Annotated in this window: 55 protein-coding genes; 26 read left to right on the forward strand and 29 right to left on the reverse strand. The window is 64.8% G+C overall.

What is annotated here, in order from left to right:
* The coding region (locus ACXJMY_RS29250; RefSeq protein WP_456622882.1) for a transposase at nucleotides 1–167 on the reverse strand (167 nt) is incomplete at its 3' end.
* A gap of 77 nt (nucleotides 168–244) precedes the next feature.
* Nucleotides 245–1017 (reverse strand): IS5 family transposase gene (locus ACXJMY_RS29255; protein WP_456622817.1). Its coding sequence is split into 2 segments (ribosomal slippage): nucleotides 245–684 and nucleotides 684–1017, totalling 774 coding nucleotides; the frame shifts between segments, so codons are not numbered across the junction.
* Nucleotides 1018–1317: 300 nt separating this feature from the next.
* Here ACXJMY_RS29255 and ACXJMY_RS29260 point away from each other — a divergent pair.
* From ACXJMY_RS29260 to ACXJMY_RS29270, 3 genes are all read left to right on the forward strand, one after another.
* Complete coding sequence (locus ACXJMY_RS29260) at nucleotides 1318–3177, forward strand: caspase family protein (RefSeq protein ID WP_456622818.1); 1860 nt, start codon at nucleotides 1318–1320, stop codon at nucleotides 3175–3177.
* Nucleotides 3178–3836: 659 nt separating this feature from the next.
* Nucleotides 3837–5159, forward strand: a complete 1323-nt coding sequence (locus ACXJMY_RS29265) for a TAXI family TRAP transporter solute-binding subunit (protein WP_456622819.1) — start codon at nucleotides 3837–3839, stop codon at nucleotides 5157–5159.
* Nucleotides 5160–5195: 36 nt separating this feature from the next.
* Nucleotides 5196–5945 (forward strand): bestrophin-like domain, encoded by a 750-nt coding sequence (locus ACXJMY_RS29270; RefSeq protein ID WP_456622820.1) that lies wholly within the window; start codon nucleotides 5196–5198, stop codon nucleotides 5943–5945.
* A gap of 42 nt (nucleotides 5946–5987) precedes the next feature.
* Here ACXJMY_RS29270 and ACXJMY_RS29275 read toward each other — a convergent pair whose 3' ends face one another.
* Genes ACXJMY_RS29275 through ACXJMY_RS29285 form a run of 3 tightly spaced genes read right to left on the reverse strand, consistent with a single transcriptional unit; the run spans nucleotide 5988 to nucleotide 9921 of the window.
* On the reverse strand, nucleotides 5988–6605 hold the full coding sequence (locus ACXJMY_RS29275; RefSeq protein WP_456622821.1) for an Isoquinoline 1-oxidoreductase subunit: 618 nt from the start codon (nucleotides 6603–6605) through the stop codon (nucleotides 5988–5990).
* 23 nt (nucleotides 6606–6628) lie between these two features.
* Nucleotides 6629–7153 carry a (2Fe-2S)-binding protein gene (locus ACXJMY_RS29280; protein WP_456622822.1) on the reverse strand — a complete coding sequence of 175 codons (525 nt, stop codon included), beginning with the start codon at nucleotides 7151–7153 and terminating at the stop codon, nucleotides 6629–6631.
* Nucleotides 7150–9921 carry a xanthine dehydrogenase family protein molybdopterin-binding subunit gene (locus ACXJMY_RS29285; RefSeq protein ID WP_456622823.1) on the reverse strand — a complete coding sequence of 924 codons (2772 nt, stop codon included), beginning with the start codon at nucleotides 9919–9921 and terminating at the stop codon, nucleotides 7150–7152. The genes ACXJMY_RS29280 and ACXJMY_RS29285 overlap by 4 nt, the downstream gene beginning before the upstream one ends.
* A 276-nt stretch (nucleotides 9922–10197) precedes the next feature.
* On the opposite strand from ACXJMY_RS29285, the gene ACXJMY_RS29290 reads away from it, so the two are divergent.
* Both ACXJMY_RS29290 and ACXJMY_RS29295 read left to right on the forward strand, forming a co-directional pair.
* Nucleotides 10198–11757, forward strand: a complete 1560-nt coding sequence (locus ACXJMY_RS29290; RefSeq protein WP_456622824.1) for a multicopper oxidase family protein — start codon at nucleotides 10198–10200, stop codon at nucleotides 11755–11757.
* Nucleotides 11758–11879: 122 nt separating this feature from the next.
* Nucleotides 11880–13502, forward strand: coding sequence for an ABC-F family ATP-binding cassette domain-containing protein (locus tag ACXJMY_RS29295; protein ID WP_456622825.1), 1623 nt, complete (start codon nucleotides 11880–11882; stop codon nucleotides 13500–13502).
* On the opposite strand, the gene ACXJMY_RS29300 is transcribed toward ACXJMY_RS29295, so the two are convergent.
* Together ACXJMY_RS29300 and ACXJMY_RS29305 are read right to left on the reverse strand one after the other, a co-directional pair.
* Nucleotides 13499–14473, reverse strand: a complete 975-nt coding sequence (locus ACXJMY_RS29300) for a glycerophosphodiester phosphodiesterase family protein (RefSeq protein WP_456622826.1) — start codon at nucleotides 14471–14473, stop codon at nucleotides 13499–13501. The genes ACXJMY_RS29295 and ACXJMY_RS29300 overlap by 4 nt on opposite strands.
* Nucleotides 14474–14590: 117 nt before the next feature.
* Nucleotides 14591–16804, reverse strand: a complete 2214-nt coding sequence (locus tag ACXJMY_RS29305; RefSeq protein WP_456622827.1) for an alkaline phosphatase family protein — start codon at nucleotides 16802–16804, stop codon at nucleotides 14591–14593.
* 257 nt (nucleotides 16805–17061) lie between these two features.
* On the opposite strand from ACXJMY_RS29305, the gene ACXJMY_RS29310 reads away from it, so the two are divergent.
* Nucleotides 17062–17937, forward strand: a complete 876-nt coding sequence (locus ACXJMY_RS29310; RefSeq protein ID WP_456622828.1) for an MBL fold metallo-hydrolase — start codon at nucleotides 17062–17064, stop codon at nucleotides 17935–17937.
* 158 nt (nucleotides 17938–18095) lie between these two features.
* Here ACXJMY_RS29310 and ACXJMY_RS29315 read toward each other — a convergent pair whose 3' ends face one another.
* Both ACXJMY_RS29315 and ACXJMY_RS29320 read right to left on the reverse strand, forming a co-directional pair.
* On the reverse strand, nucleotides 18096–19241 hold the full coding sequence (locus ACXJMY_RS29315; RefSeq protein ID WP_456622829.1) for a type II asparaginase: 1146 nt from the start codon (nucleotides 19239–19241) through the stop codon (nucleotides 18096–18098).
* Between the two features lie 249 nt (nucleotides 19242–19490).
* Nucleotides 19491–19736 (reverse strand): hypothetical protein, encoded by a 246-nt coding sequence (locus ACXJMY_RS29320; protein WP_456622830.1) that lies wholly within the window; start codon nucleotides 19734–19736, stop codon nucleotides 19491–19493.
* 211 nt (nucleotides 19737–19947) lie between these two features.
* Between ACXJMY_RS29320 and ACXJMY_RS29325 the strand changes: the two genes are divergently transcribed.
* Nucleotides 19948–20409: a cupin domain-containing protein gene (locus tag ACXJMY_RS29325; RefSeq protein WP_456622831.1), complete on the forward strand. Its 462-nt coding sequence runs from the start codon at nucleotides 19948–19950 to the stop codon at nucleotides 20407–20409.
* Between the two features lie 161 nt (nucleotides 20410–20570).
* Here ACXJMY_RS29325 and ACXJMY_RS29330 read toward each other — a convergent pair whose 3' ends face one another.
* Complete coding sequence (locus tag ACXJMY_RS29330) at nucleotides 20571–21533, reverse strand: alpha/beta hydrolase (protein ID WP_456622832.1); 963 nt, start codon at nucleotides 21531–21533, stop codon at nucleotides 20571–20573.
* A gap of 139 nt (nucleotides 21534–21672) precedes the next feature.
* Here ACXJMY_RS29330 and ACXJMY_RS29335 point away from each other — a divergent pair, with 139 nt between their 5' ends.
* Nucleotides 21673–22350, forward strand: a complete 678-nt coding sequence (locus ACXJMY_RS29335) for a nitroreductase (protein WP_456622833.1) — start codon at nucleotides 21673–21675, stop codon at nucleotides 22348–22350.
* A gap of 391 nt (nucleotides 22351–22741) precedes the next feature.
* On the opposite strand, the gene ACXJMY_RS29340 is transcribed toward ACXJMY_RS29335, so the two are convergent.
* From ACXJMY_RS29340 to ACXJMY_RS29350, 3 genes are read right to left on the reverse strand one after another with little or no spacing between them, the layout of a single operon-like run.
* Complete coding sequence (locus ACXJMY_RS29340) at nucleotides 22742–23863, reverse strand: HD-GYP domain-containing protein (RefSeq protein WP_456622834.1); 1122 nt, start codon at nucleotides 23861–23863, stop codon at nucleotides 22742–22744.
* 50 nt (nucleotides 23864–23913) lie between these two features.
* On the reverse strand, nucleotides 23914–24246 hold the full coding sequence (locus ACXJMY_RS29345; RefSeq protein WP_456622835.1) for a PilZ domain-containing protein: 333 nt from the start codon (nucleotides 24244–24246) through the stop codon (nucleotides 23914–23916).
* Nucleotides 24243–25385: a DUF2336 domain-containing protein gene (locus tag ACXJMY_RS29350; protein WP_456622836.1), complete on the reverse strand. Its 1143-nt coding sequence runs from the start codon at nucleotides 25383–25385 to the stop codon at nucleotides 24243–24245. The genes ACXJMY_RS29345 and ACXJMY_RS29350 overlap by 4 nt, the downstream gene beginning before the upstream one ends.
* 304 nt (nucleotides 25386–25689) lie before the next feature.
* Here ACXJMY_RS29350 and ACXJMY_RS29355 point away from each other — a divergent pair, with 304 nt between their 5' ends.
* Nucleotides 25690–26619 carry a helix-turn-helix domain-containing protein gene (locus tag ACXJMY_RS29355; RefSeq protein ID WP_456622883.1) on the forward strand — a complete coding sequence of 310 codons (930 nt, stop codon included), beginning with the start codon at nucleotides 25690–25692 and terminating at the stop codon, nucleotides 26617–26619.
* Nucleotides 26620–26670: 51 nt separating this feature from the next.
* Nucleotides 26671–27261 carry an NADPH-dependent FMN reductase gene (locus ACXJMY_RS29360; protein ID WP_456622837.1) on the forward strand — a complete coding sequence of 197 codons (591 nt, stop codon included), beginning with the start codon at nucleotides 26671–26673 and terminating at the stop codon, nucleotides 27259–27261.
* A gap of 153 nt (nucleotides 27262–27414) precedes the next feature.
* Here the strand turns inward: ACXJMY_RS29360 and ACXJMY_RS29365 are convergent, their stop codons facing one another.
* On the reverse strand, nucleotides 27415–29496 hold the full coding sequence (locus ACXJMY_RS29365; RefSeq protein WP_456622838.1) for a methyl-accepting chemotaxis protein: 2082 nt from the start codon (nucleotides 29494–29496) through the stop codon (nucleotides 27415–27417).
* A 133-nt stretch (nucleotides 29497–29629) separates the two neighbouring features.
* Nucleotides 29630–30070, reverse strand: coding sequence for a DUF1810 domain-containing protein (locus ACXJMY_RS29370; RefSeq protein WP_456622839.1), 441 nt, complete (start codon nucleotides 30068–30070; stop codon nucleotides 29630–29632).
* Between the two features lie 189 nt (nucleotides 30071–30259).
* Between ACXJMY_RS29370 and ACXJMY_RS29375 the strand changes: the two genes are divergently transcribed.
* The 4 genes from ACXJMY_RS29375 (at nucleotide 30260) to ACXJMY_RS29390 (ending at nucleotide 33605) form a co-directional block, all read left to right on the forward strand.
* Complete coding sequence (locus ACXJMY_RS29375; RefSeq protein WP_456622884.1) at nucleotides 30260–31207, forward strand: DUF2778 domain-containing protein; 948 nt, start codon at nucleotides 30260–30262, stop codon at nucleotides 31205–31207.
* A 66-nt stretch (nucleotides 31208–31273) separates the two neighbouring features.
* Nucleotides 31274–31531, forward strand: a complete 258-nt coding sequence (locus ACXJMY_RS29380; RefSeq protein WP_456622840.1) for a hypothetical protein — start codon at nucleotides 31274–31276, stop codon at nucleotides 31529–31531.
* A 257-nt stretch (nucleotides 31532–31788) separates the two neighbouring features.
* Nucleotides 31789–32292: an SMI1/KNR4 family protein gene (locus tag ACXJMY_RS29385; RefSeq protein WP_456622841.1), complete on the forward strand. Its 504-nt coding sequence runs from the start codon at nucleotides 31789–31791 to the stop codon at nucleotides 32290–32292.
* 221 nt (nucleotides 32293–32513) lie between these two features.
* A complete protein-coding gene (locus ACXJMY_RS29390; protein WP_456622842.1) occupies nucleotides 32514–33605 on the forward strand; it encodes a TRAP transporter substrate-binding protein in 1092 nt (363 codons plus the stop codon).
* 159 nt (nucleotides 33606–33764) lie between these two features.
* On the opposite strand, the gene ACXJMY_RS29395 is transcribed toward ACXJMY_RS29390, so the two are convergent.
* The 6 genes from ACXJMY_RS29395 to ACXJMY_RS29420 all read right to left on the reverse strand — a co-directional run bounded on the left by ACXJMY_RS29395 (nucleotide 33765) and on the right by ACXJMY_RS29420 (nucleotide 38990).
* Nucleotides 33765–34547: an ABC transporter ATP-binding protein gene (locus ACXJMY_RS29395; protein ID WP_456622843.1), complete on the reverse strand. Its 783-nt coding sequence runs from the start codon at nucleotides 34545–34547 to the stop codon at nucleotides 33765–33767.
* Nucleotides 34535–35590, reverse strand: a complete 1056-nt coding sequence (locus ACXJMY_RS29400) for a dihydrodipicolinate synthase family protein (RefSeq protein ID WP_456622844.1) — start codon at nucleotides 35588–35590, stop codon at nucleotides 34535–34537. The genes ACXJMY_RS29395 and ACXJMY_RS29400 overlap by 13 nt, the downstream gene beginning before the upstream one ends.
* 6 nt (nucleotides 35591–35596) lie before the next feature.
* Nucleotides 35597–36418, reverse strand: a complete 822-nt coding sequence (locus ACXJMY_RS29405; protein ID WP_456622845.1) for a GNAT family N-acetyltransferase — start codon at nucleotides 36416–36418, stop codon at nucleotides 35597–35599.
* Nucleotides 36405–37442, reverse strand: a complete 1038-nt coding sequence (locus ACXJMY_RS29410; RefSeq protein ID WP_456622846.1) for an NAD-dependent epimerase/dehydratase family protein — start codon at nucleotides 37440–37442, stop codon at nucleotides 36405–36407. The genes ACXJMY_RS29405 and ACXJMY_RS29410 overlap by 14 nt, the downstream gene beginning before the upstream one ends.
* Before the next feature lie 47 nt (nucleotides 37443–37489).
* Complete coding sequence (locus ACXJMY_RS29415; RefSeq protein WP_456622847.1) at nucleotides 37490–38260, reverse strand: ABC transporter permease; 771 nt, start codon at nucleotides 38258–38260, stop codon at nucleotides 37490–37492.
* Nucleotides 38261–38342: 82 nt separating this feature from the next.
* Complete coding sequence (locus ACXJMY_RS29420; protein ID WP_456622848.1) at nucleotides 38343–38990, reverse strand: TetR family transcriptional regulator; 648 nt, start codon at nucleotides 38988–38990, stop codon at nucleotides 38343–38345.
* 100 nt (nucleotides 38991–39090) lie between these two features.
* Here ACXJMY_RS29420 and ACXJMY_RS29425 point away from each other — a divergent pair, with 100 nt between their 5' ends.
* Entirely contained in the window at nucleotides 39091–40119 is a 1029-nt protein-coding gene (locus tag ACXJMY_RS29425) for an ABC transporter substrate-binding protein (RefSeq protein ID WP_456622849.1), read from the forward strand.
* A 108-nt stretch (nucleotides 40120–40227) separates the two neighbouring features.
* Here the strand turns inward: ACXJMY_RS29425 and ACXJMY_RS29430 are convergent, their stop codons facing one another.
* Both ACXJMY_RS29430 and ACXJMY_RS29435 read right to left on the reverse strand, forming a co-directional pair.
* Nucleotides 40228–42084: a tannase/feruloyl esterase family alpha/beta hydrolase gene (locus tag ACXJMY_RS29430; RefSeq protein WP_456622850.1), complete on the reverse strand. Its 1857-nt coding sequence runs from the start codon at nucleotides 42082–42084 to the stop codon at nucleotides 40228–40230.
* A 26-nt stretch (nucleotides 42085–42110) separates the two neighbouring features.
* Nucleotides 42111–42620 carry a hypothetical protein gene (locus ACXJMY_RS29435; RefSeq protein ID WP_456622851.1) on the reverse strand — a complete coding sequence of 170 codons (510 nt, stop codon included), beginning with the start codon at nucleotides 42618–42620 and terminating at the stop codon, nucleotides 42111–42113.
* 85 nt (nucleotides 42621–42705) lie between these two features.
* On the opposite strand from ACXJMY_RS29435, the gene ACXJMY_RS29440 reads away from it, so the two are divergent.
* From ACXJMY_RS29440 to ACXJMY_RS29460, 5 genes are all read left to right on the forward strand, one after another.
* Nucleotides 42706–43134 carry a MarR family winged helix-turn-helix transcriptional regulator gene (locus ACXJMY_RS29440; RefSeq protein WP_456622852.1) on the forward strand — a complete coding sequence of 143 codons (429 nt, stop codon included), beginning with the start codon at nucleotides 42706–42708 and terminating at the stop codon, nucleotides 43132–43134.
* Nucleotides 43135–43403: 269 nt separating this feature from the next.
* On the forward strand, nucleotides 43404–44102 hold the full coding sequence (minC, locus tag ACXJMY_RS29445) for a septum site-determining protein MinC (RefSeq protein ID WP_456622853.1): 699 nt from the start codon (nucleotides 43404–43406) through the stop codon (nucleotides 44100–44102).
* Nucleotides 44103–44123: 21 nt separating this feature from the next.
* A complete protein-coding gene (minD, locus tag ACXJMY_RS29450; RefSeq protein WP_158671528.1) occupies nucleotides 44124–44939 on the forward strand; it encodes a septum site-determining protein MinD in 816 nt (271 codons plus the stop codon).
* On the forward strand, nucleotides 44936–45217 hold the full coding sequence (minE, locus tag ACXJMY_RS29455; RefSeq protein ID WP_456622854.1) for a cell division topological specificity factor MinE: 282 nt from the start codon (nucleotides 44936–44938) through the stop codon (nucleotides 45215–45217). Before minD ends, minE begins: the two co-directional genes overlap by 4 nt.
* A 175-nt stretch (nucleotides 45218–45392) precedes the next feature.
* The gene (locus tag ACXJMY_RS29460) at nucleotides 45393–45578 is read left to right on the forward strand and encodes a hypothetical protein (protein WP_456622855.1); all 186 of its coding nucleotides are present in this window, start codon (nucleotides 45393–45395) and stop codon (nucleotides 45576–45578) included.
* 19 nt (nucleotides 45579–45597) lie between these two features.
* Here ACXJMY_RS29460 and ACXJMY_RS29465 read toward each other — a convergent pair whose 3' ends face one another.
* Complete coding sequence (locus ACXJMY_RS29465) at nucleotides 45598–45843, reverse strand: hypothetical protein (RefSeq protein WP_456622856.1); 246 nt, start codon at nucleotides 45841–45843, stop codon at nucleotides 45598–45600.
* A 110-nt stretch (nucleotides 45844–45953) separates the two neighbouring features.
* Nucleotides 45954–46340 (reverse strand): hypothetical protein, encoded by a 387-nt coding sequence (locus ACXJMY_RS29470; protein WP_456622857.1) that lies wholly within the window; start codon nucleotides 46338–46340, stop codon nucleotides 45954–45956.
* 128 nt (nucleotides 46341–46468) lie between these two features.
* On the opposite strand from ACXJMY_RS29470, the gene ACXJMY_RS29475 reads away from it, so the two are divergent.
* Entirely contained in the window at nucleotides 46469–47254 is a 786-nt protein-coding gene (locus tag ACXJMY_RS29475) for an SDR family NAD(P)-dependent oxidoreductase (RefSeq protein ID WP_456622858.1), read from the forward strand.
* A gap of 27 nt (nucleotides 47255–47281) precedes the next feature.
* Here ACXJMY_RS29475 and ACXJMY_RS29480 read toward each other — a convergent pair whose 3' ends face one another.
* On the reverse strand, nucleotides 47282–47512 hold the full coding sequence (locus ACXJMY_RS29480) for a DUF6894 family protein (RefSeq protein WP_456622859.1): 231 nt from the start codon (nucleotides 47510–47512) through the stop codon (nucleotides 47282–47284).
* A gap of 372 nt (nucleotides 47513–47884) precedes the next feature.
* Nucleotides 47885–48862 carry a hypothetical protein gene (locus ACXJMY_RS29485; protein WP_456622885.1) on the reverse strand — a complete coding sequence of 326 codons (978 nt, stop codon included), beginning with the start codon at nucleotides 48860–48862 and terminating at the stop codon, nucleotides 47885–47887.
* Between the two features lie 364 nt (nucleotides 48863–49226).
* Between ACXJMY_RS29485 and ACXJMY_RS29490 the strand changes: the two genes are divergently transcribed.
* Together ACXJMY_RS29490 and ACXJMY_RS29495 are read left to right on the forward strand one after the other, a co-directional pair.
* Complete coding sequence (locus tag ACXJMY_RS29490) at nucleotides 49227–49787, forward strand: L,D-transpeptidase (protein WP_456622860.1); 561 nt, start codon at nucleotides 49227–49229, stop codon at nucleotides 49785–49787.
* A gap of 140 nt (nucleotides 49788–49927) precedes the next feature.
* Nucleotides 49928–50149: a hypothetical protein gene (locus ACXJMY_RS29495; RefSeq protein WP_456622861.1), complete on the forward strand. Its 222-nt coding sequence runs from the start codon at nucleotides 49928–49930 to the stop codon at nucleotides 50147–50149.
* Here ACXJMY_RS29495 and ACXJMY_RS29500 read toward each other — a convergent pair.
* Nucleotides 50146–50580, reverse strand: a complete 435-nt coding sequence (locus tag ACXJMY_RS29500; protein ID WP_456622862.1) for a COG4315 family predicted lipoprotein — start codon at nucleotides 50578–50580, stop codon at nucleotides 50146–50148. The two genes, ACXJMY_RS29495 and ACXJMY_RS29500, sit on opposite strands and share 4 nt — an antisense overlap.
* A 122-nt stretch (nucleotides 50581–50702) precedes the next feature.
* A complete protein-coding gene (locus ACXJMY_RS29505) occupies nucleotides 50703–51167 on the reverse strand; it encodes a MarR family winged helix-turn-helix transcriptional regulator (protein WP_456622863.1) in 465 nt (154 codons plus the stop codon).
* A gap of 99 nt (nucleotides 51168–51266) precedes the next feature.
* On the opposite strand from ACXJMY_RS29505, the gene ACXJMY_RS29510 reads away from it, so the two are divergent.
* From ACXJMY_RS29510 to ACXJMY_RS29520, 3 genes are all read left to right on the forward strand, one after another.
* A complete protein-coding gene (locus ACXJMY_RS29510; protein ID WP_456622864.1) occupies nucleotides 51267–53189 on the forward strand; it encodes an FAD-binding monooxygenase in 1923 nt (640 codons plus the stop codon).
* 145 nt (nucleotides 53190–53334) lie between these two features.
* Complete coding sequence (locus ACXJMY_RS29515; RefSeq protein WP_456622865.1) at nucleotides 53335–54357, forward strand: SH3 domain-containing protein; 1023 nt, start codon at nucleotides 53335–53337, stop codon at nucleotides 54355–54357.
* A 160-nt stretch (nucleotides 54358–54517) separates the two neighbouring features.
* Nucleotides 54518–54796, forward strand: coding sequence for a hypothetical protein (locus tag ACXJMY_RS29520; protein WP_456622866.1), 279 nt, complete (start codon nucleotides 54518–54520; stop codon nucleotides 54794–54796).
* Nucleotides 54797–54865: the final 69 nt, after the last annotated feature.

The raw sequence follows: 54865 nt of genomic DNA on the forward strand, positions 1-54865 counted from the left end.
TCCGGCAGGTCGCACCAGTGTGCACCCGACCGCAAAACCCACAGACATCCGTTGACGAACAGACGATTATCCGCAGCCGTACGTCCCGGGTCGCCAGCTTTCCCCGGCAGCAGTGGTGAGATCCTCGCCCATTGCGCCTCGGTCAGCTCATATCGCTTCGCCGCCATCATCCGCTCCGTGTCGAATCACGGAACTCTATGAATCAGCGATCAAACCACTTGGGAATCCCGAATGTCGATCGGGCCTAGGTTGTGGACTCAAACCTAGCCCATAGCCGGGTGGCAACAAGCAGAATAGCGGCAAGGAAGTTTCGGGCGGTTTTGTCGTAGCGGGTTGCGACGCGGCGAAAATGCTTGAGCTTGTTAAAGAAGCGCTCAATCAGGTTGCGTTGCCGACAAATGAGATGGTCAACCGAGCGTTGGACCTTGCGGTCGCGGGAGGTCGGGATGTGCGCCCGCCCGCCACGAGCTTCGACAAGATCGATGATAGCTCGGGCGTCATAGCCACGATCCGCGACGAGGTCGCGATCCGGCTTGAGCCCTTCGATCAAGGTCGGCGCAATGGTCTTGTCGGACGACTGACCCTGCGAAAGCACAATCCGTACAGGCATTCCCTGCTGATCGACGACCGCGTTGATCTTGGTGCTCAATCCTCCGCGAGAACGGCCAATGGCGTTATCCGGGCCCCCTTTTTACCGCCCGCCGCATGCTGGTGAGCGCGGATAATCGATGAGTCGATCAGTTGCAGAGACTGCGGCGATCTCGCCGCCAGGGCCTCGAATACTCCAAGCCAGATGCCCGCCTTCGCCCAGCGATTGAAACGGTTGTACACGGTCGTGTAAGGCCCGTAGCGCTCCGGCAGATCCCGCCAGGGAGTGCCGGTGCGCAACACGAAGAAGATGCCATTGAGAACCTTGCGATCGTCCGGCCGGGGCCGGCCATTCTTCCTCCCCTCGGCTCCCGGCAATAACGGCGCGATGATCGTCCATTCGGCGTCCGTCAAATCGAAGCGTGCCATCAAAGCCTCCATTTGGAAGCCTTGAATCACCACGTCTCATCGACCACAAGGGGTTTGAGTACGGAACCTAGCGCCTCGTCAGCGCGGGGCAGGCCGCTCCCGTCCTCAGCCAGGCGATTGCGGCGATTACGGTGACAGTGCACCCAGTGGCTCCGGCCGCTTTCGCGGGTTCGAAGGATCGTGAATCAAAGTGTACTGCGCAGGCGACATGGCGAAGCCCTGAGTGATCAGCCTCACAGATCCAAGACTTGCCTTTTGACAGGCTCTGCATACGCTGCGCACGTGATGTTCGGGGCTGTGATGGGCGCATTCCGCTGGTTTTCATTGCTATTTGTGGTCTGGCTAACCTGCGGTTCGGCGCACGCCGAGCGTCGCGTCGCGCTCGTCATTGGCAATTCGGCCTACAAGAGCGTGCCGAGGCTTACGAACCCGGTGAATGATGCCACGCTGATCGGTGGCATGTTCAAGAAGGCCGGATTCGACAGCGTCGACATCAAGCTCGACCTCAGCGTGGTCGATATGCGCAAGGCGCTTCGCGAGTTCGCAGGCAAGGCTCGCGAGGCCGAAGTCGCCGTCATCTACTACGCCGGCCACGGCATCGAGCTGGACGGCAACAACTACCTGATCCCGACCGATGCTGCCCTGGAGACGGACAACGACGTGTTCGACGAGGCGTTTCCGCTCGACCGGGTGTTGTTTGCCATCGAACCGGCCAAACAGCTCCGCCTCGTCATTCTCGACGCCTGCCGCGACAATCCCTTTGCCAAGACAATGAAGCGCACGGTCGCCGCGCGCGCCATCGGACGTGGTCTTGGCAAGGTCGAGCCGACCAGTCCGAACACCATGGTCGCCTACGCCGCGAAGGCGGGCTCGACCGCCTCCGATGGCGACTCGAAGAACAGCCCGTTCGCGGCCGCGCTGGTCGAGCGTCTGCCCACACCGGGACTCGACCTGCGCAAGGCCTTCGGCTTCGTGCGCGACGATGTCCTCAAGACCACCGGCTACAAGCAGGAGCCGTATGTCTATGGCTCGCTGGGCGGTGACGACGTGTCCCTGGTTCCGGCCAAGCCGGTCGCTGCGGGACCGCAAGCCAACCCTCAGGACGCGATCCGCCGGGATTATGAGCTGGCGCTGCAGATCGGCACCAGAGAGGTTTGGACGGCTTTCCTCGCCACGTATGCCGACGGGTTCTACGCCAGCCTGGCCAAGGGGCAATTGAACCGGATCGCAGCAGAAGAGTCGCGCGCCGCCGCCGCCGATAAGGCGCGGCAGGCCGAAGACGAGAAAGAGCGGCTTGCGGCGGAGCGGGCCAGGAAGGCGGAGCAAGACAAGGCGGCGGCAGCCGCCAAGGCCGCTGAAGATGCGCGGATTGCGGCTGAGAAGGCCAAGCAGGTCGAAGAGGCAAGGGCCGCCGCAGCCGAGCAGCGCAGGAAAGAGGCCGAGGCCGCAGCAGCCAAGGCGCTCGCCGACAAGCAGGCAGCCGAGAAGGCGCTTGCGGACAAACAGGCCACCGACAAAGCCGCTGCCGAGAAAGCCGCCGCAGAACTGGCGGCGAAAAAGGCTGCCGAGAAGCCGGCCGGTGCGGATGGCGAACAGAAGGTCGCGGCGCTCGCGCCGCCGTCGGCGCAGCCTGTCATGTCACCCCAGGAGGTCGCGAAATCGGTGCAGTCGGAATTGCGCCGGGTCGGGTGCCTGACTGCGTTGGCTGACGGTGACTGGAATGCGACGTCACAGCGCTCGCTGACGCTGTTCAACAAGTATGCCGGAACGAAACTCGACGCCAAGCTCGCCAGCTTCGATGCGCTGGATGCGATCAAGGCCAAGCCGGGTCGCGTCTGCCCGCTGGTTTGCGATCATGGCTTCAAGGCCGATGGCGATGCGTGCGTGAAGATCACCTGCCGCGCGGGCTATCGCGTCAATGACGACAACGAATGCGAGAAGGCGCAGGAGAAGAAGCCGGTCGCGACGCGGGAGGACGCCCAGAAGCGCGATAACCAACGTAAGGAGGTCGACGCTGCACCGGCGAAGCCGCAAGCGAGCGGGCAGCTCATCTGCAATAATGCTGGGTGTCGACCGGTACGGCCCGGCTGCCGGATTGAGCGCGCGAAAATTGGTGGCTCGTACGGCATTACAGGAACCCAGGCCGAAGTGTGCAACTGAAGCGGCAGGATAGATTGCGGCGATGAAAGAGATCTCGCTCCAGGATAGCGAGCGCTTCGTTCCAACTCTCGATGATCCGTTGTACGGGAAACCAGTGTCTCTCCAAAAGCGGTGACACGCCGCTTAGTCGGCTCCTGGTCAGCTCCTGGCCCTTCGGGGATATGAGGTTGCGCAGCGCCGATCTCCACTTTTGTGGCGGCGCGGTCCTCGCCATGCTGCACGCGCGTACCGGATTTATGGGGACGGACCCTGGTTCGCCATCAAGGCGCGGGGCAGGCGGCCCCGGTCTTCACCCAGGCCTCGACCAGCGCGCCGGCCTGCTCTTGCGCGCCCGGGAATGTCGCTTGCTGGGCCCGTTTCGGACTTGGGCATAGCCGGACATCGGCCCACAATTCTGATATATACCACTCAATTTCCCCGAGCTTGGGGGGCGTCTTGAGCAGCGAGCACGTAGAGCGGCCGCTGGCAGCTACTCTGGCCGCGGACATTCGCGGGCATCGCAGGTCCGCAGAATACAGCGGCAAGGACGTGGCGAACTCACACAGGAGCCCGCCGGCTTTCGCATAGTTGGAACTACGAGGCTTTAGTATTGCGGTTATACGCGCTGCAATTAAGCCATGCAGCGATGTCCATCGGCCGACGCGTCTGGAGTGGCGAGCATGATGTCGATAAAATTTCCGCTGTGGCTTCGCTTTTTCCTGCTTGTCGGCGTCGTCGCCTTTGCGGGAGGCGCAAGTCTCCTTGCCTATCGGTACTACAGCCGCCCGGTAACGCTGACCGTGGCGGTCGGCTCGGTCGACGGCGAGGCGGCCAAGGCAATGTCAGCGATAGCAGGCGAGCTCGTTTCAACGAACGCGCCGGTCCGGCTCAAGGTCATCGACAGCGGCACCGCGCTTGAGGCCGCTGCCGCTTTCTCCGCGGGCAAGGTCGATCTCGCTGTGGTTCGCGGCGATGTCGGCGACTTGTCGCAGGCGCAAGCCGTCGTCGTCGTCAGCCATATGGTCGTGCTGATCATCGCGCCGCCGGGATCGTCCATCGACGGCATTGGCAACCTGAAGGGACGCACGGTCGGCGTGGTCGGCGGCGTTGTGAACGCCAAAATTGTCGATGTGTTGACCAAGGAATACGATCTGGCGGCCGCAAAAGTTGTATTCAAGAACCTTGCTTTGACGGATGTCCGGCAAGCCATTCAGTCAAAACAAGTCGGTGCCCTGCTTGTCGTGATCCCGCTCGCCGAAAAATACCTCTCGCTCGTCCGCGGATTTTTTCAGCTCGACCATAAAAAGGTCCCGGTACTGATCCCAATCGAGTCCGCCGGGGCAATTGCCGAGAATGAACGCGCTTTTGAAAGCTTCGACGTCCCGAAGGGCACGCTGCGGGGATCGCCGCCGGTCCCGGAAGATGACCTGACGACCCTGAGGACCTCGCTATACCTGGTTGCGCAAAAGAAGCTCGGCACTGATCTGGTAACCAGCCTCACGGAGGCGATCATGCGCGCGCGCAGAAATCTTCTGCGCGAGCAGCCGATTTTCGCGCAGATCACCGCGCCCAGCACCGACCAGGATGCCTACCTTCCGCTGCACCCTGGCGCGGCAGCCGTCTACAACAGCACCACGCAGAGCTTCATGGATGAATACGGCAACTGGATCTATTTGACGCCGATGGTACTGGGTGGCGCTGCCACCATGCTTGCGGCGGCGTGGAAATTCCTGGGCGTCGGCAACCGCGCAGCCGAAGGCCCGCTCGATTCCCTCTATGCCCTGGCGCGCCGGATTCGGAAGGTCGATTCAGAGGCTGAACTTTCGGATATCGAAGACGAAATCGACAGCATTCTAAAGGCGGAGCGCGCCAAATCCGCTGCTGGAGACGAGAGCGCGGTGGATGATGCCACATTGAACGTGGCAGCCCACCGGCTGGAGAGCTTGATTCACGACCGACGCACATTGATCGCCAGGGGACCCGCAGTTGCCTCCGCGGCGTAGGCGGCACACCGCTAAATCGCGACACACCGGTGAATCATGAATGCAATCGCGCTATCGTGCATCACGTTTCTATGCATCTCAGGCGGTGCCCTGCTGGGTATGTTCCTTCCCGGGCATCACCTGAGCACAGATGACAAGGATGTGGTCAGGCTGGGCACGGGCCTCATCGGGACGATAGCCGCGCTTGTCCTCGGCCTGCTGATCGCCTCGGCGAAGGGCTCCTACGACACGCAGAGCACTCAAGTCACGCAGATGACGAGCAATGTCGTCCTGCTCGACAATCTGCTGGCGCAGTACGGACCGGAGGCGAATGACGAACGCAATCTGTTGCGTCGCGCCGTCGTTGCTTTAGCCGATCGAATGTGGCGCGAGAAAAGTTCCGAGGTTGCCAAGGCGAACCCCTTCGAGGCGAGCGCCGTAAGCGAAGCATTCTTTGCGAAGCTTCAGCAGCTTTCGCCGCAGGACGATTCCCAGCGCTCCCTGCAAGCCAGGGCCATACAGATCGCCACCGACATTGCGCAAACCCGCCTGCTGCTGTTCGCACAGACGAACAACTCGATCCCTATGCCGTTCCTGGTGGTGCTGATTTTCTGGCTCACCATCATCTTTGGAAGCTTCGGCCTGTTTGCCAAACCCAGCGCAACCGTTTTCGGCGCGCTGTTCGTTTTTGCACTGTCGGCCGCCGGGGCGATCTACCTGGTCCTGGAGCTGGGCCAGCCATTTTCGGGTTTGATGCAAATTTCCAGCGCGCCACTGCGCAGCGCCCTCACGCCGCTCGGTCCCTGAGCCATTCGCATGATCGGGGTTGCCGGCCAGAGAGCGCCCGCCCTAAGGGACGGGGCAGGCCGCCCCGGTCTTCACCCAGGCCTCGACCAGCGCGCCGGCCTGCGCCTGCGTGCCCGGCGCGGGCGAGCGGCCGAAGCCGGGCTTCCAGGCCCAGCCGACCAGGGTGTCCTTGCCGATGTGGTCGATCAGGTCTTCCACCTTGCGCCCGCCATTGCGCGCGGGATCCCGGATCTGCTCGCAGATCTCGCCGACGGTCTTGCCTTCCCATGCCATCTCGCGCGGGGCGAGATGCCACTCGGGATGGCCGGGCATGCGGCCGGGCTCGAAATTGGCCTTCTGGTGGCAGGTGTTGCAACGCATGGACTCGAGCCCATGGCCGTCGGCGCCGCGCGTGACCGGCGGCTGATGCAGGCGGGCATTGTCGCCCTGGTGCGGCCTGTCGCCGGCCGGATGGCAATTGGTGCAGCGCGGATGCGTCAGCACCTTGCCGAGCTCGGTGAAGATCGCCGCCGAGCGCTTCTCGGTGTCGCCGATCGAGGTGAAGCTTTCGGGCGAGGCGAGGGCATGGCTCGCCGTCTCCGAGGCCGCGTAGGCCGCGCACAGGCTGCTCGCGAGCGCCGCGATCACGGCCATCGTCTTGAATCGTGCGTCGGAGATCATGGCTGGTGTGTCCCCAGGCGCGCTCACTTGGTGGCGATGAGATAGCGGTTTGAATCGGCGAGGATCACGTCGCGCACAGCCTCGTGATATTTGATGTAGCCGGTGCAGCGGCAGAGATGGCCATCGAGCGCATCCGCGATGGTCTGCTCCAGCGCCTCGCGCGGCACCGGCGTGCGCGACAGACGTTCGAGCAGCACCTGGCCCTCGTTGACGAAGCCGGCGGTGCAGTAGCCGCATTGGAAGGCGAAGTGCTCGACGAAGGCCTTTTGCAGCGCCGACAGCTCACCATCCTTGGCATGACCCTCGACGGTGCGGATCGACTTGCCGTCGAAATTGACCGCAGGCGCGATGCAGGTCGGGCTGGTGTAGCTGGTGCCGTCGGGCGCGTCGACGATGATGGCGCAGCTCAGGCATTGCGCGGCGCCGCAGCCGAACTTGGTGCCGGTCATCCCGAGCATCTCGCGCAGAAAATCGTTCATCGAGAGGTCGTCGCGGACGTCCATCGGACCGTGCTTCTGGCCGTTGATGGTGAGGCTGAGGGTCGTCACGCGAGCACTCCCTTCAAAAGGCTTGATGTGACCGGCAGCGATCGGAAGCGATGGCCGGTGGCGTCATGGATGGCGTTGATCAGCGCCGGTACGATCGGGATCATCACGACTTCGGCCATGCCCTTCGGTGCTTCGTCGGCTGTCTGCGGCTTCAGCATTTCGATCTCGAGATCGCGGAGCGGCAGGTCGGAGCCGCGTGCGACCAGATAGCGGCCGAGATTCCATTCGCCGTTGCCGGGACCGCCCTCGAATGGCGGCAGCGTTTCGAGCAGCGCGTAGCCGACGCCCATGGCGAAGCCGCCCTGGGCCTGGCCCATCACGACCTCCGGCACCAGCGCGGTGCCGCATTCGAATACGCTGTAGGCCTTGGCGATGCGGAGCACGCCGGTTGCGCGCTCGATCTCGACGCGGACGACCGTGCCGCACATCGAGGTGTAGGCGGTGCCGATCCGGTTGTTGTCGGTCGGCGGAAACTTGACGCTGGTGCGGTTGATCCGTTCGAACTTGCCGTTGCCGCGGCGGATCGCCAGCGCGTCGATCTCGGCGCGGTACTGCTCGCCGAACACCGGAAAGCGCGCCCGCGACCAGGCCCAGCGGGAGAAGCTGTGCGCAACCGCACCGGTGACGAAGCTGCGCGCATGGGCTGTCGCGGCCAGTACCGGCAGCGCCAGCGGTTCGAGACCGGGCATGGTAAGCTGCCCGTTCTGCCAGCTTGCGGCGGCCCATTGCCGAGCGCGCGGATCAGTCTTTGCGATGTGCCACAGCTCCAGCGCCGCGGGCCACAGGCCGTAGCGGAAGATGACGCGGGCGGCTTCTGCGGCGGAATGCGTGCCGACATGCGCGCCGATCGAGGAACTCGTCGGCGAGCTGATCGCGGGCACCCAACGCGGATTTTTCTCCGCGGCATCCTGGGTCTTCTGGTCCATGGTGGAGGGATCGCCGGACGTGACCAGGCCGAGCACGTCATAGCTATCGACGCGAGCGACCGAGACCTCGTCGGCGATGGCGCCGAGATGGCTTGCGACCCGGTTGGCCAGCGCCGTTCCGATGCCGTTGCCCATCTCGACGTGATCGCAGAAGATCACGATCTTGCCGTCAGGTCCAAGCTCGACACGGCCGAGAGAGCCGTCCGCGCCGGAGCCATAGTCTTTCGTCACGCAGGCGACGCCGGTGCCGACCAGCCGATCCGACGATGTTTGCTTGAACTGTGCCCGCTGCTGCCAGATTGGATGCTGCTCGAGCTTGTCGAGGATTTCCGGCGTGCGCACCGAGACGATGTAGGGATTGCCCGTCATGGTCCGACCGTTCTGGGGCAGCGCGTTACGCCGCCGGAAGTCGATCGGATCGCGCTTGAGCTCGGACGCCGCCTCGTCGATCAGGACCTCCAGCGCCGTCATGGCCTGCAGGATGCCGTAGCCGCGCATCGAGCCCGCGCTCACGCCGCGCGAGTGCACCGCGACGGTCCTGACGTCGACCTTCGGAATGTCGTAGATGCCGATCGCGCCGGTGGCCGCGACGACGGCGACGCTGGCCGAGAAATGGGCGAGCCCGCCGCCGTCAAGCACGTGGTCGGCGGCGAACGCCCTGATCTTGCCGGTCGCGCGATCGATGCCGATGCGCGAGCGCATCTTGATCGAGTGGCGCTTGATGCCGCCCTGAAACTGCTGGTAGCGGTCATGCGCCAGCCGCACGGGCCTGCCGGGAAAGCAGACCGCCGCGAGCGCGACATAGAGAATGAAAGGTGTGTGATCGCGGCCGCCGAAGCCGCCGCCGACATGGGCGAACTGCGCGTTGATGTGCGCCGGCTTGTAGGGCGCGCGGGCCTTGCCGAAGAGATGCGCGATCGACTCCGCCGCCTCGTAGGGCGATTGTACGCCAAGCAGAAGTTCGAGATTGCCGCCTTTGCCGTTGTACCAGGCGAGCCCGCATTCCGGCTCGAGGAACATCGGGTCGACCGATTGCGTCTCGAACTCGCGGTCGAGCACCAGCATGGAGGCGTCGTCCGCGGCAAGCTCGGCGCGGATCTGCTCGCCATATTTCGCTGCCTTGGCGTAATCCGCCGGCATTTCCTTGGCGAGCGCCGACCACACCGGCAGCGCCGCGCTCTGCACCTTCTTGGGCGAGACCCAGCCCGCCTGGATCGGCGAATAGACATCCGGCTTGTCAGGCGAGGGACCTGCCACGCGGGTGAAGCGGAAGGCCCCGTAATCGGGGACGACGACAGGCCCGGTCTCCTCGCCGAATTGGACGAAAGTGCCGTCGCGCAGCGCGAGACGCGCCTGGTCGAAGGCGTCGAATTTTTCGAAGATCAGAAGCGCGACCGGCTGGCCGAGATAGAGCGGCGTCTTGCCGATCGGACAGAACAGGTCGCCCGCATAGAATTCCGGCACCTGCGTCCCGATCCGGTCGAGATCGGCGGCCGTCACCACCACCGACGGCTTGAGCGCGCCGCCGAGGCGGGCGAGATCCAGGCCGGTGTAGACGTGCGTGGCGTCGTTGGCGCGCACCAGGATGGCGTGCGAGGTGATCTGTGGCCAGCCCGGCAGATCATTGGCGCGGAAGTCGGAGGCGTAAAGCTTCGCGCCGGTGACCTTGGCGACGCCGTCGACACGGCCGGCGCCCTTTGCCGCGGGATTGAACTTGCCGCGTCCAGGCAGCGTCTCGTGGGCTGCGAAGGGAGCTGGCGTCGCCGAGGCAAGATGAGACAGGCTGACCGAGATGCCTCCCGCCGACAACCACTTCACGAACTCGCGTCGCGAAGGCTCCATGATCAGATCCTTGTACAAGGTTTCGAGGGCATCACGATGCTGACGGCATCCATGCCCGGAAGGTCCGCGCCAATGCTAGCTCGAATCCGTCGTGATTCGTCATGCGACGATAGAAAGGGTCAGGGCGTTTACAACCGGTGAATGTCGTGCGCTTCCCGGATGGGATCGACGTTTCGCGCTTGCTTTAGAATCGAATCAAACTGAAGACGGATGGGCAACGGGGGCGAAACTCAAATGCAGCACGATCCGAACGACGTCTCTCCAGTCAGAGCGGATATGACAAAGCTCTCGCGGCGCCAATTGCTCGATTACGGTCTCAAGGCGGGCGCGTTGTCGCTGGTCGCAGGCAGCGCGCAGGCCCAGCATGCCGCGCACGACCATGCGGGCGCCTCGCACACCGCGGACATGTCGCCAACGATGGGGATGGTTCCGGAAACGCCGGTTCCCGCCATGGATCAGCCGCTGCTCGAGCCCGAGGTGCGGCGATCTGTCAATGGCGTTCTGAGCACGACGTTGCGCTGCGGCTACGCCTATCGCCAGATCGGCGGCGTCCGGCTCTATGTCCGGTCCTATGAGGGCGGCAGTCCCGGGCCGACCCTGCGCATGAAGCCCGGCGAGACCCTGCGCATCAAGATGATCAACGACCTGCCGCCGAACCGCGACGGGCTTCCCGCCGACATCAGCCACCCGCACCAGTTCAACAACACCAATTTCCATTTCCACGGCGCGCATACCAGCCCGAGCGGGATCGCCGACAACGTCATGCGCTCGATGGCCCCGGGCCACAGCTACAACATCGAGATCACGCTGCCGGCCGATCACACCCGGGGCACCTACTGGTATCACCCGCACCACCACGGCAGCGCCGACATCCAGATGTCCAGCGGCATGGTCGGCGCCGTCATCATCGAGGGCGATTTCGCCGACGTGCCCGAGATCGCCACCGCCCGCGAGCGCCTGCTGGTGCTGACCCAGGTGGTCTACGACGCCAACGGCATGGTCGAGAATTTCGAGACGCTGTTTCCGGAGACGGCGACGCGTTTCCTGGCGATCAACGGGCAGCGGCGGCCGGCGATCGAGATGCGGCCCGGCGAGGTGCAACGCTGGCGTATCCTCAATGCCGCCTATCAGGACGACATGCTGCTTGATCTCGAGAAGCATGATCTGCAGGCGATCGCTTATGACGGCATCCAGCTCGGTGCCGTGCAGCCGCTGAAGCAGCTGCTGATCGCGCCCGGGCAGCGGGCGGATATCCTGGTGAAGGCGGGCGGCCCCGGCACCTACGCCTTCAACGCGGCGCCCTACGACCAGGGCCACCCTTCGCCGGTGGGGCCGCTGGCGCGGGTCGTTGTCGCGGGCGCGCCGATGGACATGAAGCTGCCGCGCGCCCTGCCGCCGGCACCGCTCGCGCCCATCAAGGACACGGAGATCACCAACCGCCGCAAGGTGGTCCTGTCGGCGACCGCACCCGAGGCCGACGCCGCCGGCCACTGGCAGGAATTCGAGTTCTTCATCGACGGCAAGAAGTTCAATCCGGCCCGCATCGATCAGCGGGTCAAGCTCGGGGCGGTCGAGGAGTGGACCATCCTCAACACGCATGAGCATGACGACCACGTCTTCCACATCCACACCAACCCGTTCCAGGTGGTCTCGGTCAACGGCAAGGCGCTGGCGGTGCCGGAATGGCGGGATTCCGTGATCGTGGAGCGCAAGGGCGGCGTGGTCGTGTTCCGCTCCCGTTTCCTCGATTTCACCGGCGTCTACATGCTCCACTGCCACATGATGAACCATGAGGAGATGGGCATGATGCAGACGGTCGAGGTCTACAAGCCGTAAGCTTCTGGGGGGATTGCAGGAATTTGGCGAATGGCGGGGGCTGATCCGGGTCCGGCCGGGCTTCCCTTGGCGGCCGGCATGGCCTATTACGCTGCAACGCAAAATTCCCCCCAGAAGACATCATGATCCGCCTCGACAACGTCAGCAAGCAAGCCGGCCACCAGATCCTTTTCATCGAAGCTTCCGCCGCCCTCAACAAGGGCGAGAAGATCGGCCTGGTCGGGCCGAACGGGGCGGGCAAGACCACGCTGTTCCGGATGATCGCCGGTGAGGAACTGCCCGACGAGGGCCAGGTCTCGACCGATCGCGGCATCACCATCGGCTATTTCAACCAGGACGTCGGCGAGATGAGCGGCCGCAGCGCCGTGGCCGAGGTCATGGACGGGGCGGGACCGGTGAGCACGGTGGCGGCCGAGCTGCGCGAGCTCGAGACGGCGATGGCCGATCCTGATAAGGCCGATCAGATGGACGAGATCATCGCGCGCTACGGCGAGGTGCAGCACGCCTTCGAGGAGCTCGACGGCTATGCGCTGGACGGCCGCGCACGCGAAGCCCTCTCAGGCCTCGGCTTCAGCCAGGACATGATGGACGGCGACGTCGGAAAACTCTCCGGCGGCTGGAAGATGCGCGTGGCGCTCGCCCGCATCCTGCTGATGCGCCCCGACGTCATGCTGCTCGACGAGCCGAGCAACCATCTCGACCTCGAAAGCCTGATCTGGCTGGAAAAATTCCTGCACGATTACGAAGGCACGCTGCTGATGACCTCGCATGACCGCGAGTTCATCAACCGCGTGATCTCAAAAGTGGTCGAGATCGATTCCGGCTCGCTCACCACCTACACCGGCAATTACGAATTCTACGAGCAGCAGCGTGCGCTGAATGAGAAGCAGCAGCAGGCCCAGTTCGAGCGCCAGCAGGCGATGCTGGCCAAGGAGATCAAGTTCATCGAGCGCTTCAAGGCGCGCGCCTCGCATGCCGCGCAGGTGCAGAGCCGGGTCAAGAAGCTCGACAAGATCGAGCGGGTCGAGCCGCCGCGCCGCCGCCAGACCGTCGCGTTCGATTTTCCGCCGGCGCCGCGCTCGGGCGAGGACGTCGTCGCCTTGAAGAAGGTGTTCAAGGGCTACGGCAGCAAGCGGATCTATGACGGGCTCGATTTCATGATCCGCCGCCGCGAGCGCTGGTGCGTGATGGGCGTCAACGGCGCCGGCAAGTCGACGCTGCTCAAGCTGGTCGCCGGCGCGAGCGAGCCCGACGAGGGCACCGTGGCGGTCGGCGGCAGCGTCAAGATGGGCTATTTCGCCCAGCACGCCATGGACCTGCTCGACGGCGAGCAGACGGTGTTTGAGTCGCTCGAATATGCGTTTCCGACCGCGGGGCAGGGAAGCCTGCGCGCGCTTGCCGGCTGCTTCGGCTTCTCCGGCGACGACGTCGAGAAGCGCTGCCGGGTGCTGTCGGGCGGCGAGAAGGCGCGGCTGGTGATGGCGAAGATGCTGTTCGACCCGCCGAACTTTCTGGTGCTGGACGAGCCGACCAACCATCTCGACCTCGCCACCAAGGAGATGCTGATCACGGCGCTGTCGGATTTCGAGGGCACCATGCTGTTCGTCTCCCACGACCGGCATTTCCTGGCGACGCTGTCGAACCGGGTGCTGGAGCTGACGCCGGAGGGCATCCACCAGTTCGGCGGCGGCTACACCGAATATGTCGCGCGCACCGGGCAGGAAGCGCCGGGGTTGCGGAGCTAATTCTTCGTGCTGTGGGCGATCGTCTCGATCTCGTTGGTCCAGATCCCGCCGGAATAGCCTTGCGGAAGCCGGGCAAACAGCTCCGGCGTATCGATGCCGGTCGAGAACTCGCCGCCGCTGTAGGGACCGAGCACGAAAACTGCACTGTTGGCGCCGGTCATGCGATTGAGAAATCGATCGGGCCAGCCCCATAGCCAGGGCGCGACGTTGATCGGCACCAGCACCATCGCATTTCGGCAGGCCGGCGGCACGAGGCCGGTCCAGCCATAGCTGATATAGCCGAGCAGGCAGCTCCGGATCGCCGCGCGTGAAATCGTGCGGACGTCCGGCGTGAGGCGACGGATCACCTCGATCGGTTCGTCGCCGCCGTAGACCATGATCCTCCGCCGTCGCTCGGCTGGCATCGCGTTCAGCACGGCCGCGAGCTTCTCGCCCTCGTGTGCGTCGCGGCTCTTCACATTGATGAGGAGTTGCTTGTTAGGGAAGGCGGCAAACACCTCGGAGAGCGTCGGCATCATCCCGATGCCCTTGCCACGAAACGGGAAGGTTTTGCCGCTATCGGCGGTGTAGCCGTAGCCGATGTCCAGCGTTTTGAGCTTTGCCATGCTCTGCTCGCGCGTGACGCCGTGGCCGTCGGTGCGGCAGTCGAGCGTCCAGTCGTGGAATATTGCGAATTGACCATCGGTGGTCGGGTGCACGTCGAGCTCGACCACGTCGGCGCCGGCGTCGAAGCCCGCGCGCATCGAGCGTACCGTGTTTTCGAGGTAGTCGTGCGTCGGCGGCAGCATGCGCGCTGCGGTGCAGGTGTCGTTCTTCACATCGCGCTCGTCGAAGCGTTGCGCCATGCCGCGATGGGCGAGCATGACCGGTTTACCGTCACGATGCGGCGCGAGAAGGCTGGTGTTGTTGATGTAGACTCCCGCCGCGACGGCGATGACGGCCGCCGCCGCAAATTTCAGTTTCCGACCCACGGATGATTCCCAATTTCCGCGATCACCCTCAGTGGCGTTTGAGGTCGATTTGCGGCGATCATCAGGGATGGGCGCTGCTGAGCGCCCATCCACTGAGTCGGAGAACCTTCTCCGTCGCTAGCGCAAAATCTCGCGCAGCACCTCGCCGTCGACGCGGTGCGGCCTGACGCCCAGAATCTGCATGATGGTCGGCGCCACGTCGAGATTGCGCATGCGCCGGATCGTCTTCTCGCGGATCTGGGGGCCTGCGGCAATGAAGGTCGCGCTCATCACCGGCAGCTCGGGATCATGGCCGTGGGCACCGTAGAAGTTGGGCATCGACAGCATGGTCGTCGCCGCGCTGAACGGCGCATCGCCCAGGCGGGCGACGCCGGGGTTCTGGATGCCGTCGAAATTGTAGCCCGGGGCCATCAGCGCGAACACATCGCCAAAATCCTGGCCGATGGTCTTGCTGGTGCACTGCCCGATCCCGGCCTCGCACTGGAGCGGTCGGGTCTCGACCACCGTGAAGATCCGTCCGTTCGCGAGTGAGCCGTTGAATTTCGGGTTCGGGTCGACCGCATTCTTCACCGCGTCGGTAATCTGCGTCACCAGTGCCGCGTAGGTCGCCGGATCGACGGTGCCGCCCTGTTCGCGTTGCTGCAGGTTGACGTAGATGTTGGCCGCCGGGCCCGAGGTGCGGATCGCCACCTTGGTGGTGTCGATGCCGGCATTCTTCAGGATATTGGCCATGCTGACGGAGGTGTGGAACGGCGCGAAGCCGTGGTCCGACACCACGATGACGTTGCTGTCCTCGCCCGCCGCCTCGGCGATCCGCTTCACCGCCTTGTCCGCCGTCTGATAGGCGAAGCGGATATAGGACGCGTAACGCGCGACCTTGGCGGGGTCCTGGCCGGCGCCGATCGAGCTCGGGTCCTTCGGGTTGGTGCCCTGGCGCGGGTCGGTGAGCAGGAACTGGTGCTCGGAGCCGTCGGGCTGCTCGATATAGACCATGACCAGGTCGGCGTCGGGATGGTTCTTGATCGCGCGCTCGCCGATCTCGGTCTGGTAGCGCACGAAAGTCTTGACCATGTCCTCGTACATCGCCTCGATCTCGATGTCGGGGAAGTTGGTGAAACCCGGGCTCAACCGCTCCGGAATGCGGAAGTCGGCCTGCGGCCGCCAGAACCCGATGCTGTTGTTGATGTCGTCGACATCGGCCAGCACCGGCGCGTTGCGCGGGATGAAGTTGGCGCCGTAGCGGGCGAAGCGCACCACCGACAGGTCGGGCGCGAGCTGCGAGACGAAATAGGCGGCACCGACCTTGGCTCCGCTGCCTTCGAAGAAGAACGGTGCGTTCTCGCCGCCGAACTTGACATAGGCCGGTCCGGTCGACGGCGGGGCGAACGGTCCCGCCGTAATGCCGCGCGTGGCGTCGAAGAAGACCAGGGTGTCGTAATTCACCTTGCGGTCATTGGTGGTGTCGAGCGCGGCGACCCGGATCGCGTATTTGAGGTCGAGCGTCGCCGCGCCTGCGCAGGTCGCGGTCGACGCCGACGAACACGAGAACGTCTCGATCGGCGCCGACGTCGCCAGCACCGGGCTGAACGAGAAGCGGCCGGCCGCCTGAAGGGCGGTGGCGACCGCCGCATCGGGCGCGAAGTCGGTCCGGGACAGCGAGAAGCCCTGGGCTCCGATGCCGCCGAATGCGCCGAACGGCACGGTGTAGTCGGTGACACGGACCGGCTGGGCCGGTTGCACCACCGTGCCGTTGATCGAGATGTCGGCGCCGTCGCCGCCCGGCCACGTTGCGGTGACGACTTTCTTTCCCTGCTGGCGGAGCTGCACCCACAGCGGCAACGCGCTCGGCCGCGGCGAGGGCCCGAGCGGGCTCTCGCGGTAGCCGCCGATCGGCGCCGCGAAGCCGCTGAGACTCGACGAGATCGGTCCAACGATCGCCTGGAACGTGTTCGAGGGGATGTCGTTGTGGACGGCGGTCGAGCCGGTGGCGATCTCGATATGCGACACTGCGGTGAGCGACGGCGAGGCCGTCACGTTCTGCAAGGCCACGGCACCGCGGCGGCTCAGCCGCGCCAGGCCGCCGTCGCGCGGCAGCACGCCTTCCTCGATGAACTGCTTGATGAAATCAGGCTTGGCACCGTCGAGCGAGATGAGCACCACCGGCGGCGACCTGCGCCCGTGATGGTGGCCCCGATCATGGTCGCGATCACCGGAGTTGTCGGAACCGCGGTCGCGGCCATTGTCGTCCTGATCGGCGAGTGCCGGCGCCGCGGCGCCGGCCAGCGTTGCCGCGAGCGATAGCGAAGATATCAGGGAGAAGAGCTTTTTCACGTGAGCGCCCCATGCATTTTGCCGCGCAATCTGTGCGCGTTTAACCTGGAATGACACGTGGAGTATCGAGTGCGGCCGACGACGCGCGTATGACGCTTGAGCGACGCATGTGCGTCGCTGCATGATCGTTGTCGCAAGCGTCCAACCAACATCTCTGTCGCGCAAGTGAAGGGAACCCAGCAACGCAGGCCTGCGCTCGCGCGTCTTGAACGCTGCGAACTCGTTCGCTACGCTTGAGAAAATTTGGGAGTGAAGGCGTGAAGCAGCTCAGGATCGGCGACATCACCATCGATGCGGTGATCGAGCGGGAGGGGCCGTGGCGGCGGCCGCAAGATTTTTTTCCGGCTTATGACGACGGCCTGTTCAAGCAGCATCTGCCGACGATGGAGCCGGAGGTGTTCGACGCCGCGCGCGGCATGATGGTGATCACCTATCAGACCTTCGTCGTGCGCACGCCGCGTTATACTATCCTGGTGGACACCTGCACCGGCGAGGACAAGGGCCATCCGCCGCCGTTCGATTTTCCGGGCAAGGAACGCTGGCGCAACGAGCTGTTCGCGCTCGGCATCGGTTTCGAGCAGATCGACTATGTGTTCTGCACGCATCTCCACATCGACCATACCGGCTGGAACACGATTTTGCGCGATGGCCGCTGGGTGCCGACATTCCCGAACGCGAAATATGTTTTTCACAAAGGAGAATACGCAGCCTGGGAGGCGGAGCACGCCAGGGGCAGCAACCCGCCCGGCACCGTCTTCCGCGACAATTGCCTGCCGATCGTCGAGGCCGGGCAGGCGCTGTTGGTGGATGACGATTACGCGCTCGACGACACCGTCACGCTGACGCCGACGCCGGGGCATTCGCCCTGCCATTGCTGCGTGAACATCTTTTCGAAAGGCCAACGCGCGGTGGTCGCCGGCGATCTTATGCATCACCAGATCCAGTGCCGCGAGCCGGACTGGTCGGCGAAGCCGGATTGGAATCCGCAGCAGTCGGCGGTGTCGCGGCGAAAGTTCTTCGCCGCCGTCGCCGACACCGACACGCTGATCCTGCCGATCCATTTTCCGGCGCCGACGGTAGGCCTGATCAAGCCGCTCGGCGCCGCGTTCGATTACCGCTTCAAGCGGGATTAACCACCGTCTCGCCGTCATGGCCGGGCTTGTCCCGGCCATCCACGACCTTTGCTACACGGAAACAAGAACGTGGGTGCCCGGGACATCTGGCGCGAAGACGCCCTTCGCGCTTCTGCCCGGGCATGACGAGTTCGTGGAGCGACCGTGCGTCCGCCAATCTAATAAGTGTAGAACATCCGCTGGATCTCCTTCGTGTCGGTCGTCTTGGTCAGCGCCAGCATCAGCAAGATACGCGCCTTTTGAGGGTTGAGCGTATCCGAGACGACGAAGTCGTGTTCGTCGTCCTTGGCTTCGCCATTGCGCGCGACGATGCCGTTGCCGACACGGCTGCTCCGAACGATCACGACCCCCTTCTTGTGGGCGTCGTCGAGAGCCGGCTCGACCGCCGGCCGGGCAAGACTGCCGTCACCCACGCCGGCATGCACGATCCCCTTGGCCCCGGCGGCGACAAAAGCGTCGATCGCGACCCGGTTCATGTTGGCGTAGCCGTAGACGATATCGACTTGCGGCAGGGTATCGAGGCTGGAGACGTCAAATTCGGAGTCCGCCGTGTGCCGGCGCGTCGATTGACGATAGAAATACGGCTTGTTTCCCTGCATGTAGCCGAGAAAGCCGAGCTCCGGCGTGCGGAAGGTGTCCGCCGTCGAGGTGTTGTTCTTGGTCACATCGCGCGCCGCGTTGATCTGATCGTTGAGAGCAACGAGCACGCCCTTGCCGACCGCCTCGTCGCTGCCAGCGAGGATCACCGCGTTGAAGAGGTTGATCGGCCCGTCCGCGCTGATCGCCGTCGAAGGCCGCATCGCGCCGACGATGACGACGGGTTTTTTGCTCTTGACGACCAGGTTCAGGAAATAGCTGGTTTCCTCGATCGTATCGGTCCCGTGCGTGATCACGATCCCATCGACGTCGTCCTGCGCGAGGAGCGCGTTGACGCGCTTGGCGAGCTTGAGCCAGTAGTCATTGTTCATGTTCTCGCTGGCGATCTGGAAAACCTGCTCGCCCTTGACGTTTGCGACGGTTTTCAGTTCGGGGACGGCGTTCAGGAGGGTCTCGATGCCCACGGTGGCAGCGGTGTAGCCGACCACGGTGGTGCTGCTCGCCCCGGAGCCCGCGATCGTGCCTCCGGTTGCCAGAACCATGACATTGGGCAGACCGGGGCCCTTTGCATTCGCGACTTCAAGACCTATGAGCAGCGCAAAGAGCAAGCTCATTGTCGCCATTATGTGATGACGCACTCGAAACTGCCACATCTCGACATCCCCTTCCAAAAAAGCCTCGTCAACGCACCCCATTTCGCTCAGCACTGCATGATCCGTCAGCCGACGGCTTCTGTCTAGGGTGGTGATGTTTTTCAGATGACGCGTAGTGCGCGCGGGGAGGCGGCCTTGTCGTCATGCCCGGGCAGAAGCGCGAAGCGCGTCTTCGCGCTGGAGGTCCCGGGCATCCACGATCTTGGCTTCGAGTGCGCAGAACGCGGACGGCCGGGACAAGCCCGGCCATGACGGAGTTTGTTTGCTGATTGTCAGCTAAAGAAGCCGCGAATTTGCAGCGCCTTACGCGCTGACCTCGCACTTCTTCATGAAGCTGTTCTTGGCCGCACCGGCGAGCGGCTTGCCGTCGGAGCCGACCGCCTTCGGCGTGCAGGCGTCTTCCTTGCACTTCTTCATGAACGAGGTCTTGGCGGCGCCGGCGAGCGGCTTGCCGTCCTTGCCGACGGCCTTGCTTGCGCAGGTGTCGTCCGCAAAGGCCGAGCCGACTGCAAAGGTGGCGACGATGGCCGCCAGGAAAATCCGTTTCATGATGAGTGTCTCCCTTAACCGAAATGGTCGGCGAATTGGAGCCTGAAATCATGGCGCAATCAAGCAGGATGAGGACTCGCGGTCGCGTCGCCGGAGACTTTTCGATACTTCGCCCGCCGCGCGGACGCGCGCTCTTGCTGCACTGCGCGCAGACCGGGCTGGGCAATCCTGCTAGCGTCGGGCCGGCCAAGCTGGAAACGGAGCATCGCAAATGGACGCCGTGACCCTGGACGTGCCGGAGACCACCGATCAGCATTCCCACTTGGTTCAGCCCGTGACCATGGAATGGCAGACGACACGCTTTCCGGGCTGCGAGGCCAAGACGCTGCTGTTCGATCGCAGCACCGGATTGATGACGGCGTTGATGCGATTCGCACCTGGCGCCGTGCTGCCCGACCACGAGCATGTCGGCGTCGAGCAGAGCTATGTGCTGGAAGGCGCGCTGGTCGACAAGGACGGCCCGGCCAAGGGCATGGCTTGCAAGGCCGGCGAGTTCATCTGGCGCGAGGCGGGCAGCCGCCATGCCGCCTGGTGTCCGGACGGCGCGCTGATTCTCGCGATGTTCCAGGTCCCGAACAAGTTCTTCGAGGCCGATGGCCGAGTCGTCGATGCCGGCGGCCAGGATTGGGACGAGACCTGGGGGCACACGGCGGCGCAGCGGGCCAAGACGTAAGCCCTGTAGCCCGGATGGAGCCAACGGGTCGGCGCGAAGCGCCGCCCGATGACAGGCTCCGCGCAATCCGGGGCCAGACCAACCGCATCGCTCGACCGCTCGTGTGGCATGAAACCCGGATTACGCCGCGCTCCATCCGGGCTACGGACCTCGTCGCATCGCTATGCCCCGCGCGCGAGCAGCGCCTTGAAATCGGCTCGCGCCCGCTGTGCCTCGGCCCGCGCGACCTCGGAGGCCTCGCCGAGGCCGAAATAGCCGTGGATCAGGCCGGCGCCCTCATGGTGCTTCACCCGCACGCCTGCGGTTTCCAGCGCCCGCGCATAGGCGGCACCTTCGTCGCGCAGCGGATCGAACCAGGCGGTCGCCACGATCGCGGGCGCGACGCCGGCGAGCGAGGTGGCGCGCAGCGGCGAAACGCGCCAGTCGGTGGCGCGAGCGGGATCGGCGAGGTAATGGCCGGCAAACCATTCCATCACGGCGCGGGACAGAAAGTAGCCGTCGGCATTCTCTGCGCGCGACGCAAAGCGTGCATTCTCGCGGGTGTCGGCATAGCTGCCGACGACGTCGGTCACGGGATAGACGAGAAGCTGTGCGGCAAGCCTGATGCCGGCATCGCGGCAGGCAATCGCCGTGGCCKCCGCGAGATTGCCGCCRGCGCTGTCACCGGCGACGCCGAGACGCTTTGCATCGTCGCCAAATTCCGCGACGCGGTTGAAGATGTCGCTTGCGGCAGCGAAGGCGTCCTCGAAGGCGCCGGGAAAGCGCGTCTCCGGCGGCCGCCGATAGTCGATGGAGACGACGACGGCGCCAGTCTCTATCGCGAGGTTGCGCGCCTGCCGGTCATGGGTCTCGAGATCGCCCGCGACCCAGCCGCCGCCATGGAAGAAGACCACGGTTGGCGCAGGAATGGTGCCGACGCGATAGACACGTGCATCGAGCGGGCCGGCGCCGCCTTTCACCTTGATATCCTGCACCGTGTCGACGGGCGGCGGCGGCACCTCCGCACGCGAGGCAGCCAGTGCGCGCAAGGCATCGCGCGCGCTCTGTGGCGTCATCGTGGTGGGATCGCGCAGCGGCAGCAGTGGAATGATCTGGGCGATGACGGGATCGAGCGGTGCGGCCATGATGGGTCCTCACGGGGTTCTTCGTCTTGCTTGGCCGTTAGCATAGTTTTCGCACGCCGCATCGGCAACCGGCGACGTGTTGCAATTGTAGCGCGTTGCATTGTAATGGCGGCAAACCAACGGGCAGGGAGGTCTTGGGGTGGAATTCGAAACGCTGGTTCAGTCGCGCCGCAGCGTGCGTGGTTTCAAGAACGAGCCGGTGCCGCGCACGGTGATTGAGGCGATCATCGAAAGCGCCAAGCGCGCGCCGTCCTCGATGAACACCCAGCCCTGGCATGTCCACGTGCTCACGGGCAACCCGCTCGAGGAGGTGCGCCGCCGCAACATGGAGGAGATGATCGCCGGCGCCAAGGTCAAGCGCGACATCGTCAGCCATGGCGAATATCAGGGCATTCACCGCACCCGGCAGGTCGACGTCGCCAAGAAACTGTTCGGCGCGATGGGGATCGCGCGCGACGACAAGCCGATGCGGCAGGACTGGGTGTTGCGCGGCTTCCGCCAGTTCGACGCGCCGGTCTCGCTGGTGCTCAGCTATGACCGCGTGCTCGACCCCGGCGCGGTCTGTCATTTCGACCTTGGCGCGCTCTGCTACGGCATCGTGCTCGCGGCCTGGGATCGCGGGCTCGGCAGCGTGATCAACGGGCAGGGCATCATGAGGTCCGACATCGTGCGCGAGGTTGCCAAAATTCCGGAGGACGAGATCATCATGACCTGTGTCGCGATGGGCTATCCCGACGAGACCTTTGCCGCCAATGCCGTCCGGTCCGATCGCGAGGCGAACGGCGACTTCGTGCGCTTCGTCGGATTTGCCGATTGACAAGATGCATCGCGTACGACGGAGGAGATTATTCCCCTCTGGAAATTTTTAGTGCGGACTCTCTGCCGGCCCTTGCAATCTCGATCGCGCGGGAGGAACAATATGCGAGATGAAAGGTTTGTTGCTGGCGCGAGGGAATTAACATGCGGCGGCTGGCTAGCCTGGTTCGACGGTTGTTTGGCCCGCGAGTGCGGCGCCCGGTTGATGATGACCCAAGTCTTCCCTTCACTTCCGAAGAGTTCAGTCGGCTGATCCGAAGCGGTAGACGCGAGGACATGAAGTTGCTTGCGGAAGGGCTGGCCTGCCGGTCCATTCCGGGCCGTGCGAAGTACCGAGCCGCGCACTAGCGGCGGGCTGCAAGTTTCGCGGGTGGACGCCGGCCGGTTTTCGGCTACCGCGTCAGCGCGACCTGCTTGAACGAGACCACCAGCGCCTTCTCCAGTTTTCCGGTCATCCCGCACAGAATGTTGTAGGCCTCGGTGCGCGGCATCGTCGGTTTGTAGTGGCGGTGCTCGATGAGCGCTGCGAAGATGTCCGCGATCGTGAGAATCCGGACGATGTCGTTGATGCTCTCGCCGCACAGCGCGTCTGGATAGCCGCTGCCGTCGAGAAATTCGTGGTGATGCCGCACGGCATCGAGAATCTCGGCCGAGATGTTCTCGTGATCCTTCAGAAACTCGTAGCCTGCTGCCGGATGCGTCTCGATCATGGCGCGTTCGTCGGCATCGAGGCGGCCGGGCTTGTCGAGGATCGCAAGCGGGATCCGGGCCTTGCCGATGTCGTGGAACATGGCTGCCGAATACAGCCGCTCGAGGTCGGTCCGTCGGACGCCGAGGCTCAATCCGAAGTCGATCGCCACGCCGGTCACGAGCAGGCAATGCTGGTAGGTTCCCTCATGGTGCCGCCGCACGGTGGTGAGCCATTCGGACAGGCCGTGCTCGGTGATGCGGTCGGCGATCTTGCTGCCCGCTTCCCTGGCGCCGTCGACGTCGAGGGGCTCGCCGAGGGTGACGGCCGTGAACATCGAAGCGATGGCGGTCGCCGCGGTTTCGACGGCGTTGTCCGGTTGCGGTGCGTCACTTGAGGCAGCAGAGGTCAGCTCGGCCGGGTCAGCGAGCGCTGCCAGCAGTCTGCTCTTGTTGATCGCACCGGGAAGAACGAGGGTGGCGCCGAGTGCGTAGGCCTGCGAGATGCCGACGTGAGACGAGTGCTCGACGAGGAAGATGCGCTTCGTGGCTTTCKCCAGCTTGCCGGCGCGCTTCTTGATGGCCGCGATGTTGCCGACGTCACGCAGCTCCGCGCGAACGACGACCGCGAATGGCACTTGTGACAGCTTGGCTTCCGCATCGAGGCGTTCGCCGGCGACGGTAAACTGCTGTTCGAGGGCCGAGCAGATGCCCGCCAATTTGTCGGAAGAATCGGCCAGCACATGCACAAACGGGCGAGCCGCTTCCGTGTTTCGGATGCCACCGTCGCCTTTGGCGGGGCTGGATATGGTTCGGGCATTCTGCACGGCGGGCCGCAACTACGGAGAAATTGAATGAGCTTGATGAATTCTGGAGCTTATTTGCTCGGAGTGGAGTTTGGCGCAGCAGCCGCTTTTGCGCTTGCCGGCTTCTTTTTGCTTTCTGCGGTGATGAAGTGCACGCCGGCCATGGTGCCGTCGATCCACACCAGTTCGCATCGCCGGTAGGCAAGACCCGTCGATGACAGCAGCATGAAGAATTCCTTGGCCTGGAGCACGTCGAGCGTCCCTTCGACCTCGATCTTGGCGCCACTTTGCGACACGTCGAGCAGGACGCAACTGCGTCGCCAGGTGCCGTCGGAGCCCATCAGATTGACAGCCTGCTTGTGATCCATCCGTACGCGAAGCGCCTTTCGACCGTCGAACCTCATCGGTTAACCCCCATTTTTGTGCCGCGATTTCCCGCATCGCCTGGGTTGGCACTCGCTGCAATTTCCCCCCAGCGCACTGTCCATTGGCTTGTCGACAAGAGAAGCGTTTCGAAAATCTGCTGCGCCCGTTCGCGTTCGACGAAGGAGAGCCGTGTGCCGCTGCGGTTGCTCAGGATCGCGAGCGTGGTTGCCCAGTTCAGCCGCGCGGCCCGGCAGGCCATGACGAGGCCTTCGCAATCGTCATCGGTCATGACGTGCTCCACGATCTCGATCGGAGCGCCTGAGAGCACCGACAGCGCCGTGAACAGATTGGCCGTCTCGCCGCGGATCGTGAAGCGGTTCACGGTGGAATCGTTGAGCTTGCCGACGCGGTTGAGCGCGACGATTTCCGGCCTTGCGCTCGCATAGTCGGCCGGGCAGGGCAGCTTGGGCGGAACCGGTGCTGCTTGTTGTGCAGGTGGAATGGCGGATGCATTGGTCTTGGCCAAGGTCTTGGCCAAGGTCTCGGCCGGGATCTTGGCCGGCGCCTTCGGGCCCGGCGAGACGGAGAGCAGCTTCCGTACGACCGGGTCGGGCGTGCCGGGCCGCAGCACCAGCGCCTTTGCAATCTCGCCGTCCGGATCTGCCCTGGCGACCAGCGCGGCGTAAGCTGCCTCGGAGAATTGGGTTCCCGAGTTCTTGATCAGCGCAAGGCAGATCGGGCCACCGCGTTTGATCAGCGCCTCGGTCACTTCCGGCTCGATCGAGTTGCGAGCGGCGATCGCGCGTTGGTGCCGCTCGCCGCACGAGGCCGCGATGGTCGCGAGACCGGTGGCGGAGATTGCCTGCGATTTGAGGAGGACAGGACAGGCCACGTCCGGGTCGTCGTGTGAGGCAAGGCGTTGCAATGTCTCAGGCGGGGCCACCGTGAGCTCGGCAAGCGCTGCACCGAGTTGAATCAGCGCGCTGGTCTCGACGCGTTCCGTCAATCGCAGGAGAACGCCGTCAACCACACCGGCGAGCAATTCCTGGGGCCGGTCGCGGCTACCGGTGAGCAACTGCACAATACCGGAGAGGATGCGAGCACAGCGGTCCGGCGGACACGTAGCGACCGCCTGTTCCAGTTCAACCAGAATATCCGCAGGCGAATTTGCCATCATGGCAGGGCCTGAATCTCAAAAGAAACTTTGACGAATGAACGGGCTCCATTGCGCCTCAGAGTTGTTAATATGAATCTTAGACTTTGACCCTTCGGGTATCAGTGCACCGTCCGCTTCGCAGGAAACGCTATCGAAATTTGGCAGGACGCCAACCGTCAGCTTGTCCTTTGCATTGGACCCTCGCCAACTGATCGAGAGTGGGCAGGATGATTCTTTCGGTCGAACGGGACAACCGAAAGGGGGAAACTCGGACCGGCATCGCCGCCGGACGCGCGTTGGTTTCGACGCGACGTTTCACATTGCCATGAGCAGTATTGCCCCAAAAGTATTTCGCTTTTCCGACGTCGATGAATTTCGAAATGCCATACGAGGCCTGAACTTCGAGTTCACGCCCTTCGTACGGAAGATTTCGGCGGAGCAGACCATTTTGTCGCTGCCCGGTTGCGACGTGAACTTCACGCGGGCGTTTCCCCGCGTCGTGGACGCGCAGCTCGTCGAGAATTGCACCGCCATCGGATTCACGATGGACGAGCTCAACGTGCCCATCCGCTTCAACGGCTCGCAGCGCGCCCGACCGGTCATCGTCATCGGAAGTGGCGGCGCCGCTTACACCACCATCGAGGAGGTGCAACGGCAACTTGCCTCGGTGGTGTTCAGGCCGGAGGTGACGGATCGCGGCTGGCCGCACGCGGTATCCAGCTTCAAGATATTTGAAACGACGGCCGCGAGCCTGAACCGGCTGCGCAGCCTGGTTCGGGAGGTACTGRCTGCCGCGTCGGAGCCCATCGGTGCCGCGGAAGTGCCGCTGAAGGCCGCAGCCATGAAGGAGTCCCTGCTTGGCGCCGTCGACGACGCGTTTGAAAGCGTCGTTCCCGCGCGATGGACCCTGCGGCCCAATGACGAGCGCAACTTCAGGATATTCCGGGACATCCGCGCGCTTCTGTCCGACGACCTCTCGCAGCCGATCTACAGCGAGGAGATTGCGCGCAAGCTCAACCTGTCCGTCCGCACCCTGCACGACGTCGTCCGCCGCTATCGCGGCATGAGCCTGCATCGCTACTTGCGCCTGCGCCGCTTGTGGCTGGTGCGCCAGCGCCTGCTCGCCGGTGCCGACAGCGTCAAGGCCGTCGCACTGGCGTTCGGCTTCTGGCATCTCAGCGACTTCTCCAGAAGCTATCGTGACCAGTTCGGCGAGACGCCGTCGCAAACGCTGGAACTTGGACGACAACGATAGCGCGGCAAATCGGTTGAGGCCGTACCGCTGTTTCGTGCTAGCGTGCCCGCCATGAGCAACCGCATCCTCGTCCTCTACGGATCCTACCGTTCCGACCGCATGGGCATTCGCCTTGCGAATTTCGTCATCGACCGCCTCCGCAATCGCGGCGAGGAGGTCGAGTTCATCGATGCCAAGGCAATCGGCCTGCCGATGCTCGACCGCATGTACAAGGAATATCCCAAGGGTGCGGCGCCCGAGGCGCTCGAGAAGCTGGCGGGGCAGATCCGCGGCGCCGACGGCTTCGTCTTCGTCACCGGCGAATACAATTGGGGCATTCAGCCCGGATTGAAAAATCTCACCGATCACTTCCTGGAGGAGTGGTTCTGGCGCCCGGCCGCGATCGTGAGCTATTCCGCCGGCCGCCTGTCCGGCGCGCGCGCCTCGACCGCCTGGCACGGCACGCTGTCGGAGATGGGCATGGTGGTGGTGTCGAGCACCATCGGTGTCGGGCCGATCGCGCAGACGCTGTCGGCCGAAAGCGAGCCGATCGGCGAGGGCGGCAAGGCGCTGGAGCGGTCGTTCCCGCGCTTTGCCGACGATCTTTTGTGGTGGATCGAGGCGGCCAAGGCGCAGCGCGCCCGCAAGGCGCCGCCGTATTGATGTCCCGTAGCCCGGATGGGGCGAAGCGCAATCCGGGGGGGCTGCCGATGACGTCAGAGATCCCGGATTACGCGGAGCCTGTCATCGGGCGGCGCTTCGCCGACCCGTTGGCTCCATCCGGGCTACGAATCCGCCGGGCTACGAATCCGCGCCTTACGCGGTCCTGACCTCGGCGAGGAAGCGGTCGAACTGACCGGCGAGGTCGCGCGACTGCGTCGAGAGTTGTTCGGCCGCGCCCAGCACTTCCTTGGCGGCAGCTCCGGTGTCGTCGGCGGCGCGCTGCACACCGGTGATGTTGGTGTTGACTTCCTGGGTGCCGCGGGCGGCCTCCTGGACGCTGCGGGAGATTTCCTTGGTCGCCGAGCCCTGCTGCTCGATGGCGGCCGCAATCGCCGTGCCGATCTGATCGATCTCGGCGATGACGTCGGCGACGTTGCGGATCGCGGTCACGGTCTCGTCGCTCGCGGTCTGGATCGCTGAAATCTGCTCGGAGATTTCGGTGGTTGCCTTCGCGGTCTGGCCGGCCAGCGACTTCACTTCGGACGCGACCACGGCAAAGCCGCGGCCGGCGTCACCGGCACGTGCGGCCTCGATCGTGGCGTTGAGAGCGAGAAGATTGGTCTGCTCGGCGATGCTCTGGATCAGCGTGACGACGTCGCCGATCTTCTGCGCGCCCTCGGCGAGCGCGCGCGCCGTGTCGCCGGTGCGGCGGGCGTTGTCGACCGCCCGCGTCGCGATCTCGGTGCTTTGCGCGACCTGGCGGCCGATCTCCGCGATCGAGGAGGTCAGCTCCTCGGTGGCGCTGGCGACCGTCTGCACGTTGGTCGAGGTCTGCTGCGAGGCCGCGGCGACGATCGCGGCCTGGCTGTTGGTCTGCGCCGCGGTCGAGGTCATCGACTGCGCCGTGCCTTCCATGGTGGAGGAGGCGCGGGAGAGGCCGCCGACGAGCTCCGTGACCTTGGCCTCGAACGCGCGGGTGAGGCCGTCGAGCGCCTGGGCGCGGCGCATCTTGCCGTCGTTCTCGGCCTGCTTCTCGGCCGCGAGCCGGTCGGCCCGGATCATGTTGTCCTTGAACACCTTGACGGCTGCGGCCATCGCCCCGATCTCGTCAGAACGCTCGGCGCCGGGGATCTCTTCCGCAACGTCGCCGTCGGCAAGGCGCGACATCCGCGTCGTCAGGCTGACGATCGGGGCGCAGACGCGGCGGCGGACCATCACGATGAGGCCGGCGCTGGCGATCAGCACGGCGAGGAGACCGACGAGTGCGATGGTGAAGCTGGTGCGCGCGGCGGCGGAGGCGCCGGCGAGGATCTGCTCGGCGTTGTCATAGAACGCGTCGCGGACCTCGATGATGGTGCTGAGGCCGCGCTGCGTGGCCGTGTAGTAGGTATCGACGTCGTGTTCATACTTGCCACTGACCGCACCGTCCTTCACCAGCTTGAGCTCGCGGCCGAACTCCTCGATATAGATCGAGTTGAACTTCTCCAGCGCAGCGGCGACGTTCGCCGGGGTTGACGGGTTGCCGCGCAATTCCTGCAGCGCCATCACGATCTGGTCGTTGCGGCCCTGCGAGCGGCTGATGTCGGCCTTCTCAGTGTCGGTCGCCGGTTTCTTGCCCCCGACCAGATTCTTGTGCAGGCTGGAGTTGAAGCCGCCCACGTCGCGCAGCGTCATCGCGACGTTGGCGTAGCTGGCTTGGCGGTAGGCATCGCCGTTGAGGATCGCCATGCGGCGCACCTGCTCGTTGAGCAGCGCGGTGACGGCGGCGTTGAGCACGGCGTTGTCGGCGACGATCTTCTTGGCCGCGTCCTTGCGCACCTCCGCGGGGCCTGCCATCGCCTTGTCGATGGCCTCGCGCAGCGCGACAAATTTCGAATTGATCGCGTCGATGTGGCTGCCGATGGTGCTGCCGTCGTCGAACGGGCCGGGCAGCTCCTTGCGCTGCGCATTCATCTTGTCGCGGGCGCCATCGGTCTGCTTGCGCAGCTTGTCGTGCTCGGAAAGCTGCGCCGGGTCGTAGGTCGCGGGCCCGTAGAGGATGTTGGTGGCGAAGCCGCGCTCGGGGTTGAGGTAGCGCGGGATGTCGCTGACGGCACGGACGATCGCGAGCCGGCCCTGCGCCTCGGCGATCCTGTCCATCGTCTGGTACTTCGTCACGGCGACATAGACGGCGAGGCCGCCTCCGACGGTCGACAACGAGACGATGGCGGCGGTCAGGAGCGTACCGATTTTCATGATCTGTCCGGCAATTGGCGCGGGGAAGAAAACGATTCTGCGCAAACGATAGGCAGCCGGTATTAATCCGGGGTTTACGCTGCCGGCTGCATGCCCCGCCGGCATGCGTCCATTCGTCCGGACGCAGGTCGCGCTACCGCGCCGGCCGATCGAGCTTGGCAAGGATCTCCAGCGTCGCCTGATCGCGTTCGCCTGCGAAATATCGGGCGATCGCCTGATCGAAAATCGGCTCACCCGACGCCGCGCCGAACAGCGTCATCGACGAGCGAAATTTTGCGTCATCCGGTGCACCCAGGATCGCGTTGATGCTGCGCCCCTGGACGGCGAGCACGAGGCCGGTGCATTCGACGAGGCGGGCGCCCAGGACGGGGTGGGCGAGGTAGGCGCAGGCCTCCGCCCGCGAGCCGATGGCGTAGCGCTGCGACATCGCGCTGAGGCCGAGGCCCGCAACCTGCGGGAAAATGAACCACATCCAGTGGCTCTGCTTCCGGCCCCGGGACAACTCCCCGATCACCGCGGGGTAGACCGGATTCTGGGCCTGAATGAACCGGTTTAGGTCGAAAGGATCGGACATTGGCTACCTTGGGGCACCCTGCCGGCCGCGATTATGCCTAACTTTTGGCTCCCAATGTGGTTTCTGGTATAGAGTCTCCGGGTGGGGGTGGGTCCCCCCGGGGGTCGATTTGGGGATCTGATGGTTTCCGACACCGCAAGAGCCGAGAGGCTGTTGTCGCGCCGCCGTATCGGGCGAGCCGAGACCATTTTGCTGTCTCTGGCCGCGATGGCGCTGTCGCTCGGCGCCGCCGCCTGGGTCTCGGATCTCAGCGATTCGACCCCCCTGGTCTCCGCCGCGTTGCCGCCGGCCAATACCCTGTCGTTCGACGAGCGTTTCACCTCGCTGTCGGGCCCCGCTCGCGATGCCGGCCTGCGGGGATTGGAGCGGTCCGCCCTGAACGCGGTCCAGCTCAAGCTGCGCGACGCCAAGGCGATGCTCGCCCAGAAGCTCCAGGGCGATGACTGGCGCTCGATCCTGACCGAGGACAATCGGCCCGCGGTCGACGAGCGGAGGCCGTCGCAGCGCGCCGACGCCGCCGTCCCGATGCCGCGCTCGCGCCCGTCCCAGGCGGACCTCTCCGCCCAGATCGCCTCCAGCCAGGCCTATGCGGAGACCAACCCGAGGGTCGACAACCGCAACTTCTTCGAAAAATTCACCGACAAGATCAGGCTGGCCTCGCTGACGCCCGACAGCGGCCTGTTCGGCAAGGCGCCGGATCTCGCTGCGCTCGGCTACGATTCGCGGACGGCGGTCTATGACATCTCGGCCAAGGCTCTCTACCTGCCGGGCGGCGTCACGCTGGAAGCGCATTCGGGCATGGGCCCGCTGATGGATGACCCCGACCATGTCGACCAGCGCATGGTGGGTGCGACCCCGCCGGCGACCTACGACCTGAAGCCGCGCGAAAAACTGTTCCACGGCGTCCGGGCGTTGCGCCTGACGCCCACCGAGGGCACCAGCGCGCTCGGACGCGTCGGCCTGCTCACCCACAATTACATGCTCGGGCCGCGCGGGGATTCCAACGGCTGCGTCTCGATCAAGGACTATGACCGCTTCCTCAAGGCCTGGGACAACGGCGAGTTCAACCGCCTGGTCGTGGTGCCGAAGCTGAGCGGATCGGCGACCGCCTCGCAGCGCGCGAGTACCGACTCCTGATATTTGCCTGCTGCGGCGGGGCTGCCGTTTCCCGTTCGTTAAGCCGTCCTCGTCCAGAAGCAGCCCATGAGTGATCCTTCAAGCTCCGACACACCGCTGCGTACGACGTTCAAGATCAAGCTGAACGGTGACACGCTGGCGATCGCGACTGTCGGCCAGGCCTATCAATTCCTCACCAATTTCAAATCGGTCGAGTGGATGGAATTCCGCTCGCTGCACGGTGACGCCGTCCACGCGCTGGAAGGCGCCGCTGACAACGCTATGCTCGCGGTGCAGGCGACCAACGCCGTGCGCGCGCTGTTCGTCAGCGCGAAGCTGCTTTAGAGCGGCCTTTCGGCGAGCCTTGTATCCACGTAGCCCGGATGGAGCCAACGGGTCGGCGCGAAGCGCCGCCCGATGACAGGCTCCGCGCAATCCGGGACGGTGCCGGTGACGTGCGAGATCCCGGATTTCGCTTCGCTCCATCCGGGCTACCGACTGCCGTCGTCGAACCCGCTCTTGTGCGCCTGCGACCAAGGCTTGACTGAACAAGGCTTGGTTCAACAAGGCTTGGCGCGTTTCGCGCCGAGGAAGAGGATCGCATGGATATTGCAGAATTCATTTCAAGCGTCGATCGCGCAGGCGCGGAGCAACCGACGCTCGCAGGGCTCGAGGCGTTCGAAAAATCGATCGGCTGCCGCTTGCCGGATGACTATCGCCAGTTCCTGCTGGGCTGCGCCGGCGGCTATTGTCAGGGCTCGGCCGAGTTCAACTGGCCGCAAGGGCATTGGGCCGGTGCGGTCCAGGAGGTGCTGGGATTGCGGGGCGACGTGTGCTCGCTGGTCCGGACGCGTCAGACGCCGCAATGGCCGACCGTCGATGAACTCGTGTGGATCATGAGCGACCATGGCGGCAACCCGATCTGCATGACGATCAACGAGGCGCACTTCGGCAAGATCTGGTTCATCGATCACGAGGTCGCCCGCTACGACGAGTCCTGGACGCTCGCTGAAGCGATGTCCGACAATTGGGGCTACGTGCTGCCGCTCGCGGATTCGTTCGGCGATTTCATGGCCGGCCTGTACGAGGAAGCCGAGGCGGCGTGAGGAGTGCATTCAGGGAATTACAACGGGCGCTGCCGATCTTCCTCCAGGACGCCTTAGGAGTTGCCGGCAAGCCCTTGGTTCGGTGCGCTGTTTCGGCACGCGATGGCCGCGGCGCCATGCGTTCTCACGGCTTGAACTCTGCCTCAGGAACGGGCAAACGGTCCGGGAAGACCGTGGCCCATGCCGTCCATTTCAAGCCTTGATCCAGGGAGAAGCCGATCATGAAACGCCGTACATTCCTCAAGGGCGGCGCGGTTGCCGGCGCGACGACGCTGGTTGCCGCACCTGCGATTGCGCAATCGGCCCCCGAGATCAAATGGCGCCTGACTTCGAGCTTCCCGAAATCGCTCGACACCATCTACGGCACCGCGCAGACCTTCGCGAAATACGTGGCGGAGGCCACCGACAACAAATTCCAGATCCAGACCTTTGCGGCCGGCGAGCTCGTCCCCGGCCTTCAGGCGCTCGATGCCGTCAGCGTCGCCTCGGTCGAGATGGCGCAGACGCCGCTCTATTTCTACATCGGCAAGGAGCCGGCGCTGGCCTATGCCACCGGCGCGCCGTTCGGCATGAACCATCGCCATCAGGAATCCTGGTGGGCATTCGGTGGCGGAGCCGAGCTTACCAACGAGGCGCTGAAGCCGTTCAAGGCGCACGCCATCCTCTGCGGCAATTCCGGCACCCAGATGGGCGGCTGGTTCCGCAAGGAGATCAAGACGGTCGACGATCTCAAGGGTCTCAAATTCCGCATCGCCGGCATGGGCGGCCACGTGCTGGCGCGGCTCGGCGTGGTGCCGCAGCAGCTCGCGGGCGGCGACGTCTATTCGGCGCTGGAAAAGGGCTCGATCGACGCCGCGGAATTCGTCGGCCCCTATGACGACGAGAAGCTCGGCTTCCAGAAGGTCGCAAAATACTACTACTTCCCCGGCTGGTGGGAGGGCGGCGCGATGCTGCACATGATCGTCAACGACGAGAAATGGGCCAGCTTGCCGAAGCAGTACCAGGCGGTCCTCAACCAGGCCGGCTCCGCGGCGGGTGCCTGGATGCTCGAGAAATACGACAGCGTGAATCCGGCCGCCCTGAAGCGGCTGATCGCCAATGGCGCGGAGCTGAAGGCATTCCCGCAGCCGGTGCTGGAAGCCTGCTACACCGCGACCCAGGAGCACCTGAACGAGCTCGCCGGCAAGAGCGATCTGTTCAAGCGGACCAAGGAGAGCCACGACGCGTATATGAAGGAGCTGCTCTTCTACACGCAGATCGCGGAAAACTTCTACGACAACTATTTGCTCAGCAAGATGCGCAACAAGACCTGATTGCAAGAAGGGGGCGCGGTGTTGACGCCGCGCCCAGCTCCGTAGCCCGGATGGAGCGCAGCGTAATCCGGGATCCCGCACGCCAGCGGCACCGTCCCGGATTACGCTTCGCTCCATCCGGGCTACGAGACTGATTGCGCAGGGACGAGCTTGGCCGTCTTACGCCGCACCCAGGCCCAGCTTCTCATAGATGCGCCGCGCATAGGCGCCGAAGGCGTCCGTGGTCTTGAGCGGAAGGGCGCGCGGGAAGGGCAGGTCGATGGCGAAATAATCGGCCATCTTCGCCGGTCCCGCCGTCAGCACCGCGCAGTGCGAGGACAGGAAGACGGCTTCCTGGATCGAGTGGGTGACGAAGACGATGGTCTTGCCGCTCTCGCGCCAGATCCGCAGCATCTCCAGGTTCATCTGTTCGCGGGTCAGCGCGTCGAGCGCGCCGAACGGTTCGTCCATCAGGATCAGTTTTGGATCATGCACGAAGGCGCGCGCGATCGCGGTGCGCTGCTGCATGCCGCCGGACAGCTCTCGCGGATATTTTTGCTCGTAGCCGGCAAGCCCGACCAAATTGAGCAGGTCGCGCGCCCGCTCGCGCGCGGCCTTGATCGGCAGGCCCACGATCTCGGCCGGCAGCAGCACATTGTCCAGAATGGTCCGCCATTTCAGCAACAGTGCCTGCTGGAACACCATGCCGATGTCGCGGGTCGGATCGAACCGGCTCTTGGCATTGCCGATCTTCACCGTGCCGCCGTCGGCGCCGTGCAGGCCGGCCAAAATCTTCATCACCGTGGTCTTGCCGCAGCCGGACGGGCCGACCAGCGACACCAGCTCACCTTCCTGCACGTCCATGGTGACGTCGGAGACCGCGAGAAACTCGGCGCCGCCGCTGCGATAGACTTTTCGGACGCCGCGCAGGCTGATGAAGGGCTCTGCGGTCATGCCAGCCATTTGTCCAGGTTGGCGGCCACGAACGCATCGTCGCTGAGGTCGGCGTGCTCGCGGCAGACGCGGTCGATCTCGTCTTGCTGCCCCGGGCTCAGGCCCTCGTCCGGATCGAGGCACCACAGGCCCTGCATCAGGCCCTGGCGCCGCAGCACCTCGTGGCAGCCGGCGATGCAGCCGTGAAAATTGTTGGCGACGTCGAAGAAGGCGCTGTTGCAGTCGGTGACACGGGCGTCGAGCGCCAGCAAATCGGCCGGCACACTATCCTTGTGCCGCGCCGCCCTGCAGCGTTCGAACTGTTTGATGGCGCTTGCGGTCCACACCGACCAGTGACCGAGCAGGCCGCCCTTGAAATAGGTGCGCGTGGTGACGCCGTTGTCGCGCAGGTCGAATGGCAGCATGAGGTCGAGCAGGATGTGATCGTCATTGCCGGTGTAGAGCGCGACGCGGTCGAGCGCGCCGGCGGCCGCGACGCCGCGCAACACGTCGAGCGTCCGGTAGCGGTTGAACGGCGCGATCTTGATCGCGATCACATTGTCGATGGAGGCAAAGCGCTGCCAGAACCGGCTCGACAGGATGACGCCGCCCACCGCCGGCTGGAGATAGAAGCCGACCAGCGGAATCTCGGCGGCGACCGCCGTGCAATGCGCGATGATCTCGTCCTCGGAGGCGCTCTTCATCGCGGCGAGGCTGAGCAGGCCGGCATGATAGCCGATGTCGCGCGCGGTGCGGGCCTCGGTCGCCGCCTGCCTGGTCGGACCGGCTAGGCCTGCAACCATCGCCAGCGGTCGCTGGGTCCAGTTGGCCGCGGTCTCGGCGGCGAGCTCAAGCACGGGACGATAGAGGCCGACGTCGCGGACCGCGAACTGGGTCGTGTGCACGCCGACGGCAAGGCCGCCGGAACCTGCGTCGATATAGTAGCGTGTCAGCGCACGCTGATGCTGTTTGTCGAGCTGACGCTCGGCGGTGAGTGCGAGCGGATGCGCCGGCAGCACGGTGCCGTCGGCGATCAGCTTGCGGACGTCAGAGTTGATCTGGCTGTGGTGCATGATGTCCTATCCGAATTCCGGGCCGGCGACGGCGAATGGCATTTCCTCGCCCGCGGTGGTGGCGGGGCCGAACCGCATGCGCTGGAACGGCCGTTCAACGGTCCAGCCCGATGCGGTCAATCCTTCCAGGAACGCGGCTTGCGAGGCGACGGCGTCGATCAGGAGGGGGCTGGTCTCGGATCGCGCGATCGCGTGAACAAGGCCCAGCGCTTCGGCGGCATGATCGGCAAACAGGGGGCCGATATGGCGTGCGGTCCGTCCGTCGCGGACCAGCGCGATGCATCCATTCGCTGCGACGATGCGCGAGCCCGAGCGTTGTGCGAAGGCTGAGAGGAGGCTGGTCCGGTCGAAGCCGGTGGCCCGCCGGTCCCGCGCGCGCAGCGCATCGATGGTTGCGGATGAAGACGGTGGCGCTTCGGCTCGCACGGAGCCCGCCAGTTTCAGCCGGCGCAATTGCAGCGTCGGCGTGAAGCCGAGCGGCCCGTACACGGCAACGCCGTCGGGCGTCGCGTCGAGCCAACTCGTCAGGCCGTTCTTGCGCGCCGTCTCCAGGCATGCGTCGACGAGGCGCGTTGCGAGGCCGCGGCGGCGATGCGTGCCTGATACCAGCACCATGCTGATCCAGGCGTTGTTGCCGGAATAGGGCAGCAGTGCCGCGGTCGCGACCAGTCGTGCGCCGTCGCGGATGCCGAACACGACGCCATCGCGCAGGAAAACGCGCCAATCCTCTTCGGTCTGATTCCAGTGCGCTTCCGCCGACAGCACCAGCCCGGCCATCGCGTCCTCGACACCGAGCTTGAGGATGGGCGGGCCGTCAGTAGCGTCCATCGCGCACCTCGTATTTGGTGGGCTTGCCGAGGCTCGGCATCGCGCGGGACACCCAGTCCGCGGTCCAGGCGATCAGTTGCTCGGTATCGACGACGGGCAGGCCGAACAGCTCGACCGCCTGTGACGTGTCGGTCAGCCACGCCGTCGGCTCTTCCTTGCCTGTCAGCACCGGCGCGCGGCCGAACCTTGCGCCGAATTTTGCGGCGAGATCGCGCACCGCGAGGATCTCGTGACCGCTGACATTGATCGGCGAGGTCGGTGCCGTGCAGTGCGCCAGGCAACGCAGCGCCTGCGACGAGGCATCACCCTGCCAGATGAAATTGACGTGGCCAAGGCTGACGTCGATCGGCGTGCCCGTCAGCACCTTTGTCGCAATATCGTGCAGCACGCCGTAGCGCATGTCGATGGCGTAATTGAGCCGGAACAGGCGGCCCGGCGTTTCGAACTTGCGCGAAAAATATTCGAACATGCGCTCGCGGCCGACGCAGGACTGGGCGTATTCGCCGGGCGGGTTCGGCGCCATCTCCTCGGTCGAGCCTTTGCCGTCGACCGGCACGAAGGGATAGATGCAGCCGGTCGAGAACGCCACGATCCGCGACGATGGGAACGCCTGCGCGACGAGCGCCGGCACATGCGCGTTCATCGCCCAGGTCAGCGACAGATCGCCCTCGGCGCCGAATTTTCGCCCAGCCATGAAGATGATGTTCGGCGCCTGCGGCAACGCCTTGATTGCAGCCTCATTCATCAGGTCGCAATTGATGGTCTCGACGCCGCGCTCATGCAGCCAGTCCTTGACGCTGGGGTCGCTGAACCGGGCCACGCCGATGACGCGGCGACCCGGCACGGCCGCCTTTGCGAGCCCCGCCAGCGTCGGTCCCATTTTGCCGGCGACGCCGAGGATCATGATGTCGCCGTCGACCTTGGCGAGGTCGTCGATGAGCGCCTGGGTCGGCCGGCACAGGAGATCGTCGAGTGCGGCGATGTCCGGGATGGTCTTCGGCAGGGTCTGGCGGGTGAGGAGCATCGATCGGTCCTTGGTCGGTTAGGTCTGCCGTTTTCAGGTCTGCCGTTTCAGGTCTGTCTTGCGTCGCCGACCACGAACATGCGTTCGAGGGCGAGGACGAGGCCGTAGAGGGCGACGCCGAGCAGCGTCAGCAGCACGACGGCCATCACCATCGCGGGCGTGTCGAGCGACGACTGCACCTGGATCATGAGGTAGCCGAGCCCGCGCTCGGAGGCGATGAACTCGCCGACGATGGCGCCGGCGACCGCCAGGATGGCGCCGACCTTCATGCCGGAGAAGATGTAAGGCAGCGATCCCGGCAGCTGGATCTTGCGGAACAGCGTCCAGCGCGAGCCGCGCAGCGATTTGACGAGATCGAGCAGGTCGGGCTCGACCTCGCGCAGGCCGCGCGCGGTGGTGAGCAGGATCGGGAAGAAGCAGATGCTGAACGCGATCAGGATGTTCGGCACGATGCCGTAGGAGAACCAGACGATCAGGAGCGGGCCGAGCGCGACCTTCGGGATCATGTTCAGCGTCACGAACAGCGGCAGCAGAACCAGGCTCACCAGCGGCGCCCAGCTGAAGATCACGGCCAGCGCAACGCCGACGACGGCGCCAAGCGCGAAGCCGCCGAGGATCTCACTGGCGGTGACCAGCGTATTGGCGCCCCAGGCGTAGTTCGCGGTTCCCAGCGTCTGCACCGTCGCGAGCGGCGAGGGCAGGATGAATTTCGGGACGTGGAAGGCATCCACCGCGACCTGCCAGAGCACGAGCACGGCGAGATGCACGATCAGGATGATCGCAAAGCTGCGCGCCGGACTTGCTCCGTCACCTGTCACCGTTTGCTCCCCGTTGCTGCGGCCTCCCGGCCACGACGACAAGCCTAACCGTCCCTGCGGCAAGTTTCAACCAGTTGGTTGATTATGGCCTGAGCGACTGCAGCACCAGATCTGCGACATGCCTGCGGCGGGCGCGCCGCTGGGCGCGGCTGGACAGATCCTTGCCGAAGATCGCCGACAGCGTCGGGGTGTTCGAGAAGAAGAAATAGCTTAAGCCCGCGATGGAGATATAGAGCTGGACGGGGTCGATCCCCTTGCGGAACACGCCGCTGCGCACCCCCTCGTTGAGGATGTGGGAGACGCTTTTCACCAGCGGCGAATGCATCGCCTCCAGCCGGGTCGAGCCGCGGACATGGCGGGCGCCGCCGCGGTTCTCGTCGTTGAGGAGCACGATGAAATCCGGGTTTGCCGCGAGGTGATCGAACGAGGCCTCGATCAGCTTGCGGATCGCCTTTTCCGGCGGCAGGCCTTCGAGATTGAGTCTGCGCTCCTGCTCGCGGATGTCCTCGTAGACCCATTCGAGCACGGCGAGGTAGAGCGCGTCCTTGTCGCCGAAATAATGATAGACGAGCTGCTTGTTGACGCCTGCGCGCTCCGCGATCTCGTCGACGCGGGCGCCGGCAAAGCCGTGCCGGGCGAATTCCAGGCGCGCCGCGGTGAGCAGTTTTCGGCGGGTGGCGACGGGGTCGCGCCGCTGCGGCACGGTGTCGCCAGATCGTTTTGCAGGCATTTCCAACCAAACAGTTGACAATTGGAGGGCGGACTTGTTGCATTGGTAGCCTCACACGGGGAGAGCGACAAGCCGGGTCGCGGCAATGAGGAGAGATGCGATGAAGCGTTTGCAGGCGGCGGGCTCGGCTCTGGGCTCGGCGATCGTCTTGGCCCTGATGCTCGGTATGCCGGCGGTGTCCGCGAATGCGGGCGAGGCGGTCAATCTGATCCTGAACTGGACGCCGACGGCCGATCACTCGCCCTATTATTACGCCAAGGCGCAGGGCTGGTACGAGAAGGCGGGCATCGACCTCACGATCGAAACCGGCAAGGGCTCTGGCGTCTCCGCGGCCAAGGTCGGGTCCGGCGGCTCGCCATTCGGCGTCGCCGATCTCGCCACCATGCTGGTGGCCAAGAGCAAGGGCGCCGACACTGTTGCCGTGATGAGCGTCTACGCCAACACCGGCCAGACCTTCTACTGGCTGAAGAGCTACGGCGTGAACGGGGTCAAGGATTTTGCCGGCCACAAGATCGGCAACCCGCCCGGCGACGCCTCGCGCGTGATGTGGCCCGCTTTTGCGAAGGCCGCAGGCCTTGCGCCCGATGCCGTCGGTTTCGTCAATATCGGGCCGACCGCGAAGGTCGCGGCGCTGAAGAGCCACACCGTCGATATCATCAGCGACTTCTACAACGAGCACGACGTGAAGGCGATCGAGTTCGGCGCCGACCTCGGCTTCGTCAATTGGAAGGACATCGGCCTCAACCCCTACGGCAATTCGCTGATCGTCAACGGCGTCTATCTCCAGAAGAATCCAAAGCTCGTCGAGGACTTCGTCCGCGTCACGCAAAAGGCCTTTGCGGCCTGCGTTGCCGACGTCACCCCGTGCCTGAAGGCGCTGCTCGACCAGGTCTCCGGTCTCGACAAGGAGAACCAGGAGCGGCAGTGGGAGCGCATCAAGTTCCTGATGACCGACGAGTTCACGACGACCAAGTCGCTCGGCTGGATCGACGGCGAACGGATGAAGAAGGACTATGAGCTGGTCCAGACCTATCTCGGCATGGAAAAGCCGTTCGACGTGACGACGGCCTTCACGACCAAGATGCTCGATCCCGGCATCAAGATGGATGCGAGCAAGGTGAAGAAGTAGCGCTGTCCGCGTCTAGCTGGCCCTCGCGTTGAAGCATCGCCCGGGCTCTGCAGCGCACCGCCGAGGAGGCGCTGCGCTGCAGCCGGAGCACGAGGACAGGCGCGACGATCAGTGCCTGTCGTCTCCGCGGCCGTCGTCATCGTCGTGGAAGTCGTGTTCGCCGCCCGCCCTGAACTGCGGATCGACGCAGGCGAAATTGCCGGCGTCGTTGGTCATGCCGTTGCCCTTGTAGGCGGGAATCTTCGGATAGACGCACAGCGGCCGGGTGCCTCCGGCCGGGAAGTTCATGGCAATCCTCGGATCGAACAGCCCGCCGGTCGGGTAGGGCGAGGTGGCGTTGGTATTGGTGGCCACGATGCGCTCCGGCGCGAGGCCCTTCTCGACCCAGTTGGTGATGGCCGACAGTTCCTCGGTGGCGAAGCTGGTGGTTGCCGCGCCGCCGCCGCAATGGGCCATGTTCGGCACCATGAACAGCCGGGCGAAATCGGTCGCACGGCCGTCCATGCGCTGATTCATCTTGCGATACCAGCGGGCGATGGCGGCGCCGGAGAAGATGCCGTCGTTGACCGAGGAGGAGACGATCAGCTTGCCGCCGCGCGCCCTGAACGGACGCAGATCCGTCGAGACCGCCGCCATGAAGTCCATCGAGCTTTCCGGATAGGCGGCGGTCCTGGTGAAGATCTTCGGCGCGTCGGTGTCGAAGTTGAATCGGAACACGAAGGCTTCCTGGCCGGTCGGCCCGTTCACCGGCGTGACGACGGGCGGCGTCTGGAAGATCATCGGGATCGCGCCGGCGCCGAGCGTCAGGTTGATCGCGGTGTTGACGCCCGGGACAGGCGCGGTCACGACGTTCCAGAGACCCCAGCCGGCGCCGGGCGCGGTGGGCGGCGTCCAGATGCCGGCATCCCAGAACCAGTTTGAATAGAGCCGCTGGCCCTTCGAATTGACCGGACCGGCATAGATCTTCTTCAGCGCGCCGACTTGCGCGCTGGTCAGGCAGGTGCCGCCATGCGGCGTGCTGCCGTGCGAGCCGGTGCCGCAGGTGTAGTTGGCCAGTGCCGGAGACACTTTCTTGGCCGTGCAGGCGTGATAGTTGTCGATGATGCCGTCGACCAGCCCGTCGAGCGCGTCGCAGGCGCTCAGGATCGCGGCCGAGGCGACCTGGAGATCCTGCTGCGGGAACGTGTCGGGGATGAAGGGCTGCCCGTTGACGTCCTTGCTGGTTGCGAGCGTGCCGAGCACCTGCTCGTTCCAGGCCTCCGCCAGGGCAGCCTGTGGCAGGTTGAAGCCGGGATTTTGCGAAATCACGCCGTCGAACAGCGACGGGAATCTCTGCGAGGCGACCATGGCGTCGCGTCCGCCGTTCGAGCAGCCCATGATGTAGGAATAGACGGTTTCGAGGCCGTAATAGTAGGAGATGATCTGCTTGGAGATTGTCGCGGTCTTTTCGATGCCGTTGTAGCCGTAATCCCGGCGCGCCTGGGCGTCGATAGCGAAATGGGCCGAGCCTCCGGCATTGGGATCGTCGTCCTGATGTCCGCCGACGACGTTGTTGGCATTGTCTTCGTGGCCGCCGTCATTGGCAGCCACCGCCCAGCCCTGTCCGAGTTCGACGCCGGCGGCGCCTTGCGGGTCGGCCTGGAGGCTGCCGTCGGTCCCGCCGCCGCCCATCATCTCGAAACGGCCGTGCCAGGTATTGGGCAGGTTGAGCGCGAAGCCGATCCCGTAGGTGAAATGATCGGGGTCCTGGGTAGAGACCCGCTTGTTGATGATGCCGATCACGTTGCAATAGCCCGACTTCTGCGTCGCGCTCAGGATCTGCGTGTGCGGCAGGGTGAGGCCGGTGAGACCGGTACAGGACGAGCGCGGAGCAACGCCGCTCGGAGGCAGTCCGTGTGCAACTGCCTGTGGGCCGAGAGCCGCCCAGCCGGCCACGATCGTCGACGCGAGAAATAGTCGTTTCATGTAGTGCCCTCCCAGTGTGGTGATTGTCAGAACGGCGATATCCCCCGTGCCGTCGTGCGGCGCCGCCCGTTGTGGCGGGCCTCGTCAAAGTGACAGGCGATGTCGTTGTCGATTGAGGCGTCGAGTTGGTCAGGAGGTCGCGCGGATCCGCCGTGCAGATCGCGACGCGTGGACCGCAGCGCGCCGGCCGCGATCGTCCCGCCGCAATGCGTCATGGCATGCGGATCGTCGCCCACCCTTGATGGAGGCACGGACGTTAGCTCCCCTGAATCCTGCTCGCGTGACGGCAGGTTTTCTCGATTGTTAAGCGGGCGATGTTGCCGTGTCAACATGACGCAACACGCGAGTCCGTCGTGCAACCTGTCGTAGAAGCTGCATGAGCAAACCGGCCGCGCCGCTCGCTTCTCGATCCGGATACGCTGCGGTAAAGTCCGCAATCGAATCTCGGACAACCGGCCGGATGCAGCTGCGCCGGCTTGTGAAAGATGGTCGTCGATGGAGCCAAAGAAGGCCGGCGCCAGGAAGCGGATCGCCAAAAGACCGCGGCGGATTGCACGCGCCGCAAAGCCGTCGCGCGTAGCGCCGCGAGCTCCGTCAGCCGCAAAGTCCGCGCGGCCAAAGTTGCTTGCTTCGGGCGATCTGTCCGATTCGCTCGGCTATCGCATCCGGCGGGCCCAGCTTTGGGTGTTCAAGGATGTCAGCCGGCGGCTCGCCGCCTTCGAGATCAGCCCGGCGCAATTCTCCGTGCTATCGGTGATCGAGGCCAATCCCGGCGTCAATCAGCTCGCCATCGCGCAGTCATTGTCGATCGAGCGGGCAGGGCTCGGCAGGCTGGTCGACCATCTGGAGCGGCGCGGTCTGGTGCAGCGCTCTGCCTCCGCCGTCAACCGCCGCTACTACGTGCTCTATTTGACCGGCGCCGGCACCGCACTCCTCGGCCGCTTGCGGCCGGCGATCGCCGAAAGCGAAAAGGCCCTCGCTGGAAAAATCGGGCCGCGTGCGTTCCGCGAATTGCAGCGGGCACTGTCGGTGTTTCTCGACGAGCCCTGAGTGGGCCGAGCGTCGTCCTGGCGAAAGCCAGGACCCATTACCCCAGGGAGCAGTTTGGCGAAGACTTGTCGTTCGGTACTCCCACCGTCCGCAATCGATAGATTCCGCGGTATGGGTCCTGGCCTTCGCCAGGACGACACCGGAGGTTGGGCAGGCTGTCCCGTGCCGACGAACCGCCGCACCCCACGTACCCCCACGGAGACATTAACCACGCGTTAACCAAATCCGCCGCATCGTTAACCATTCAATAACAGGAACGAGTCGGCCCCATGGAGGCTGTAGCCAAACCTCAACGTCAAATGGTGCGCCTGCGCGGGCGCTCCTACGTGGCCTTCGTGTTCGTGCCGACGGTTCCGATCCAGGATTGGCTCCAGGAGATCGACACCACGATCGCGCGCTCACCGGGCTTCTTCGCCGGCCGCCCCGTGGTCATCGACCTGTCCTCGGTCGATCTCAGCCAGTCCGGCATCAGCCATCTGCTCACAAGCCTTCAGGACCGCAACATCCGCGTGCTTGGGATCGAGGGCGTGGAGGAGGCGCGACTGGCGCCGTCGATGCCGCCGCTGCTCTCGGGCGGCCGCAGCTGCGTGGTCGAGCCGAGCGCGCCGAAGAAGCCCGAGGCGAAGGCCGAGACCAAGCCGACCTCGTTGCTGCTCGAAAGCCCCGTGCGCTCCGGCCAGACCATCATCTTCCCGGAAGGCGACGTCACCATTCTCGGCTCGGTCGGCTCCGGCGCCGAGGTCGTCGCCGGCGGCTCCATCCACATCTATGGCGCGCTGCGCGGCCGCGCCATGGCCGGTGTGAACGGTCACACGAGCGCGCGCATCTACTGTCAGAAGATCGAGGCCGAACTGCTTGCAATCGATGGGTTTTACCAGACTGCGGACGACATCGACGCCGCCTTGCGCGGCAAGCCGGCGCAGGCCTGGCTGCAGGGGAATACCATGCGAATTACAGCGCTGAACTGACCAGCAAAGGAGACATTTCAGATGAGTAAGGTACTGGTCGTGACATCAGGCAAGGGCGGGGTCGGCAAGACGACGACCACCGCCGCGCTGGGGGCCGCGCTCGCGCAGCGCGGCGACAAGGTCGTCGTCGTCGATTTCGACGTCGGCTTGCGCAACCTCGACCTCGTGATGGGGGCTGAACGCCGCGTCGTGTTCGACCTCATCAACGTGGTGCAGGGGGTGGCAAAGCTTCCGCAGGCGCTGATCCGCGACAAGCGGCTGGAAAATCTCTGGCTGCTGCCGGCGTCGCAAACCCGCGACAAGGACGCGCTGACGGAAGAGGGCGTGGGCAAGGTCATCGCCGATCTGCGCAGCCGCTTCGACTGGGTGATCTGCGACAGCCCGGCCGGCATCGAGCGCGGTGCCTCGATGGCGATGCGCTTCGCGGACGAAGCCGTGATCGTCACCAATCCGGAAGTCTCCTCGGTGCGCGATTCCGACCGCATCATCGGCATGCTCGATTCCAAGACGGTGCGGGCCGAGAAGGGCGAGCGGGTCGAGAAGCACATTCTCATCACCCGCTACGATCCCTCCCGCGCGGCGCGCGGCGAGATGCTGACCATCGACGACATCCTCGAGATCCTTGCCACACCCTTGCTCGGCATCATTCCCGAGAGCCAGGACGTGTTGAAGGCCTCCAACGTCGGCACGCCGGTGACTCTGTCGAATGCGGACGGCGCGCCGGCGAGGGCCTATATGGACGCGGCCAAGCGCCTCTGCGGCGAGAACGTGACGATGCACGTTCCGGCCGAGCGCAGAGGTCTGATGGATCGTCTGCTGCGACGGAGGGCTGCATGAGCATGGGTCTGCTTCGACTTCTCCGCGGCAAGAAGGCCTCCGCACCCGTCGCACGCGAACGGCTGCAGATCCTGCTTGCACATGAGCGCGGATTGCGCGGCCAGCCCGATCTGCTCGGTGTGCTGCGTGAGGAAATTCTCGCAGTCGTGTCTAGGCACGTCACGCTGGATCCGACCAAGGTGATCGTCCGGCTCGAGCGCGGCGACGAGGTGTCGACGCTCGAGGTCGACATCGAGGTGCCCAACGACTTCGAGCGCAAGCGCGAGGCGGTCGCGTAGGGGCCGGCCGGGAACGTCCAATTTGGGGTGGGTGAGAAGGCGGTCCGCCGGGCATGGCGGGCCGCCTTTTGTCGTCGCTGCGGGCGATCGGAACGAGACCTGCGACTTGATCGTTGTAGGAAATCCGAGGACCCACCAAGCGTGCACCGCGGTTTCATCAAACGGGAGAGCGCCCATGATATCGGAGCTCCAAATCCACACCATCGCACGCCAGATGCTCGAACGGCACGGCTTCGCTGCGATTGCGAAGGCCGCCGAGCAGGCCGTGGCCTGCGAGGGCCGCGGCGAGGCCGATGAGGCCAAGGAGTGGCGTCACATCGAGGATGCCATGAAGATCATGCGTGGACCGCACCACAGCTGATCGCCGGCCAGGAAACGCCTCAGCGGTCCTCGTGCTCGGTTCCCTGCGACTGGGACCGTTGGGTTTGCGGCTGACTGCGATCGCCGGTCTCCTTGCAGGGGAGCTGCTCCCAGGTACCATTCGGTGTCTGCTGATACGCGCTGCAGGTCGAGGAGGGCGATTTGTCCTCGGCTTTCTGGGTGCCTGAATTCTTCGCCAGCAAGGGGGCGGTCAGCGCCGTGACGGCCGCGAGCGTGGCGGCGAAGACGACATGGATCATCCGCATGAGGGGTTCCTGTTCGAATTCGAAGAGGCCCGCATGCTGGCGAGGATTGTGACGAATATTGGCCGCGGCGGTGGTTCCGCCGCGCCGTGCTTAATGCCCGGGAAAACCGTCTAGCCGCCCTTGCTGCGGATCAGGCCGGCGAGATTGGTCTTCTGGGCCTCGCACCAGCCGGGCATGCCGAGGCGGCGCTGGTCCATATCGGTCGCCTGCGTCGCGACCGCGACCTCGGCCATCAGGTCGTCGTCCTGCTTCTCGCCCATCTTGCCGCCGGTATGCATCCAGGCGATCGCCTTGCGCACCTTTTCGGTGATGCCGTCGGGCAGCTGCATCTGCTGCGCCTTCTGCACCAGGTCCTGATAGACGAGATCCGTGTTGGGGCATTCCACCCTGGCGGCGAAGGCCTGCAAGACCATCGTCACATAGGTCGACCGCGGATCGGCCGCCTGGGCCGGCGCGGCAAGCAGCAACAGGCCCGTGATCAGAAAACCGTAGCGCATCCTTGGTACCTCCTCGATTTTTTCGGGAGGCTAGCGCCCGGCGCGCCGCTCCGCAATGGTGCCGCGACGCGATTGTCGTCCGTCCGCTCGGTACGCTAACGTAGCGCGCCCCGGCCCCGGAGATCGACATGAGCCTGTTCAGTACGCCGTTCGATCCCGCACACGATACGGCGCTCGTCACCGGCGCGGGCAACGGCATCGGCCGTGCGATCGCGCAGGCCCTGGTCGGCGAGGGCGTCCGAACGGTGTTCGCCGATGTGAAGGCGGAGCGGGTGAGTGCCGCGATCAGCGCGAGCAGCAGGCCTGAATTGGCCGTGCCCTGGGTCGGCGATCTCGCCGAGCTGGACGCGTGCGATGCACTGCTCGCCACCGCGCACGCAGCGCTGGGCGAGGTGACGCATTTCGTCCACAGCGCATCGCCGCCGCGGCGGGAGGCCGATCATGCGCTCGCGGTCGATCGCAGGATCTGGCAGGAGATGCATGCGGTCAATCTCGACGCCGGCTTTCATCTGGCGCGCGAGATCGCCAAGCGGCTGATCGCGGCGAAGCGGCCGGGCTCGTTCCTGTTTCTCACCTCGCTGCATGCAGGCACGCCGCGCAACCTGCCGCATTATTCGACGGCGAAAGCCGGGATGGCGATGCTGGTGAAGGAGCTGGCCAAGACGTTCGGCCGCCACGACATCCGCGTCAACGCGCTGGTGCCCGGCGCGATCGCGGCCGGCGGATTCGTCGCGGATCCCTCATTGGCGCGGCACATTCCACTCGGGCGTCTCGGCGAGGCCAACGACCTCGCGCCGATGGCGCTGGCAGTGCTGTCGAACAAGCTCGCAGGCTACGTCACCGGCGCGGCCTTCGTCGTCGACGGCGGATTGTCGCTGACGAACTGGTTCGAGCCGCCGGCGCTCGACGACTAAAGTCCCGTTCCGATGGAATCGGAACGCCTAGCGCTGCCAAGCCGGCACGGGGTCGAGCGGTGTGCGATAGAGCTCGTTGTGGTCGCGATCGGTGACGCGCACCGCGCAACCCTTCTGCTGGAGCTCCGGCTTCACCTGCGACAGCTCGCTCGCCAGTTGATGGGCGCGGTCGGAGGCAACCTCGAGGTCTTCGAGGATAATGCCGCCCTGGTTCTTGAACTCTTCACCAACCACAAGATCGAAATAGTAGTAAGGCATCCGAATTCCCCGGTGTGATGACCCAAGCCTTGAAAACAAGCCTTGAGAAGCCTTCAACGGAAGTCTTCAACACATGTCCGATGGTACCACTGAGTCGATCTTTATCGAATGAACGAGTGGCGCAATCTCTTTGCTTATGGCGCAGAAATGATGTGCAGCCCGCGGGCGCCTTAAGATTTTATTAAATATGTCGGCGCGATCATTAGGCATGGAATTGCAACAGAACCGGGCTCCGGGAACCGGCAGTTGCAAGAGAAGGCCGGCGGCATAGATCCCGACGGCCTTTTCTCTTTTCGAAAACGCGACCGAAGCATCGATCACCGTAGTCGCCCGGACTCAACGCATCACGTCGACTCGGACAGCGTCTGCGATCTAGCGCAGAGGCATCGGCGGACGCACGACCGGACCGTCATCATCCGCAACGGCTTGCGTCGCCGCGACCGGCGGAGGGACTGCGGAAGCCTGTGAAGCTGGCGGCGGAGGTGCGGCCGGATAGGCCGGCATGTAGGTCTGCGACACGACCGGCTTCGGCTTGCGAACCGGCGGCGCCGGCGGCCGCGGCGGCGGCAACGCGGAGACTCGCGCACGTGGATCGACCGGAGGCCTCGCCTCGGCCACCGGCTTCGGTGCCGGCGTCTTCGCCATCTCGCGTGCCATCTGCTCCTGTCCGGCCTTCAACTCGGCGATGTTGGACTTGAGCTGTTCGATCTGCTGCGCCATCGCGGCGAGATCGCGCGTCATCGATTGCACCGATTGCGTAGCATCGGTCGCGGGCGCGGCGGCGCCGTCCTGCGCCGCCGGCGGCGTTGCGGATTGGTCAGCGCTCTGATCGATTGCCGCTTGCGTCGCGGTCGGCACGGGTTGCGCGGCGGCGGCGACGGGCGCTGTCTGCGAGGTCGACGGCATCAGCGATGCCAATGCCGGTGTCCATTCGGCGAGCATCTGTCTTGCGGTGTCGCCGTGTTTCTCCCACGCGACGGTTGCAGCAGCACTTCCTCCCGCAAACAGCACCGTGATGAACGCGCCGCGCAGCCACTTGGCGGCGGATGATCGCTTGTGCCGGCCGTGAAGATCGCTGGCCGCCACGCGCACGGCTGAATCGACCGAAGGTATTGCGGCAGGCGTTTCCGGTGCAACGCTCAACCTCGGCTCCAGGTACCTCGGCTCCACACCAATCTTGGGCGCCGGACGGTTCACGATCTCCGGCGCCAGGGCCGGAGCGTCCTTGCTGGCGCGCGTCGCCAGCACAATGTCGGGCGAAATCTGAACCGCATCGTGCGGATCGTTGTCCTTGACCGCGTCCTTCACGATTTCATCGACAATTTGCTTGCTGTTCAGCGTCGCGAGCATCGCAGCTCCTTTGAAGCCTTGGTCGTCCGCATTGGCGCGAGCCGATCGATTGCGTGAGCCCATCCCAAGCCCGGGACCCACGAGTCCAGCCGGATTTGACCAAAGCAAGGCGAGGGGATGGAGACTATGCGACGGTCTTTCGCCGTTTGTGGTGATGGAACCGGGTTTCACAAACACGGGCATGTGTTCCGCACTGCCTTTTTTTCTGCACGATTTGGGCAGATTCTGACGGTGCTGGGGGCGGTGTCGATCCGCTATTGGGGGGCCGGCGGTGCCAAGATCTGTTCTCGCTTTTCTCGTTGTTACCTTGCTTCCGCTCGGCGGTTGCATGCAGGCAACGCTTTCGCCGTCGACCGACGCGAGCATGACGCCGCGCGACCGGCAGCTGCTTTCGCATACGCCTTACGCGCAGGCGAGCGTGCCCGAGCAATATCTCCGTCACATCGTCGACTATCCGCGCAAGGAGCAGCCGGGCACGATCCTGGTCGATACCGATGCGCGCTACCTCTATTACGTTCTGCCGGAGGGCAAGGCGATCCGCTACGGCGTCGCGGTCGGCGAGGAGGCGATGGCCTTCTCCGGTGTGGCGCGCGTCGGCCGTCTGGCGGAATGGCCGGACTGGGTTCCGACACCGGAGATCCAGGCGCGGCTCGGACCGTATCCACCGCGCGTTGCCGGTGGTCCCGCCAATCCGTTGGGCGCGCGGGGGATCTATCTCTACTCCGGCAACAAGGACACGCTCTATCGTATCCACGGCACCAACCAGCCCGAATATATCGGGCAGGCGATCTCGTCGGGCTGCATCCGGATGCGCAACGAGGACGTGATCGATCTGTTCGATCGCGTGAAGCTCAACGCGACCGTCGTGGTGCTGCCGCCCGGACAGAACGCGCAGGCCGGGACGGGGTCACGCTGGCGCGGGTGAGGGCCACGATCCTGCGCGCCATCGCCCTCACTCAAGCGTGAAGGCGCGCACGACACGCGGCCTTTCAAGGGTGAACTGCTTCACAGCCGATCCGCCGCGGTTGCGCTATGCCTCAATGGCTCGTTGCCATTGGAGGCATCATGCAGAAATTCTTTTATCAATTGAATGAGGGCGACCGCCGCATCGTGCGCAGATGGCGGCTGGCGGCATTTGGCTTCTACGGATCGATCCTGGCCGGAATGGTCCTGTACGTGGCGCTGCACTGGAATCCGGAGGTCAATTATGCCTCGGCCGATTCCACGGCGCGCGCAAAGATCATGAGCACGTCGGGCGCCGACGGACGCGCGCCGTTCTCGCCTTAATCTTCAGGCCGGGCGATGCGCCATTGCAAGGTCGTCGCATTGCCGTTGACTTCGCCTGGCGTCTTGTCGGCGGGCGAGGTGTAGAGCGGACGGTAGCGATAGGCCCACATCTTGCTGCCGTCGTTGCGGCTGATCACGGTGAAGTCGCCGATCGCCTTGGCATCCGCCGGCGCGGCCAGGGGAACCCAGCTCTCGGTGCACTTTCCGTTGCAGTTCGACGTCTTACCGCTGGTGTCGCGCTCGTAATAATAGAGCGTCATGCCCTTGAGATCGACCAGCTTGGGGCCCTGCTTGGTCAGGACCACCTTGGCCGGCGCGGTCGTGGCCTCGGGCTTCGGCGCCGGAGCGGCATCGCCGCCGCCATGTCCGTTCGCGACCGCATGACCGGTCGAGAGCGCGATGGCCGCGGCCGCAATGATGAACCTGAACATCCGATACCCCCGAACGGCAAAGTTAATCGCGCGTTAACGCGCCGAATTGGGCCGACGGTAGCAGCCGAAGGTTAGTTCCGGGTTTCGCGGCACTGCGACGATTGCGGACCAGCCATACGGGCCTATGCCTGCGCCTCGCGCAGCGGCGCGCGGCTGAGATCGTTGCCGGCGGCAATGGCCTTGCGCAACAGCCGCATCAGCTCCTCGCCTTCCTTGGCGCTGAGGCCGCGCAGCATGATGCGCTGCGCCGATTCCACGGCCGGCGTGATCTTGCGCAGCGTGCGGCGGCCTTCGTCGGTGATCTCGAGCTCCCGGGCGCGGCGGTCGCGGCTGGAGGCGCGGCGCTCCACAAGCCCCTTCTGCACGAGACGGTCGATCACGCCGGTGATGGTGGTGCGGTCGTAGGCGATCAGGCCGGCGAGCGTCACCTGGTCGAGCCCCGGATTGGCCTTGATGGTCGCGAGCGCGGCGTATTGCACCGGCGTGAGATCGAATCCGGCATCCGCGATCTCGGCCAGAAACACCGCCACCGCGATCTGCTGGAACCGGCGCGCCAGATGGCCGGGCATGTCGTTGTTGTCTTTCACCGGTTTCTCCCGAGGGGCGCAGGCCGTGCTCATTGACAAGTATACTGATCATCAGCATACTGAGCAATATCCAAACAGAATGTTGTCAGGGAGGTGCGCATGCAATTCCATCTCAATGGATTTCAGCCGGGCGATCCCGAGATCGCCGATCCCGCCCTGCGCGTTCAGGCCTCGGGCGCACCGGGGGCCGTGCCTGAAGTGGTCGATGTCCTTATCGTCGGCTGCGGCCCGGCCGGCCTCACGCTCGCGGCCCAGCTTGCGCAGTTTCCGGATATCAGGACCTGCATCGTCGAGCAGAAGCCGGGTCCGTTGCTGGTTGGCCAGGCCGACGGCATTGCCTGCCGCACCATGGAAATGTTCCATGCCTACGGTTTCAGCGAGCGCGTGCTGAAGGAGGCCTATTGGGTCAACGAGACGACGTTCTGGAAGCCGGACGAGCGGGCGCCCGAGACCATCGTCCGCAGCGGCCGGGTGCAGGACGTCGAGGACGGGCTGTCGGAATTCCCGCACGTCATCCTCAACCAGGCGCGCATCCACGACGGCTTTCTCGAAATCATGCGGAAAGCGCCGGCCAGGCTCGAGCCCTACTACAGCCGACGTCTGCTCGACCTCGAGGTCGAGGCAGCCGCAGGGCCTGCCGACCATGCCGTGACGGTGCGCCTTGAACGCGTCGATGCCGGCAATGAGGGCGAGGTCGAGACGATCAAGGCGCGTTACGTCGTCGGCTGCGATGGCGCGCGCAGCACGGTGCGCAGATCGATCGGCCGCGAGCTGCACGGCGACTCCGCCAACCACGCCTGGGGCGTGATGGACGTTCTGGCGGTGACCGATTTTCCCGACATCCGCTTCAAGGCCCTGATTCAATCTGCCAAGGACGGTAGCCTTCTCATCATCCCGCGCGAGGGCGGTTACATGGTCCGCCTCTATGTCGAGCTCGCCAAGCTCGATGTCGGCGAGCGCGTCGCCAACCGCAACATCACCGCCGACGACGTGATCGCCAAGGCGCAGCGGATCCTTAAGCCGCATACGCTCGCGGTGAAGGAAATCGCGTGGTGGTCGGTCTACGAGATCGGCCAGCGCCTGACCGACAGGTTCGATGACGTGCCGGAGGCCGAGATCGCGACCCGGCTGCCGCGCATCTTCATCGCCGGGGATGCCTGCCACACCCACAGCCCCAAGGCGGGGCAGGGCATGAACGTCTCGATGCAGGACGCGTTCAATCTCGGCTGGAAGCTTGCGGCCGTGATCCGCAGGAAATCTACGCCGAGCCTGCTGCATTCCTATTCGGCGGAACGCCAAGCCGTTGCCAAGGAGCTGATCGATTTCGACCGCGAATGGGCGGGGATCCTCGCCTCCGCAGCCAAGGCCGGTGGCGCCGATGCGGCCAGGACGCAGGACTATTTTGTCCGGCACGGCCGCTACACGGCGGGCACGGCGACGCACTACCGCCCGTCGCTCCTCACTGGCGCAGCATCGCACCAGCATCTCGCGGCAGGCCTTGTCATCGGCACGCGCTTCCATTCCGCACCCGTGATCCGGCTCGCCGATGCCAAGCCGGTCCATCTCGGCCACGCCGCGGACGCCGACGGACGCTTCCGCATCTACGCGTTTTCGCGCGCCGAAGATCCGGCGGCGGCCGGCTCCGCCATTCGCGCGTTGTGCGACTTCCTCACCGAAGCGCGGGACTCTCCGGTGAAGCGATACACGCCGGCGGGCGCCGACATCGACAGCGTGATCGACCTGCGCGCGGTATTCCAGCAGGATCATCGCGAGCTCGCCGTCGAGGCGATGCCGTCGCTGCTGCTCCCGCGCAAAGGTCGCTATGGTTTGCTCGACTACGAAAAGATGTTCTGTCCGGACCTCAAGAGCGGCCACGACGTTTTCACGATGCGCGGCATCGATCGGCAGGCCGGTTGCATGGTCGTGGTGCGGCCGGACCAATATGTCGCGAACGTACTGCCGCTCGACGACTTCACTGGGCTCGCGTCGTACTTCGACGGGTTCATGCTGCCGGTGAACTGACGTTCGCGGTGTTGCGCTCGTCGTGCAGATGAACGGCGGATGAATACTGAACTCCGCGCACATTCAATCTTTCGGCTGATGCGGCTGCTCCAGGAGGAACGCTCGTTCCTCCCGCGCGTTCGGACTCGCAGAGGAGGAACACGCCATGAGACTCAGAAACATTTTGGTTGCAGCATTGCTGCTTGCCCCCACGGCCGCGCTGGCCGCGCCGGGCATCGTCACCGTCTCGACCGGCTTGCGCGCCGGGCCGGGTTCGGGATTCCCCGTGGTCGATCGCATCCCCGAGGGCGCCCGCGTCAACATCCATGGCTGCCTGCGCGGCAATGCCTGGTGCGACGTGAGCTTCTCCGACGATCGCGGCTGGGTGTCGTCGCAATATCTCGAATATCTCTACCGCAATCACTACGTCTATCTCCCCGACTATGTCGACGAGATCGACGTGCCCGTCGCGCCCTTCGTGCTGACCTCGTACTGGTCGAGCTATTATCAGGGGCGACCCTGGTATCGCCGCCATGCCTACTGGAATAATTACTGGACCTCGCACGAGCGCTTCGCGACGCGGATGACGATCGATCCGAGCGCGGCCCGTATCGGCCGTGCGGCGACGCGCGACGCGGCGATCGCACTGGGACGCGGCGGCGCGAACGCTAAGGCCGCTCCTGCGATCTCCGGCCGTGATGCGACGACGGCACGGCATGACGCGGCCATCGCAAAGCGCGACTCTGCGATCGCAAAGCGCGACGCTGCGGTTGCGGCGGATCGGACTCGCGCCGGACGAAGCGATCGTCTGGTGAACGCGCGGACGAGCGTGCAGCAGAACCGCAACCCGCGCGATGCGCAGGCGCGCATGGTGCACGAGCATGCGGCGAGCCGCGCCGCAACACATGCGCAGCCAACACATGCGCAGCCGATGGCGCGTACTCAGCCGACGCCACGCGCGCATGAAGCGCCGCGTGTGTCGGCCGCGCCTGCGGCCCGGCCTGCGACGCCGCACATCGCCCAGCCGAACGTGAGTCATGGTTCGCCGATGAATGCCCGTGCGCAGATGCCGGCGCCGCGCGCGGCCGCGCCTGCCATGCCGCATGGCGGCGGTGCCCCGCACGTCAACGCGGCACCGCATGGCGGCGGCGCGCCAGCCGGTGGTCCCGGCGAGCACCAGAAGCACTGATTGCCCGCAGAAAGCCCGGCCTTCGCGCCGGGCTTTTTTTGACTGTCGCAAGGCACGTACAATTTAAGATGGTTTTTCGCGCGAGGATTTCATCGATCGTAATATCTGTATCGAAAGCTGTAAGCATCCACTCGGGGCAGCGGGGCACGGGAGGATGACGATGAGACAGAGTCAGGCGGAGACGCGTCGCCAAAATGTCGCGAAGCGGTCGATGACCAAAGAGGCCAAGCAGCTGACCGGCCTGATCGCCGGACTGCGCAAATCCCTCGATGGCATCCACAAGGAGCGGGCGAACCCAAAGCTCTCCGGCGCCGAGATGGGCCTGCTTGACGAGCGCCGCAACAATCTGCTGCTGACCATCGCAGCCCTCGACGACCGCCTGTCGGCGGTGCAGGGGCTGATCGATCTCGGCCGGCCTCATATCATCCGCGTTCACTAAGAGAGGCGCGCACGTCGCGCTGCCGGCTCCGTCGCTGATGTGATGGGCCGCGCCCCGGCTGGAACCGTC

The organism is Bradyrhizobium sp. P5_C12 (assembly GCF_054049735.1).

Bases quoted from the DNA above. Each gene is read 5' to 3' on its own strand.
- ACXJMY_RS29290 (WP_456622824.1), top strand. From the start codon at position 10,198: ATGACAAAGCTCTCGCGGCGCCAATTGCTCGATTACGGTCTCAAGGCG.
- ACXJMY_RS29495 (WP_456622861.1), top strand. From the start codon at position 49,928: ATGCAGAAATTCTTTTATCAATTGAATGAGGGCGACCGCCGCATCGTG.
- ACXJMY_RS29365 (WP_456622838.1), bottom strand. From the start codon at position 29,496: ATGAAAATCGGTACGCTCCTGACCGCCGCCATCGTCTCGTTGTCGACC.
- ACXJMY_RS29490 (WP_456622860.1), top strand. From the start codon at position 49,227: ATGACGCCGCGCGACCGGCAGCTGCTTTCGCATACGCCTTACGCGCAG.
- minD (WP_158671528.1), top strand. From the start codon at position 44,124: ATGAGTAAGGTACTGGTCGTGACATCAGGCAAGGGCGGGGTCGGCAAG.
- ACXJMY_RS29395 (WP_456622843.1), bottom strand. From the start codon at position 34,547: ATGGCTGGCATGACCGCAGAGCCCTTCATCAGCCTGCGCGGCGTCCGA.
- ACXJMY_RS29500 (WP_456622862.1), bottom strand. From the start codon at position 50,580: ATGTTCAGGTTCATCATTGCGGCCGCGGCCATCGCGCTCTCGACCGGT.
- ACXJMY_RS29285 (WP_456622823.1), bottom strand. From the start codon at position 9,921: ATGGAGCCTTCGCGACGCGAGTTCGTGAAGTGGTTGTCGGCGGGAGGC.
- ACXJMY_RS29370 (WP_456622839.1), bottom strand. From the start codon at position 30,070: ATGTCCGATCCTTTCGACCTAAACCGGTTCATTCAGGCCCAGAATCCG.
- ACXJMY_RS29410 (WP_456622846.1), bottom strand. From the start codon at position 37,442: ATGCTCCTCACCCGCCAGACCCTGCCGAAGACCATCCCGGACATCGCC.
- ACXJMY_RS29460 (WP_456622855.1), top strand. From the start codon at position 45,393: ATGATATCGGAGCTCCAAATCCACACCATCGCACGCCAGATGCTCGAA.
- ACXJMY_RS29470 (WP_456622857.1), bottom strand. From the start codon at position 46,340: ATGCGCTACGGTTTTCTGATCACGGGCCTGTTGCTGCTTGCCGCGCCG.
- ACXJMY_RS29295 (WP_456622825.1), top strand. From the start codon at position 11,880: ATGATCCGCCTCGACAACGTCAGCAAGCAAGCCGGCCACCAGATCCTT.
- ACXJMY_RS29520 (WP_456622866.1), top strand. From the start codon at position 54,518: ATGAGACAGAGTCAGGCGGAGACGCGTCGCCAAAATGTCGCGAAGCGG.
- ACXJMY_RS29320 (WP_456622830.1), bottom strand. From the start codon at position 19,736: ATGAAACGGATTTTCCTGGCGGCCATCGTCGCCACCTTTGCAGTCGGC.
- ACXJMY_RS29400 (WP_456622844.1), bottom strand. From the start codon at position 35,590: ATGCACCACAGCCAGATCAACTCTGACGTCCGCAAGCTGATCGCCGAC.
- ACXJMY_RS29380 (WP_456622840.1), top strand. From the start codon at position 31,274: ATGAGTGATCCTTCAAGCTCCGACACACCGCTGCGTACGACGTTCAAG.
- ACXJMY_RS29350 (WP_456622836.1), bottom strand. From the start codon at position 25,385: ATGATGGCAAATTCGCCTGCGGATATTCTGGTTGAACTGGAACAGGCG.
- ACXJMY_RS29275 (WP_456622821.1), bottom strand. From the start codon at position 6,605: ATGATCTCCGACGCACGATTCAAGACGATGGCCGTGATCGCGGCGCTC.
- ACXJMY_RS29265 (WP_456622819.1), top strand. From the start codon at position 3,837: ATGATGTCGATAAAATTTCCGCTGTGGCTTCGCTTTTTCCTGCTTGTC.
- ACXJMY_RS29405 (WP_456622845.1), bottom strand. From the start codon at position 36,418: ATGGACGCTACTGACGGCCCGCCCATCCTCAAGCTCGGTGTCGAGGAC.
- minE (WP_456622854.1), top strand. From the start codon at position 44,936: ATGAGCATGGGTCTGCTTCGACTTCTCCGCGGCAAGAAGGCCTCCGCA.
- ACXJMY_RS29475 (WP_456622858.1), top strand. From the start codon at position 46,469: ATGAGCCTGTTCAGTACGCCGTTCGATCCCGCACACGATACGGCGCTC.
- ACXJMY_RS29480 (WP_456622859.1), bottom strand. From the start codon at position 47,512: ATGCCTTACTACTATTTCGATCTTGTGGTTGGTGAAGAGTTCAAGAAC.
- ACXJMY_RS29515 (WP_456622865.1), top strand. From the start codon at position 53,335: ATGAGACTCAGAAACATTTTGGTTGCAGCATTGCTGCTTGCCCCCACG.
- ACXJMY_RS29420 (WP_456622848.1), bottom strand. From the start codon at position 38,990: ATGCCTGCAAAACGATCTGGCGACACCGTGCCGCAGCGGCGCGACCCC.
- ACXJMY_RS29325 (WP_456622831.1), top strand. From the start codon at position 19,948: ATGGACGCCGTGACCCTGGACGTGCCGGAGACCACCGATCAGCATTCC.
- ACXJMY_RS29345 (WP_456622835.1), bottom strand. From the start codon at position 24,246: ATGAGGTTCGACGGTCGAAAGGCGCTTCGCGTACGGATGGATCACAAG.
- minC (WP_456622853.1), top strand. From the start codon at position 43,404: ATGGAGGCTGTAGCCAAACCTCAACGTCAAATGGTGCGCCTGCGCGGG.
- ACXJMY_RS29360 (WP_456622837.1), top strand. From the start codon at position 26,671: ATGAGCAACCGCATCCTCGTCCTCTACGGATCCTACCGTTCCGACCGC.
- ACXJMY_RS29510 (WP_456622864.1), top strand. From the start codon at position 51,267: ATGCAATTCCATCTCAATGGATTTCAGCCGGGCGATCCCGAGATCGCC.
- ACXJMY_RS29270 (WP_456622820.1), top strand. From the start codon at position 5,196: ATGAATGCAATCGCGCTATCGTGCATCACGTTTCTATGCATCTCAGGC.
- ACXJMY_RS29390 (WP_456622842.1), top strand. From the start codon at position 32,514: ATGAAACGCCGTACATTCCTCAAGGGCGGCGCGGTTGCCGGCGCGACG.
- ACXJMY_RS29425 (WP_456622849.1), top strand. From the start codon at position 39,091: ATGAAGCGTTTGCAGGCGGCGGGCTCGGCTCTGGGCTCGGCGATCGTC.
- ACXJMY_RS29260 (WP_456622818.1), top strand. From the start codon at position 1,318: ATGGGCGCATTCCGCTGGTTTTCATTGCTATTTGTGGTCTGGCTAACC.
- ACXJMY_RS29485 (WP_456622885.1), bottom strand. From the start codon at position 48,862: ATGCTCGCGACGCTGAACAGCAAGCAAATTGTCGATGAAATCGTGAAG.
- ACXJMY_RS29465 (WP_456622856.1), bottom strand. From the start codon at position 45,843: ATGCGGATGATCCATGTCGTCTTCGCCGCCACGCTCGCGGCCGTCACG.
- ACXJMY_RS29430 (WP_456622850.1), bottom strand. From the start codon at position 42,084: ATGAAACGACTATTTCTCGCGTCGACGATCGTGGCCGGCTGGGCGGCT.
- ACXJMY_RS29385 (WP_456622841.1), top strand. From the start codon at position 31,789: ATGGATATTGCAGAATTCATTTCAAGCGTCGATCGCGCAGGCGCGGAG.